The following is a 48,580-nucleotide window of genomic DNA, read 5'->3' as shown; positions in this document are numbered from 1 at the left end:
GCGGCCGAGAATGGCGCCAGATTGCTCGAGGGTTCGGGCGAAATGGCCAAGGCGAATGTCGAAGCCCTGCTCGCCTCCTCGGACATAACGGTGAGCGGGATCGAGGCGCTTGGCCGCGAAACGGTGGAGTTTGGCCGCAAGAGCTTCAACGACGCGTCGAGTGCCTGGAAGCGGCTCGCCGCGTCCGGCTCGCTCGCCGACCTTGTCAAGCTTCAGAGCCATTACGCCTGTCTTGGCTTCGAGAGCCTCGTGGCCGAGAGCTCGAAGCTGTGCGGCGCGGTCCTGACGTTGAGCGAGGAAGCCGCCTTGCCGATCGCGAGGCGCTATTCCGCGACCATCGAGCAAGTGAGGTCCTACCGCCGCTGAGGTCGCCGGATCATGAGCGGACGGCCCAGATGCGGTCGATGCACGCTGCGTTTGATTTTTTGCAATTGCGAACAACCATATTGCAACGCACAAGCGGCCTGCCTTTCAGGCATCCTCTCCTAACAACTTTCGGCCAGTCCTTCGGGGCTGGCCTTTTTTTTGGGCTGGGGTAGGATCGCCCGGCTACAGCCTGGGGACATTACAAAATAAAAGCTGGAGAGATGCCGCCGGTCAGACCGGTGCGTGCCTGGCTGTAGCACTCTTCCCCAGTTCGGAATGAGCTGCGGGAATGCGGTTGCCGCGCAGGCTCTCGATTGTAGCCGGCGAAGGAGAGGAAACGGAGGCGGCGGACCCGCGCACTCCTGTCCCTGCTCCTCCTGCGTAGCGGCAATACGCACCCTTGTCTGCTCAGGCGAGTTGCGCCAAACCGACGCGCCAAGAGGATCAAGCAGAGGAGTCGCCCGGGATGTCCGATCAGGAGCCGCTCAACATTCATGACGAAGCGATCAGGCGCGCCGAGGAAATCGGGCAGGCAGCCGCGCTCGAAGTGCGGGAGGCGGAGCGCGAAGGATGTTTCTCGCTGGCGCTGCGCGACATGGTTCACCGGGCCGAATTCCACAAGATGCTGCGCCCGCGGCGGTACGGCGGCTATGCGATCGGCCCCTACACCTTTTCTGAGATCGTGCGTACCGTCGCGCGCTATAATGCGTCCGCCGCGTGGCTGGTCTATTTCACCATCCTTCACGAGCAATGGGTCGCCTATCTGCCGCCCGAAGGCCGCCAGGAGATTTACGACAGCGACGGCTTCACCGCCGACATCTTCTTCCCGGTCGGGAAGGTCGAATATGTCGATGGCGGGGTGAGCCTCTCGGGCCAATGGAATTTCGGCAGCGGCGTGCTGTGGGACGAGTGGATCGGGCTCGGGGCGATCGCCGACGTTCCCGGCTTCGGGCCGCAGCCTTGCCTGGTCGCGGTCAACACCAAAGAGATCGAGATCATCCGCAATTGGGATCCGTTCGGGCTGCGCGGCACCGGCAGCCATGGCGTGAAGGCCGAGGGCGTGTTCGTGCCCTGGCGGCGTGTGCTTCCGCTTGGCCACGTCAAGCAGAAGAACGAGCCGCTCGGCGGCGACTGGGCGCGCGAGGATGCGCCGATCTACCGTATGCCGTTCATGCCGAGCTTCTGCCTCGGCTTCAGCGCGATCTCGGTCGGAGTGGCCGAGCGAGTCGTCAAGGACACCAAGCGCCGGATCCAGGAGCGCCAGCGTGTGCTTTATGGAGTCAAGGATTGGGAATCGCCGGTCACTCAACGCAACGTCGGCGATCTGATCATCAAATATGACGGCATCGAGGCGTTGCACAATCGCTATATCCAGCAATTGGAAGACTGGGCCGCAACCAATACCCCGGTGGTTTCCGAAGCCGAACGGATGCGCCCGAGTGCCTGGCGCGCATCGGTCTGCCACCAGGCGTCGGAGCTTGCATTGCAGGCGCTGGAGATGATGGGCGGTTCGGCCGCCTACACCGGTGATCCGCTCGAGGTCGCAGCGCGCGATCTGTTCATGCTGCGCATCCACGTCACGCAATTGTACGACGATGTCGTGCTCGGCTTCGGCCGTGCCGAATATGGTTTGAGCGGCCATCCGTTGGTGTAGACTCCCCGCTCGACAGCGCGTCGAGAGGGAGGGTCGAGGATGAACGCCAGCCTCGCTGCCCCATCCGAGAGCAGGCCGGGCGGCACCCAGGGTAGTGCCCCCGCGAAGCATCCACGCCTGACCTTGGCGGCGACGATCCTCGCCTCCACCCTCGCCTTCGTCGACGGGTCGGTCCTGAACGTCGCGCTGCCGGCGCTCGCGGCGAGCTTCGATGCTTCGCCGGCGGAGATCCAATGGACGATCAACGCCTATATGCTGCCGCTGAGCGCGCTGCTGCTGTTCGGCGGCGCGGCGGGAGACCGGTTCGGGCGGCGGCGCCTGCTGCTGCTCGGCATCATCCTGTTCACCCTCGCCTCCCTCGCCTGCGCGCTCGCGCCGAGCCTCGAGGTGCTGCTCGCCGGACGCGCGGTGCAGGGGATCGGCGCCGCGCTGCTGATGCCGAATAGCCTCGCGATCCTCGGCGCGACGTTCGCCGGCGAGCATCGCGGCCGCGCGATCGGGACTTGGGCGGCGGTCGCTGCGATGGCCGCGGCGATCGGGCCGCCGCTCGGCGGCTGGATGATCGATGCCATCGGGTGGCGCTCGATCTTCCTCCTCAACCCGCCGATCGCCCTCGCGGCGATCGTCCTCGCTCTGCGCTATGTCGAGGAAAGCCGTGGCGATCCGGGCGTTCGGCTGGACTGGCTCGGTGCCGGGCTCGCAACCGCCGCGCTCGGCACCTTGACCTGGGGCCTGACCCTCTGGTCGTCGCACCGCATGTTCGGCCCGCTCTCCGCCGCCGCAACGGCGGCCGGCGCATTGCTCCTCTTGCTGTTCGTGCTGGTCGAGCACCGGCGCGGCGATCGGGCGATGATGCCGCTCGGCCTGTTCGGCTCGTCCAATTTCATCGGGCTGAGCCTGCTGACTCTATTCCTGTACGGTGCGCTCGGCGGGCTGTTCGTGCTGCTGCCGTTCGTGCTGATCCGATCGGGCTATAGCGCGATGGAGGCCGGGCTGGCGTTGCTGCCCTTCCCTCTCATCATCGCGCTGGGCTCGCGATTCATGGGCAGACTCGCCGAACGGATCGGCCCCAAGGCGCCGCTGACGATCGGCTCGCTGGTTGCCGCGGCCGGTTATCTGCTGCTGATCAGAATCGACACTGAGGTCGACTATTTCAGCACGGTCTTCCCGGCGATCGTGGTCCTGTCGTTCGGCATGGCCGGCGCGGTCGCGCCATTGACGACGGCGGTGCTGGGCTCGGTCGATGCGCGCTACACAGGCACCGCCTCGGGCTTCAACAGCGCGGTCTCGCGCACCGGCGGGATGATCGCGACGGCGCTGGTCGGCGCCGTGATCGCGAGCCACGGCGCGGCATTGCTGTCGTCCTTCCGCTTTGCCGCTGGCATCGGCGCCGGCCTCGCGCTTGCCGCCGCCGCCAGCGCCCTCTTGCTGCTGCGCGCGAGCGCGCGTGATGATCGCTTGCCAGCAAACGAGCGAAGCTGAACAAGTCCGGGGATGAACCGCGTCTTCCTCGAGCTCAACGACATTTCGAAGCACCATAAGGGCATGGCGGCGCTCGACCATGTCAGCCTCTCGATCAAAACCGGGACGTTCGTCGCGCTGGTCGGTCCGTCCGGGTCCGGCAAGACCAGTCTGCTCAAGGCGATCAACCGCCTGATCGAGCCGGACGAAGGCTCAGTCACGATCGACGGCGTCGAGGTGCGCCAGGTGCCGGTCGCGGCGCTGCGCCGCGCGATCGGCTACGCGTTCCAGGGGATTGGGCTGTTCCCGCATATGACGGTCGCGGAAAATATCGCGCTGGTGCCGCGGCTGACCGGAATTGCGGAAGCGCAGCGCGCCGCGCGGGTCGCCGAATTGCTCGACTTGGTCGCGCTGCCCCAGGATTTCGCGCCGCGTTACCCGCACGCGCTCTCCGGAGGCCAGGCGCAGCGTGTCGGCCTGGCGCGAGCGCTGGCCGCGCAGCCGCGGCTGATGCTGATGGACGAGCCGTTCGGCGCCCTCGACCCGGTCACGCGAGACGAGCTCGGCGCCGCCTATCGCGCGCTCCACGACCGCCTCGGCCTGACGACGATCATGGTCACGCACGACATCAGCGAAGCCTTGCTGCTCGCCGACCGGATCGTGGTGCTGATCGCCGGCACGATCCGCGCCGACGCCCCGCCGGCGACGCTGATCGGCGGCCATGACGATCCGGCCGTACAGGCGCTGATCGACGTGCCCAAGCGGCAGGCAGCGCGGCTCGCCGCGCTTGGCCAGCGCTCATGAGCCCGGCGCTCGCGCAAGCACTCGCCGATCTGCCAAGCCTGATCCGCGCGCATGTCGTGCTGAGCGGTGCATCGCTGGGCATCGCAATCCTGGTCGGCCTGCCGCTCGCCTTGCTCGCTTCCACCGATCGCCGGTTGCGCGTTCCGCTGCTCGCCGTCACTGGCCTCGTCCAGACGATCCCCGCGCTGGCGCTGCTCGCGCTCTTCTATCCGATGCTGCTGCTCGTGGGCGATGTCACTGGAATGGCGCTGCCCGCGCTCGGCTTCCTGCCCGCGCTGATCGCGCTCAGCCTCTATGCCTTGCTCCCGATCGTCCGCAACTCGATCGCCGCGTTGCAGAGCCTCGATGCCGACATCATCGAGGCCGCCGACGGCGTCGGCATGACCCGCCGGCAGCGCCTGCTGCTAGTCGAGATGCCGCTCGGCGCGCCGGTGGTCCTCGCCGGCATCCGCACTGCGGCGGTGTGGACGATCGGCGCTGCGACGCTCGCCACCACGGTGGGCCAACCGAGCCTCGGCAATCTCATTTTTTCGGGGCTGCAGACCGAGAATTGGGTGCGCGTGCTGGTCGGCTGCGCCGCTTCGGCCGCACTGGCGCTGATTGCCGATGCGCTGCTCGCGCTGATCGAAACGGGGCTCGCCCGCCGCTCGCGCCGTCGGCTCGGTTTTGGGTTGGGCTTGCTCACCGCAGCACTGGCGACCGCGCTGATCGCCGGCGCATCGAGAGGCGCAGCGCAGCAGACGATCGTCGTCGGCGCCAAGAATTTCTCTGAGCAATATATCCTTGCGAGCCTGATCGAGGACCGGCTCGCGGCGGCGGGCTATCGGGTCGAGCGGCGCGACGATCTCGGCTCGGCGGTCGCCTATCGTGCGCTCGCGGCCGGCGATGTGGATGTCTACGTCGACTATACCGGCACCTTGTGGACCAACGTCCTCGGCCGCAGCGACACGCCGCCGGCGGCGGCGATGCGTGCGGCACTGACCCGCGATCTTGCCGCGCGCGATGGCGTGCGCCTCCTCGGGCCGCTCGGCTTCGAGAATGCCTATGCGCTGGCGATGCGCCGTGAGCGCGCGCGTAGCCTCGGCATCACCTCAATCGCGGACCTCGCCCGCGCCGCGCCGCGCCTCCGCCTGGCGAGCGACATCGAATTCCTCAGCCGGCCCGAGTGGCGCTCGGTGGAACGCGCCTATGGCCTGCGCTTCGCCGACCAAAGATCGTACAATCCGACCTTCATGTATCGCGCGATCGCCGACGGCAGCGCCGACGTGCTGTCGGCTTTTTCATCCGACGGCCGGATAGAGGCGCTCGGGCTCGTCACGTTGAGCGATCCGCGCGGGGCGCTGCCCAATTATGATGCAGTGCTGCTGCTTTCGCCGCGGGTTGCGAGCGACGCGCGCCTGGCCAGCGCGCTACGGCCGCTGATCGGCGTGATCCCAATCGAGACGATGCGGCGCGCCAATCTGATGGTCGATCGCGATGCCGACAAGGCGACGCCGCAGCAGGCCGCGCGCTGGCTGCTCGCGCGCATCGATGCGCCGCGCTGACAAACGCGCCGAAATCGCTGCTTCGATCGACCAGGATCAAGCGGCCGCTTGATTGAGGCGGGCCTTTCGCCTTAGCTGCACATCTTGACCGTCAACGCCTTCTCCTTGACTGCCGCCCGCGCCCGAGCGCCGATCGCGATCGCCGCCTCAGCCATCGTCTGGCTGGCGATGCTGATCGGCGGCGGCCGCGGTTCGGCGCTCGACGTTGCGCTTGCGCGCGCGCTCTATGTCGGCGGCAACGACACTTTGACGCGCAACGCGATCCTGTTCACCGAGATCGGCAGCGGCGTCGTGCTGCTCCCGCTCGCGCTGCTCGTCACTGCTTTCCTGGCGTGGCGGCGGCGGCGGCGGGCGGCCCTGTTCCTGATCATGGTGATCGGGGGGCGCTTCCTGGTCGAGCTGCAGAAGGCGGTGATCGCGCGACCCCGGCCCGACGAATCGCCGCACCTCGCCGCTGTCCATTCGCTCGCCTTCCCGAGCGGGCATGCCGCCAATGCGATGATCACCGCCCTCGCGATCGCACTGCTTCTCCCGGTTCGGCAGCGCAATCGCGCGATCGCGGTCGGCATCGGCATCGCGCTCGCGCTCCAGATCGGCGCGAGCCGGGTGATGCTTGGCGTGCATTGGCCGAGCGACGTGGTCGGCGGCTGGGCGTTCGGGCTGATGTGGGTGATCCTCTGCATGCGGCTCGCCAGCGTCAGGCCCGATACCGAAGCCGTCACGACTCGCTAGATCGGCCGTCCTCACGGAAATTTGAGGTGGGTCGGGGAACGGCCGCGCCGCTCCGCGATTGTCTCGGCAAAGGAGAAGAGACATGGAAAATCCGCGCACCGACGCCGCCAGGAGCCATGACGACAAGGACATCATCGACGAGGCCACCGACGAAAGCGGCGTGCATTTCGGCGGCTCGAGCGGCGGCAATCTCCAGCGCGACATCGGCTCGCGCGCGGAAGCGAAGGCACCCGAGCGAGGCGAGGAGATCGAACGTGTCCGCGACAAGGACAAGCCCGAGGAGGCCGATCTTCCGCGCTACAACGAGCGCTGAAGTGATTTCTAGTCAGGTGGGAGCACCTGACGGCTCGGAAATCACGGAAAACAAAAGGAAAGCAAGACTCAATCCCGGTTCAACCAACCGGGATTGAGTCTAGAGCAAGCGCGCAGCAGGATTGTCTATAGGCGCCGGAAAACGAGCATGAGGTTGTTGGCCGGCATCTCGACGAGGCGTTCGAATCGCAAGCCTTGCGTTTCCGCCTCGGCCGTGACGATGGCGACATCGCGCAGGCCCCAGTCCGGGTTACGCGCACGCAGCGACTGATCGAACGCGAGGTTGCTTGGGGCGGTCGGCACGCCCTCGCGCAGATAAGGCCCGTAGAGGACCAGCGGCGCCCCGCTCGGAAGCAACCGCGCCGCGCCGCGCATCAAGCCCTGCGTCGCCTGCCAACGGCTGATGTGGACCATGTTGGTGCACAAGATCGCGTCGGCGCGGGCCACCGGCCAGGGCTGCCCCTCGGCGTCGATCCGCAGCGGTGCCTCGAGATTGTCGAGTCCTGCTTGCTCGCGCCATGCATCGATCGCGGCCAACGCCTCCCGATCGGGGTCGCTCGGCTGCCAACGCAGCTTGGGAAAGCATTCGGCGAAGAATGCCGCATGCTCGCCCGTCCCGCTCGCCAGCTCGAGCACCAGCCCCTGCTCGGGCAGGACATTGCGCAAGACCTCGGCAATCGGCTCGCGGTTGCGGCGCGCGGCCGGCGAAGAAGGCGGCTGATGCAATGTCTCTGCGGTCCCTTTATTCCGCCGCCTGCGCCCGCTCGGGCTCGCGATAGACGAGCACCGGCTTACGCGCCGCCTGGGTCTCGTCGAGCCGGCGGCGGGGGGCGTGGACCGGCGCCGCCTTGAGCGCGCGATCGCCGCTCTTGGCCCGTTCGGCCACCGATCGCATCGCGGCGATGAACTGGTCGAGCGCGGCCTTGCTCTCGGTCTCGGTCGGCTCGACCAGCATCGCGCCGTGGACGACGAGCGGGAAATACATCGTCATCGGGTGGAATCCCTCGTCGATCAGGCCCTTGGCGAGATCGAGCGTGGTGAAGCCTTCCGCGAAACCCTGATCGCTGAACAACGCCTCGTGCATGCACGGGCCGCTGTCTCCGAACGGCGCGTCGAGCACATCGTCCAATTGGCGCAGCACATAATTGGCGTTGAGGACGGCGTCGCCCGAGACCTGGCGCAGCCCGTCGGCGCCGTGGCTGAGGATATAGGCAAGCGCGCGCGTGAACATGCCCATCTGCCCGTGGAACGCGACCATGCGGCCGAAGGTCGAACCATGATGCTCCTCGGCGCTCTCTTCCTCGACGAGGGCATAGCTCTCGCCGCGCCGCTCGACGAAGGGCAATGGCGCGAACGGCGTCAGCGCCGCCGAGAAGACCACCGGTCCCGAGCCCGGCCCGCCGCCGCCATGCGGAGTCGAGAAGGTCTTGTGGAGGTTGATGTGCATCGCATCGATGCCCAGGTCCCCCGGCCTGACCCGGCCGACGATCGCGTTGAAATTCGCGCCGTCGCAATAGACCAAGCCGCCGGCAGAGTGGACCGCCTCGGATATGGCGATCATGTCCGGCTCGAACAGGCCACAGGTATTGGGATTGGTGATCATCACCGCCGCGACATCGGGGCCGAGGCGCTGCTTGAGCGCATCGAGATCGACACGCCCGCGCGCGGTCGCCGGGATGTTCTCCACTCGATAGCCGGCGAAGGCGGCCGTTGCGGGGTTGGTGCCATGGGCGCTCTCCGGGACCAGGATCACCTCGCGCGCGTCGCCGCGCGCCTCGAGCGCCGAGCGGATCGCGAGCAGCCCGCACAATTCTCCATGCGCGCCGGCCTTCGGGCTCATCGCTACGCTGTGCATGCCGGTCAGCTTGACCAGCCATTCGCCGAGGATCGCAATCACCGCGAGCGCGCCTTTGACCGTATCGACCGGCTGCAGCGGATGGATGTCGGCGAAGCCCGGCAGGCGCGCGATCTTCTCGTTGAGCCGTGGATTATGCTTCATCGTGCATGATCCCAGCGGGAACAGGCCAAGATCGATCGCATAATTCTGCCGGCTGAGGCGCGTGTAATGGCGCACCGCCTGAGGCTCCGAAAGGCCCGGAAGACCGATCGCCCTGTTGCGCTCGAGCCCGCCGAGCCGACGCTCCGACTGGCGCACCGGCTCGATGTCGACGCCGGTCCCATCCTCGGCATCCATCTCGAAGATGAGCGGCTCCTCGAGCATCAGCGCGCGATTGCCAGTGAAGGTCGCGGGCGCCTCGACATCATCTGCCTCAGGGCGCGTCGGCCGTCCTTCGCGGTTCATGCTCATGCTTCATTCTCCGAGCCCAAGGTTTCGGTCAGCGCGGCGGCCAGCGCCTCGACATCCTCATCGGTGACGATTTCCGTGACCGCCACGACAAGGCCGTTGGCGAGCGCCGGCTCGTCCGGAAACAGCCGCCCGAGCGAGACTCCGCCAAGCACGCCCTTGTCCGCCATCGCGCGGACCACCGGCCGCGCCGGCCGGCTCAGCCGCAATGTGAATTCGTTGAAGAACGGGCCGTTCACCAGCTCGACGCCGTCGACCCGGCTCAGCCGCTCGGCGGCGGCGGCCGCGCGATCATGGTTGACCTCGGCGAGCTGCCGCAGGCCGTTCTCGCCAAGCAAGGTGAGGTGGATCGAGAAAGCGAGCGCGCACAAGCCGCTGTTCGTGCAGATGTTCGATGTCGCCTTCTCGCGGCGGATATGCTGCTCGCGGGTCGACAAGGTCAGCACGAAACCGCGCCGCCCGTCGGCATCGACCGTCTCGCCGGCCAGCCGCCCCGGCATCTGCCGGACATATTTCTCGCGCGTCGCGAACAGCCCGACATAGGGCCCGCCGAAATTGAGCCCGACACCGATCGCCTGGCCCTCGCCGACGACGATGTCGGCGCCCATTTCGCCGGGCGATCGCAGCAGGCCGAGCGCGACCGGTTCGGTGACCACCGCGATCAGCAGCGCGCCCTTGGCATGGGCGCGTTCCGCCAGCGCCGACAGATCGAAGACATGGCCCAGGATGTTGGGATATTGGACGACGACCGCACTGGTCTCTTCGTCGATCGCCGCGAGCAGGCGTTCGCTGTCGTCGCCGGGAGCGCCGTCGGTGAGCGCGGGCATTGCGATATCGAGCCGGTCGCCGGTGAAGCGCGCCATCGTCCTGGCGACGGCGACATAATGCGGATGGAGGCCGGCGGAGAGGAAAGTCTTGTCCCGCCGGGTGATCCGCCGCGCCATGCTGATTGCCTCCCAGCAGGCGGTCGAGCCGTCGTACATCGAGGCATTGGCGACGTCGCATCCGTAGAGGCGCGCCACCTGCGTCTGGAATTCGAACAGCGCCTGCAGCGTGCCCTGGGCGATCTCGGGCTGATAGGGCGTGTAGCTGGTCAGGAACTCGCCGCGCTGGATGAGGTGATCGACGCTCGCCGGAATATGGTGCTTGTAGGCGCCGCAGCCGAGGAAGAACGGCGCCTCTCCGGCGGCCAAATTCTGCCGCGCCAGCGCCCCGAGCTGCCGCTCGACGGAAAGCTCGCTGGCATGATCGGGCAGCCCCTCGATCGCGCTGCCGAGCCGCGCTGCCTCGGGCACGTCGACGAACAGATCGTCGATCGAGCCGGCACCGATCGCTCGGAGCATCTCCTGCCGGTCGGCTTCGGCAAGCGGAAGGTAACGCATTCAGGACTCCCTTTGTGGGGCGGAAAAGTGATCGGACCCGCTCATGCCGGCTTCACCATCGTGAAGCGCAGCCGGACATAATCGGCGAACCAGCTGCCGTCCGGCCGGCGGAGCTTCGGCGCGAGGCGCTGCTCGATCGCTTCGGCGACGACGGCGCGTTGCTCGTCCGGAACGCGCGCAACGTCGAGCCAGCCGGCGCGGAATGTCTTCACCCAGGCGGAGACGCCATCCGGCAGATCGGTCTCGCGCGGAATGAGATTGGCCTGGATGCCGGTGAAACCCGCGCCGGCATAGACCCGCGAAAAGTCTTCGGGGGTCGGATAATATTGCGAATCCTGCGCGGGCAGCGAATAGCCCCGCGCGATCAGCTCGTCCCTGATCCCCTGGCGCAGGATCGCGACATTGCCGGCGCCGCCGAGCTCGCCGACGAACCGCCCGCCCGGCTTGAGCGCGCGAAAGGCACCGGCGGCCACCGCATCGGCATCCGGCATCCAGTGCAGCGCGGCATTCGAAAAGACGGCATCGAACTCGGCATCGAAATCGAGCGCCTGGCCATCGGCGAGACGGGCATCAAGCCCGCGCGCGCGGGCCGCCGCGACCATCTCCTGGGACGCATCGACGCCGACAACCGTCGCCCCGGTTTCGACGATCCGCTCGGTGAGCACGCCGTCACCGCAACCCAGATCGAGGATCCTCTCGCCGGGCCGGGGGTCGAGCAGCGCCAGCACCGGCGCCCCAAGCGCGGGCACGAAGCCGGCGTGGCGGGCATAATCCGAAGCAGACCAGCGCGAGGCGGAAGCGGCTGTCATTGGCTTTCGCAAAACGCCTTATATTGATCGGCATCCATCAGCCCGCCGAGCTCCTCGGGGTCGCTGAGGCGAAGCCTGTAGAACCAGCCTTCGCCCTCGGCATCGCTGTTGACCAGCGCCGGATCGTCGACCAGGGCCTGATTGCCCTCGATCACCGTGCCGCTCGCCGGCGCATAGACGTCCGACGCCGCCTTGACCGATTCGACCACGGCCACCTCGCCGCCCCTGCTGACCGCCGCACCGGCTGCAGGAACCTCGACGAACACGATGTCGCCGAGCTGGGCCTGCGCAAAATCGCTGATCCCGACCGTCGCGACGTCGCCGTCGACACTGATCCATTCATGTTCCTTGGTGAAGTAGACGGTCATCAAGCGGCTCCTTTGCGGTGGTAGCGGTGCGGAACGAAAGGCAGCGCCACGACCCGGGCGTCGAACAGCTTGGCGCGCTGGCTGAGCTTGATCGCGGTTCCGGGCGCGGCCATCGCCAGCGGCACATAGGCCATTGCGATCGGCGCCTCGAGCATCGGCGAGAAGCCGCCGCTCGTGACTCTTCCGACCTCGCTGCCTTCATCGTCGACCACGATCGCGCCCTCGCGGACCGGCTGACGGCCTTCGACGGCAAGCCCGACACGGCGGACGATCGGACCCTGCTCGAGCTCGCTCAGGATGCGCGCGGCGCCCGGGAAGCCGCCTTCGGCGCGGCGGCGCTTCGAGATTGCGAAGGCGAGATCGGCTTCGATCGGGGTGGTGCGCTGGTCGAGATCGTGCCCGTAGAGCGGGAGCCCCGCCTCGAGCCGCAGCGAATCGCGGGCGCCCAGCCCGACCGGTTTCACCTCCGGCTGATCGGCGAGCAGATCGGCGATCCGCTCCGCATCGCGCGCGGCGACGGAGATTTCGAAACCGTCCTCGCCGGTATAGCCCGAGCGGCTGATCCAAGCCGGGCTTCCGTCGAGCTGGAACAGCGCGGCGGTCATGAAGTCGAGCGCCTCGGTGCCCGGCGCGAGGCGCGCGATCACCGCGCCGGCCTGGGGGCCCTGCAACGCGAGCAGCGCCTGCTCCTTCATATGATCGACAACGACTCCGGGGAGCCGGGCCTGCAGATAGGCGATGTCCTGTTCCTTGGTCGCGCCGTTGACGACCATGTAGAAATGGTCGCCGCGCCGCGTGACCATCAGATCATCGACGATGCCGGCTTCCTCGTTGAGCAGCAAAGAATAGCGAAGCCGCCCTTCCTTGAGCAAAGCGATATCGGCCGGAAGCAGGCTCTCAAGCGCGGAATCGAGGTAGCGGCCGGCGATATGGAGCTGGCCCATGTGGCTGACGTCGAACAGGCCCGCGGATTCGCGGGTCCAGCGATGTTCGGCGATGATCCCTTCATATTGGACCGGCATGGCATAGCCGGCGAACGGAACCATGCGCGCGCCATGCGCCCGATGCCAGCCATCGAGGGGGAGAATCTTCTCGGCTTCGGCCATATCGTCTCCAGCGTCAGTCGTCAGCAGCATCGGAACGCGGTCCGCGCCGGACCGTGCCAATCTCCAATGCCCCCTCTGTCGCTGGCCCTGAGAGCTTTCGCGCGCCTTATCGGCGGCTTACCCCTTCGGTGGGATGCTCGCGCATCCGCTTTCCAGAGTGTCTTATGGCCGGGCGGTCCTTCGTACCTGAGAGATTCCGGGGCGGTTGCTCCTTCGGCGGCGGTGGGCCTTGCGGCCCGCCACGCTCTCCCGCGCGGTCACCCGGCGATGTGCTGCCGGCGACGTGGCTGCTGTGGCGAGCCGCCCCGCCGGAGTCAATTCGTTACAGTGATTTCAAGTCAGGTGGCATCACCTGACGACCCGGAAATCACGGAAAACAAAAGAAACTTAGACTCAATCCGGTTGAGGGATTGAGTCTAAGCATGATCAATTGGCAGCGGCGCGACGCGCGCGCGGGGCGACGGCAATCGCCGGTCGGCTTTAGCGCCGCGCGTTGTAGACGAGCTGCTCTGGTGTCAGCTGGAAACCGACCAGCAGCTCGAAGCTGGCGCGGCTGACGGCGGCGCGCACCTTCGGATCGGACATCGGATCGAGCGCCGCATCGGCGTCTCCCGGCTTTCGCTCGCGCGTGATCTCGCGGCGGATGTCGTCGGGCAACGTCGCCGCCGAGCGCAGCACCTGGGCACTGGCCGAGCCGGCGCTGCTCGCGCGCAGCGCACCGTCGGCGAAATGAAGCGCGACCCGTCCAAGCCGCTTCGAGACGACGTTGCTGCCGCCCTGAACGACCGTCGCGAAATAGGGGAGCACCACGTCGCGCGGTCCGCTCGCGTTGCGGCGCTGCGCCTGCACCTCGAACGTCGCGTTCGAGACGAGATGCTCGGCGCCCTCGGTGCAGGTACTGCGCACGTTGGTCATCGTCGCCACCACATCGATCGCGCTCGCATCCTGGCTGGACGGCGGGTTGAACAAGGTGATGTCGCCGGTTCCGGCCGGAATCGCGACCGCGGGACAGGCGGAGCGGACGACGGTGATGCCGGCGCTCGTAAGCTCGCCCTCCCTGGAGCAACCAGCCAGCAGGAACGAGAGCAGGGCGGATCCGAGCAGGGTGGCTTTGGCCACCTTGTTCTTGGTGGCGCAGGCGTTGATCACAATCTTTCGTCCTCAAACTCAGCGGCGATGCACCGCCCTATGCGACGCCGCGGATCATAGGAAGCGGCTTTGAACGCTGCAAGCGATGACCGGCGTGGTGGTGAGCCGATCTGTGCCCGATCTGTGGACGCCGCCGCGGGTTGCGGGTAGACACCCGCCATGGCGCAAACCGATGCTCCTCCCCTCACCGGGCTGCCCCCGCTGACCTTGCTGATCGCCGCGCCACGCGGCTTTTGCGCGGGGGTCGATCGGGCGATCCGGATCGTCGAGCTGGCGATCGAGCGCTACGGCGCGCCGGTCTACGTGCGTCACGAGATCGTCCACAACAAGTTCGTGGTCGACGACCTGCGCGCCCGCGGCGCCGTCTTCGTCAAGGAGCTCGACGAGGTCCCCGACGGCGTGCCGGTCGTCTTCTCGGCACATGGCGTGCCCAAAGCCGTACCCGCCAAGGCCGCGGAGCGCGGGCTCGACTATCTCGACGCCACCTGCCCCTTGGTCTCGAAGGTTCACCGCCAGGCCGAACGGCATGTCGCCAACCACCGCCACATCCTGTTCATCGGCCATGCCGGCCACCCCGAGGTGATCGGCACGTTCGGCCAGGTCGAGCCGGGCCAGATCACGCTGATCGAAAGCGCCGAGCAAGCGGAGACGATCGTACCGCCGCCCGGCGGCGAGCTCGCCTATCTGACGCAGACGACCTTGTCGGTCGACGACACAGCGGAGATCGTCGCGATCCTCGAACGCCGCTTCCCGCACATCCAGCGGCCGATCGGGGAGGACATCTGCTATGCGACGTCGAACCGTCAGGCGGCGGTCAAGGAAATCGCCAGCCACGCCGATGCTGTGCTTGTGATCGGCGCTCCCAACAGCTCCAATTCGGTGCGCCTGGTCGAGGTCGCCGAGCGCGAGGGCGTGCGGGCCCGCCTGATCGCGCGGGCAAGCGACATCGAGCTTGAATGGCTCGCCGGGGTGCGCCGGCTGGGCATCACCGCAGGCGCCTCGGCTCCCGAGATACTCGTGCGCGAGGTCGTCGACTTCCTGCGTGCTCATTTCGAGGTCGTCGAGGAGCCGGTGCAGGGCGTCGAGGAGCGGATCGTCTTCAAGCTGCCGCGCGGGCTCGAAGCCGCCTGAACCGCAGACGATGGCCGATGTCGAGATTTTCACCGATGGCGCGTGCAAGGGCAATCCAGGCCCGGGAGGCTGGGGCGCGATCATCCGCTCGGGCGCGCGCGAGCGCGAGCTCGCGGGCGGCGAACCTCTGACCACCAACAACCGGATGGAGCTGATGGCCGCGATCCGCGCGCTCGAGGCGCTCAAGCGGCCATGCCGCGTGACCTTGACCACCGACAGCGTCTACGTCCGTGACGGGATCACCAAATGGATCCACGGCTGGCAGCGCAACGGCTGGCGGACCGCGGACAGGAAGCCGGTCAAGAATGCCGATCTGTGGCAGGAGCTGCTCGACGCCGCCCGGCCGCACCAGATCGACTGGCAGTGGGTGAAGGGTCATGCCGGCCATCCCGAGAACGACCGCGCCGACCGCTTGGCCTGCGATGCCGCCGCTCAGTTCGTGAAGCGCGTCGCCAGATAAGGCGATGGATCAATCTGTGCGACCATCGGGTCGGGCGCCTCGCGGAGCAGCAGGCCGGCGGCGAGCTTCGCGGCAGCCGGCGCGGTCTGGATGCCGAAGCCGCCCTGCCCCGCGCACCAGAAGAAGCCAGGCGCGCTCTCGGCATAGCCATAGACCGGCAACCGGTCCGGTGCGAAGCTCCTGAGGCCGGCCCATTTATGCTCGATCCTCTCGATCCGCCAGTCGACGACCCGCTGCAGGCGATCGATCGCGAGCGCCACATCATATTCCTCGGCCGCCGCGTCGCACGCCGCGCACGCGGTCTCGTCATGCGGGCTGAGCCACAGGCGACCCGCCTCGGGCTTGAAGTAGAAACGGCCGAGCGCGTCGATCACCAGCGGCAGCTCGGCCGGAACCGGCGGATCGACGCGAAGCTGCACGATTGTTCGCCGATAAGGCTGGATCCCGATCGGGCGCAGTCCCGCCATCGCGGCGACAGAGTCCGCCCACGCCCCGGCGGCATTGACCACCACTTCCGCCTCGATCGGGCCTTGCCGCGTCTCCAGCCGCCAGCCGCTCGGCAGGCGGTGGATCGCGGTCACGGGCGCGTCAACGACCAGCTCCGCCCCGAGCCGGCGCGCAGCCTTGAGATAGGCGCCGTGAAGCGCCGCGACGTCGATGTCGCTGCAGCTGGGCTCGGCAAGTCCGCTCTGCCAACCGGGCCTTAGACCCGGGATATGGCGTTCGAGCTCGGCACGCCCGAGCCGTTCGAGCGTGATGCCGGACGCCGCGAATTCGCGCTGCATCGCCTCAAGCGCGGCTTCCTCCCCTGCCTCGACCAGCGAGATCGCACCGCGCGGGCGTAGAAACGAACTTTCGTGAAAGCCGGCGGGCGGGTCGCGGAGAAAACCCCCCGATGCCGTGGTGAGCGGCTGGACGAGCGGACCGCCGTAGCTTTCCGACCAGAAAGCCGCGGAGCGCCCGGTCGCGTGATAGCCGGGATGCGCTTCGGCCTCGATCAGCAGCAGCGTTGCGCGTCCGCCGATCTCGGCGGCGAGGCTCGCGCCGGCCATGCCGGCACCAATGATCGCGACGTCGCTCCGCCGGGGCGTCACGGCTTCGATCCCGGCTGGATCAGCACGGCAGCGACGATGGGTCGGTTAACGGCATTTAATTTCATCGGGCGTGGTTACGGTTTTGAAAGCAACGGCGTCTACAGACGTAAACCATGTTGGGGCATCTCGCTGAAATTCTGGTCGGCATTCTCGCCGTTTTGATCCTTATCGCAGCGGCGTGGGACGTGCGCACGCGTACCATTCCCAACTGGCTCAACGGAGCCATTGCCGTGTTGGCCATCCCCTTCTGGTGGGCATCTGGCCTGGATCTGTGGCCCGACGTCGCCCTCCAGATCGGGATCGCGCTCGCGGTGTTCGGCCTGTTCACCATTGCCTTCGCCTATGGCGCGATGGGCGGCGGGGACGTCAAGATGGTCGGCGCTCTCGCCTTGTGGCTGCCGCCCGCAGCGGTCGTGATGATGCTGATCATCATGTCGCTTGCCGGAGGGGCCCTGACCGCCGTGATGCTGGTGCGGCATCGCGTCAGCAAGGCTCAGCATCAACTCGAGATTCCTTACGGGGTCGCGATCGCCATGGCCGGGATTTGGCTAATTGGCGAACGTTTTCTTAACCAATTTGCGTGATGGGTAACATCGGGTTTCACTCGGACCCAACAGGAGGCGATCGTCGTCATGGATGTTAAAAAGCTCGTGCTACTGATCGGAGCGCTCGTGATCGCGGCGGTGACCGCCGTGATGGCGAAAAACTTGTTCAGCGGGGCAAGCGCTCCTCAGGTCCAGGCGGCGCCCGTGGTTCCGGCAGGTCCCGAAGTCCTTGTCGCGACACGCTCCCTCCCGGTCGGAACGATCATCGACGCAGAGGCGCTGCGCTACCAGATTTGGCCGCAGGGCCTCGTCCAGCCCGCCTACTTCATCAAAGGCGAGGGAAACTCTGATCCCAGCGCGCTGATCGGCACCGTCGTGCGCAACGAAATCAGCGCCGGCCAGCCGCTGACGCAGGGCTCGCTCATCAAGCCGGGCGAGCGCGGCTTCCTTGCCGCGGCGCTTGGGCCGGGCATGCGCGCGATCACCGTTCCGGTGTCCAACATCAGCGGCGTCGCCGGCTTCGTTTTCCCGGGTGACCGGGTGGACATGGTCCTGACCCAGCAGGTCGGCGGCGGCGAAGGCCCCCCTCTCAAGGTTTCCGAGACCATCCTGCGCAACCTGCGCGTGCTCGCCACCGACCAGCGCACCAACGCTGCCGGCGAAGACGGCAAGCCCGAAGTGCGCAGCGCCGCCTCGGTCACGCTCGAAGCCACTCCGAAAATCGCCGAAAAGATCTTGGTCGCGCAGACCATCGGGTCGCTGTCGCTGTCGCTGCGCTCGATCGCCGACAACACGGCCGAGCTGGAGCGCGCGATCGCTGCCGGCGAGATCGAAGTCCCGAAGAGCGACGATCCGAACGCCGAGAAGCGCATGCTGCTCGCGATCGCCAACAAGCCAATCGACACTACCCCCACCTTCACCGTCGGCGGCGACGTCTCGCGCTACCAGCGCCGGACCGTCCCGGTGGCAAAGCAGGAAGGCGGCTCATCCGACCAAAGCAGCATACCGGGCGCGGCCCTTGGACCAGTGGTCCGTGTCGCGCGGGGCAATGCTCCTGTCCTCATCGTTCCGCTGGGAGCCAAGTAAGATGAAAAAGCGTATCTTGAGCCATACCGTCGGGACGGCATTGTCGGCCGTGCTGGCACTCGGTATCGCCGCCACCAGCTCGGCTCCGGTCCAGGCGCAGACCAACGCGGTGCGCCCGACGAGCGAAATCGTGATCAGCGCCGGCACCGGCCGCCTCGTCCGCCTCAACGGCACGATGTCGGATCTGTTCGTCGCCGATCCCAATATCGCCGACGTCCAGGTGCGCTCGGCGAACCAGCTCTATATCTTCGGCAGGGCGCCCGGCGAGACCACCATCTACGCCACCAACAAAGCCGGCAAGGTGGTCTATTCGGCCAGCGTCCAGGTCGGCTCGAACACCGCGTCGGTGGGGCAGTTCCTCCGCACCGCGATGCCCGAAGCCCGTATCCAGGCAACGCCGATGAACGGTGTCATCCTGCTCACCGGCACGGTCGCCAAGCCCGAGGACGCCGAGGAGGCGGCCCGGATCGTCCAGGCCTATGTCGGCCCTGCGAGCAAGATCGTCAGCCGCATCAAGACCGCGACGCCGCTGCAGGTCATGCTCAGGGTCCGCTTCGCCGAGGTCAGCCGCTCGCTGGTCAAGGAAGTAGGCGTCAACCTGCTTAGCCGCGACACGACCGGCGGCTTCCTGTTCGGGATCGGCTCGGGTGCTCGTTCGCCCGGAACAATCACCGACATGGCGACGACCTTTCCGATGATGGACGCCTCGAGCCTGTACAATCTGCCGGCGGGCTCGGTCAGGCTTCCGTTCAATCCCGCCAATGGCCAGTTCGTTACGTCGCCGGGAACGCAATATACGTTCGACAAGGTCCTCGGAAAAACGGTGCTCGGCGGCGCCGGAAGCTTGTTCGGCCTCGATATCCTTGCGGCGCTGGACCTTGCCGAGCAGGACGGCCGCGTAGCGACGTTGGCCGAGCCGACGCTGACCGCATTGTCGGGCGAAACCGCCAGCTTCCTCGCCGGCGGCGAGTTCCCGATCCCGATCTCGCAATCGCTTGGTTCGATCAGCGTCGAATATAAGCAATATGGCGTTGGCCTGGCGTTCACGCCGACCGTGCTCGCCGACGGCCGCATTTCGATGCGAGTCCGCCCCGAGGTGTCCGAGCTGTCCGACCAGGGAAGCATTCGTCTGAACGGCTTCCAGGTCCCTGCCCTCACCACCCGCCGTGCCGAAACGACGGTCGAGCTGGGCTCGGGCCAGAGCTTCGTGATCGGCGGCCTGCTGCGCAATTCGAGCAACAACAGCACGGACAAGGCGCCGTGGCTGGGCGATCTGCCCGTTCTCGGCGCTTTGTTCCGCTCGAACAGCTTCCGCCGCTCGGAAACCGAACTGGTGATCGTCGTCACGCCATATCTGGTGAAGCCGGTTTCCGATGATCAGATCGCGCTGCCGACCGACGGCTTCCGTACCGCGACCGATTTCCAGCGCGTGGTGCTTGATCAGGGCCACTCGAGCCGGACCGGGGAGCGGCGGCCAGGCGCCGTCATGGCGCCGCCGCAAGCGGTGCCGGCGCTGCCCGGGCCCTCGGCCGGGACCTTTGGGCCGGCCCCTGCCCCAGCCCCCGCCAATCAGCGTGCAGGAGCGCCGAGCGCTTCGCCCGCTCCCGGCTTCAACTTCTAACGTCGGGCCCGCCCCGCAAAGGACAGCATGACCATGGCACGCTTCACCAATACTGCCGCTCTCCTGATGGCCGGACTCGCCGTCAGCGGCTGCGGGATGAACTCCCGTACATCGCCCGTGCACTCCAACCGGAGCCTCTATTCGGAGAACCAGCCGGTCGTTCAGCGCACCGACTACGTGATCGACCTGGCAACCGGCGGCAATGGCATCCCGCACGCCGAGCTCGGCCGGCTTGCCGAATGGTATGATACGATGGGCCTTCGCTACGGCGACCGGATTGCGGTCGACAATCCTTATGGCGATGCCGGGGTCCGCGAGGATGTCGCAAGGGTCACGGCCGACTATGGCCTGCTGCTGAGCGACGCCGCGCCAATCACGGCGGGCGCCGTCCAACCAGGATTGGTCCGTGTGGTGGTGAGCCGCACGACCGCGAGCGTGCCGAGCTGCCCCAACTGGCGGCAAGCCAGACTGCCGGGCGCTGCGGTTTCGACCGCGTCCGAACACGGCTGCGCGACCAATTCGAACCTGGCCGCGATGATCGCCGATCCGAACGATCTGGTGCTTGGTCAAGAGGGCGCGGTTTCGGGCGATCCGGCCACCGCCGTCAAGGCGATCAAGCAATATCGCGATGCCCAGCCCACAGGGGCAAACGGCATCGAGAAGGTTACCACGTCAGGGGGGAAATGATGAACGCGCCGTTTCATGCTTCACGCGCAGCCGCACTGCGTGATCCCTTCACTGCCTTCGTGTGCGACGACGCGACCGCGGAAATGCTGCGGCCGATCGCGGTCGAGCACGGCTGGGCACCGGAGAAGGTCAACAAGGGCGGCCTGCGCAATGCCGTCCAGTCGCTGTCCGTTTCGGCCAGCCCGAACATCCTGTTCGTCGATCTGTCCGAATCGGGGGATCCGCTGAACGACATCAACGCGCTCGCGGAGGTCTGCGAACCGGGAACGGTCGTGATCGCGGCCGGCCAGGTCAACGACGTCCGCCTCTACCGCGACCTCGTCGCCAGCGGCATTCAGGATTATCTGCTGAAGCCGTTCAGCGCCGACCAGTTGCGCGATGCCTTCGCCAACGCGCAGATGACGATTTCCGGGCCTCGGCTGAACGAGCCTTCCGCCGAAAAGCCGCACGTCATGGCGGCGGTGATCGGCGTTCGCGGCGGCGTCGGCGCCTCGACGATCGCGACATCACTGGCGTGGCTGATGGGCGAGAAAGCCGGCCGCTCGACCTCGCTTCTCGATCTCGACGTCCATTTCGGCACCGGTGCTCTCGCGCTGGACCTCGAGCCGGGACGCGGCCTCACTGATGCGATCGAGAATCCAAGCCGTATCGACGGGCTGTTCATCGAACGCGCGATGGTCAGGGCCAATGAAAAATTGTCCGTCCTTTCGGCCGAAGCGCCGATCAATCAACCGATGCTGACCGATGGCGCAGCCTTCTTCCAGCTCCAGGAAGAGATGCGCAATGCGTTCGAAAGCACGGTGATCGACCTTCCGCGCGCGATGCTGGTGCAATATCCGCATCTCGTGCACGACGCGCACGTCACCGTCGTCGTCAGCGAGTTCACCCTTGCCGGCACCCGCGATACGATCCGAATTCTCTCCTGGCTCAAGACCAACGCACCGCAATCGCGCGTGATCATGGTCGCGAACCGGGTCGTGAACGGCGGCGTGCAGGAGATCAGCCGCAAGGATTTCGAGCAGTCGATCGAGCGCAAGGTCGACATCGTCATCCCGTTCGACCCGAAAGCGGCGTCGCAGGCGGCGAAGCTCGGCCAGCCGCTCGCCAAGGTCTCGGGCAATGCCAGGGTCTCGCAGCCGCTCGGCCAGTTGCTGACGATGACGGTCACCGCCGTCGACGCGCAGAACGAGGCCGAGGCGCCTGCCGGCGGCGGATCGCTGCTCGGCAAATTGAACTTCAAGTCGTTCGTTCCGATGAAGAAGGCCAAGGCGGCGGGTTGAGGCGCCTCGCCGACCGCCGCCAGGTAGAACGAAAAAGGGCCGCAGATGCCGATTACGACGATCGCATTATTGATGTTCGGGATGCTGGCCACGCTTGCGCTGGTCTATTTCGCGGTTGCCGGTCCTTCCGCGTCGAAAGCGCAGACGCGCCGGATCGAGGAACTGCGCGAGCGGCATAGCCGCTCGACCGAAGTTGCCGCCCAGGTCCAGATGAAGCGCATCCTCGGCCCGCGCGAGGCCAGCAAGATGGATACGCTCGCCCAGCGCTTCATTCCCAATCCCGCCTTGCTCCGCCACCGCATCGAGCAGACCGGCCGCGAGTGGACGCTTGCGCAATATGGCATGACCAGCCTCGGCATCGCGCTGATGGTGACGCTCGTCGTGGCGCTCAGGGGTGCGCCAATCTATTTGGCGATCGTGCTCGGCCTGTTCGCCGGTATCGCACTGCCGCACTTTTTCATCGGCAAGCTGATCAAGCGCCGGGTCGCCCAGTTCACCGTCCGCTTTCCGGACGCGCTCGAGCTGATGGTGCGCGGCCTGCGCTCGGGTCTGCCGATTTCCGAGACGATCGGGATCGTCGCCAGCGAGATCGGCGGTCCGGTCTCGGCCGAATTCCAGATCGTGTCGGACAAGATGAAGATCGGCCGAACGATGGAGGTGGCGCTTCAGGAGACGGCCGATCGCCTCAACACTCCGGAATTCCAGTTCTTCGTCATCACGCTGGCGATCCAGCGCGAGACCGGCGGCAACCTCGCCGAGACGCTCGCCAATCTCGCCGACGTGCTGAGGAAGCGTGCCCAGATGAAGCTCAAGATCCGCGCAATGTCTTCCGAGGCCAAGGCCTCGGCCTATATCGTCGGGTCGCTGCCGTTCATCGTATTCGGGCTGATCTGGATGTCCAACGGCCCCTATCTCGCCGGCTTCTTCACCGAGCCGCGGCTGATGATCGCCGGTGTCGTTGGCATCGTCTGGATGGGTATCGGCGTGTTCATCATGGCCAAGATGGTCAATTTCGAGATCTGAGCGGAAGGCGTTTCGAGCATGGCAGGGCCATCAGTAATGGGTATCGACGTGACGATGGTCGCGACCGGGCTTGCCGCGCTGGCGACCCTGTCGGTGATGACGGCCATCTATGCCGCGACGACGGTGCGCGATCCGATGGCCAAGAGGGTCAAGGCACTCAACGAGCGCCGCGAGCAGCTCAAGGCCGGTATCGTCGCTTCGACTTCGAAGCGCCGCAAGATCACCAACAAGAACGAGGCGGCGGACAAGGTCCGAAACGTCCTCAGCTCGCTCAAGATGCTTCAGGACGAGCAGGTCGTGAAGGCCCAGAGCAAGCTGATGCAGGCCGGCATCCGTTCCAAGGACCTCGCGTTCGTCGTCATTTTCGCGCGTTTCGTTCTCCCGGTGGTGATTGGCGGCTTCGTGATCGTCGGCGTCTATGTCCTCGACTGGTTTCCGGAATGGGGCGCCATCAAGAAATATCTGTTCGTCGCAGGCGCGCTGATCGGCTGCTACAAGGCGCCCGACATCTGGCTGGGGAACAAGATCTCGAAGCGCAGCGCCGCGATCCGCAAGGGATTGCCCGACGCGCTCGACCTGCTCGTGATCTGCGCCGAGGCCGGCCTCACCGTCGACGCGGCGTTCAACCGGGTCGCCAAGGAGCTCAGCAAGGCCTATCCCGAGCTCGGCGACGAGTTCGCGCTGACCTCGATCGAGCTTGGCTTCCTGACCGACCGGCGCACCGCTTTCGAGAATCTTGCCAAGCGCATCGACCTCGAAGCGGTCCGCGGCGTCGTCACGACGATGATCCAGACCGAGAAATACGGCACGCCGCTCGCGTCCGCGCTGCGCGTCCTCTCGGCCGAGTTCCGCAACCAGCGCATGATGCGCGCCGAGGAAAAGGCCGCACGCCTGCCGGCGATCATGTCGGTGCCGCTGATCCTGTTCATCCTGCCGACCCTGTTCATCGTCATTCTCGGCCCGGCAGCCTGCTCGCTCTCCGACGTCTTCAGCTAGAGCCTGCAGGCCAATACGGCAGCGGAACAATCGGGGGCCTCTGCTGATTGTCTTCGGACGATCAGCGGAGGTTTTTGTCCATGACGCCGTTCACCGTTCAACAATGGAGCATCGTAGCGCTCGTTTTCCTGCTCGGGCTGGTCTTGGGCATGTACATGCTCGCCGGCGGCCGGTGGAAGCGACGCTACCAGGAGGAACACGACCGCAACATCGCGCTCGAGGCGGAAAATGCGCGGTTGCGCACCGAGGCGCGCGAGATGGAATCGCTCCGTCACGCGGCGGCCAAGACGCCGCCGCCCGATGCACGCACGCCGCTATAGGTCGAGGAACGGCAGAGGCGCCCCCCTCCCTGGGTCGGATCAGGCCGCTCTTTCCCTGAGCGCCGCCTGCGCGGCGGCAAGCCGTGCGATCGGAACGCGATAGGGCGAGGCCGAGACGTAATCGAGGCCGATGCCGTGGCAAAAGGCGATCGAGGCGGCATCCCCGCCATGCTCGCCGCAGATGCCGAGCTTGAGGCCCGGCGCCGTGCTCCGGCCGCGCTCGGCGGCGATCGAGATCAGTTCGCCGACACCATCGGCATCGATCGTGACGAACGGATCGCGCGGATAGATGCCGTTCTCGATATATTGAGTGAGGAAGCGGCTGGCATCGTCGCGGCTGAGGCCGAGCGTCGTCTGGGTGAGATCATTGGTCCCGAAGCTGAAAAATTCCGCGTCTTCGGCGATGACCGCGGCCTGCAGCGCAGCGCGCGGCAGCTCGATCATCGTGCCGACCAGATAATCGACCGACTGGCCCGTCTCCTCGAAGACGGCCTTGGCGGTGCGGTCGATCAGCGCGCGGATGATCTTCAGCTCCGCCCCGGTCGACACCAGCGGCACCATCACCTCCGGCGTCGGAGCCGCGCCGCTGTCCCGCGCGACGGCGACGGCCGCCTCGAAGATCGCGCGGGCCTGCATCTCGTATATTTCGGGATAGGTGATGCCGAGCCGGCAGCCGCGGTGCCCGAGCATCGGATTGAACTCGTGCAGCTCGGTGACTCGGCGCTTGAGGGTCTCGACGCTCACGCCGGCGGCTTGCGCCACTGCTTCGAACTCGTCCTCGCCGTGCGGCAGGAATTCGTGCAGCGGCGGATCGAGCAGCCGGATCGTCACCGGCAGGCCGGCCATGATCTGGAAGATCTCGACGAAGTCGCTGCGCTGCTCGGGAAGCAATTTCTCGAGCGCGGCACGCCGGCCGGCCTCGCTGTCGGCGAGGATCATCTGGCGGACGTTGATGATCCGCGCCGCGTCGAAGAACATATGCTCGGTCCGGCACAGGCCGATGCCTTCGGCACCGAACTCGCGCGCGGTGCGGCAGTCCGCCGGCGTCTCGGCATTGGCCCGGACCCGCAGCCGGCGGACGTTGTCGGCCCAGCCCATCAGCCCGCTGAAATCGCCGGTCAGGCTCGGCTGGATGGTCGGCACCGCGCCAAGCATCACCTCGCCGGTCGACCCGTCGATCGTGACCGTATCGCCCTCGCGCACCTCGACCGAGCCGACCTTCATCACCTTGGTGGCATAATTGATCGAAAGACTGCCCGCGCCGCTGACGCACGGCCGCCCCATGCCGCGCGCCACGACGGCGGCGTGGCTGGTCATGCCGCCGCGCGCGGTGAGAATGCCCTGCGCGGCGTGCATGCCGTGGATATCCTCGGGCGAGGTCTCGATGCGGATCAGGATCACGGCTTCGCCGAGCGCGGCGTGGCGTTCAGCGGTATCGGCGTCGAACACCGCCTGGCCGCAGGCCGCGCCCGGCGATGCCGGAAGGCCCTTGGCGATGACGTTGCGCGGCGCATCGGGATCGAGCGCCGGATGGAGAAGCTGGTCGAGCGCGGCCGGATCGACCCGGAGGATCGCCTCTTCCTGCGTGATCAGCCCCTCGTGGACCATGTCCGATGCGATCTTGAGCGCCGCGCGGGCGGTGCGCTTGCCGCTCCGCGTCTGCAGCATCCACAATTTGCCGCGTTCGACGGTGAACTCGATGTCCTGCATGTCGCGATAATGGTTTTCGAGCGAGTCGAAGACCTTGGTGAGTTCGCCGTAGACCTCCGGCAGCGCCTCCTCCATCGAAGCTGCCTTGGCGCCGGCGACCTCGCGCGCGCGCCTGGTCAGATATTGCGGGGTGCGGATGCCGGCGACGACGTCCTCACCCTGCGCGTTGATCAGATATTCGCCGTAATAGGCATGCTCGCCGGTCGAAGGATCGCGCGTGAACGCGACGCCCGTCGCGGACGTCTCGCCCATGTTGCCGAACACCATCGCCTGGATATTGACCGCCGTGCCCCAGTCGCCCGAAATCGAATTAAGGCGGCGATAGACTCGCGCGCGCTCGGACTGCCAGGATTCGAACACCGCGCCGATCGCGCCCCACAATTGCTCTTCCGCATCCTGCGGGAACGGCCTTCCCCACAGCTCCTCGACCAGCTCCATGTAGCGGCCGGTGAGCGCGCGCCAATCATCCGCGTCGAGCTCGGTGTCGAGATGGACGCCCTTATCCTCCTTGGCGAGCTCGAGCGATTCCTCGAACGCGCTGTGATCGAGGCCGAGGACAACATCGGCGTACATCTGGATGAAGCGGCGGTAGCTGTCCCACGCGAAGCGCGGATCGCCGCTCGCTTTCGCCAGCCCGACGACCGTCGCCTCGTTGAGGCCAAGATTGAGCACCGTGTCCATCATGCCGGGCATCGACACCCGCGCTCCGGAGCGCACCGAGACCAGCAACGGATCGGCCGCGTCGCCGAAGCGCTTGCCGGTCACCTTCTCGATGTGAGCGATGCCTTCGGCGACTTCGGCGCGCAACGAGTCCGGGAAGGCCTTTCCCTCGGCATAGAAACGCGTGCACATCTCGGTCGAGATGGTGAAGCCGGGAGGCACCGGCAGGCCAATCGACGCCATTTCGGCGAGGTTCGCGCCCTTGCCGCCGAGCAGCTCCTTATCGCCCTTACCGCCCTCGGAGAGACCTCCGCCGAACCGGTACACATAACGAGTCATTCAAATGCCCTTTCGAACTTAAATGTGAGGCTCAACCCTCGATCTTCGAGAAATCCGCGACGCGGTGGAACGCATCCCGCATCCGCGCCAGAAGCGCGAGTCGCGCTTCGCGCTTCGGCGGATCAGGATCGTTGACGGTGACTTTGTCGAAAAACGCATCGACCGGCGCGCGCAGGCCGGCAAGCGCCGCCATCGCGCCGGCAAAATCCTCCGCCGCAACGGCACGCGCCGCCTCCGGCTCGGCGGCGTCGAGCGCCGCCACCAGCGCGGCTTCTTCCGCGGCAGGCTGGTAGGCGGGCACAGCCGCACCGGCCGGTCCGTTCCACCCCTCCTTCTTGAGGATGTTCGCACCGCGCTTGTACCCCGCGAGCAGATCGCTGCCGGCCGGCGTCTCGACGAATGACTGCAGCGCGCTGACCCGCGCCAGCAGCCGGACGAGATCGTCCTCGCCGCCGAGCGCGAACACGGCGTCGATCAAATCGTGGCGGACACCCGCCTCGCGCTGCTGCACCTTGAGCCTGTCGGCAAAGAATTCGAGCAACGCCTGCTGCTGGTCTTCGACGGCGAATTGCTGGTCGCGGAAGCGTGCCGCCGCGGCCGGAAACACCGTTCCGAGCGGCAGGCGAAGCGCGTTCTCGGTGATCAGGCGGATCACCGCCAGCGCCGCGCGGCGGAGCGCGAACGGATCCTTGGATCCGGTCGGCCGCTCGCCTATTCCGAAGAAGCCGGCCAGGGTGTCGATCTTCTCGGCAAGCGCCACCGCGATCGAAACCGGCTCGTCCGGGCAGGCGTCATCGGGACCCAGCGGCCGGTAATGCGCCTCGATCGCCGCCGCCACCTCGGGCGCTTCGCCGCGCGCCGTGGCATAATAGCGGCCCATCACGCCCTGGAGCTCGGGGAATTCGCCGACCATGCCGCTGACGAGATCGGCCTTGGCCAGCGCCGCCGAACGGCGCGCGCCGTCATCGTCGAGCCGAGGCATGTGCGGCGCGAGATCGTCGACCAGCGCCACCATCCGCGACACCCGCTGCGCGAGCGTGCCGAGTTTCTCGTGGAAGACGATCTGCTCGAGCTTCCTGGCCTGCTCCTCCAACGGCGTCTTGAGATCCTGCTCCCAGAAGAATTTGGCATCGGACAGCCGCGCCGCGAGGACCTTCTCGTTGCCGGCGACGATCGCCCTTCCGCCGTCGGCCGCTTCGATATTGGCGGTGCAGATGAAATTCGGCGCAAGCGCGCCCGAGGCGCCGGTGCAGGCGAAATATTTCTGGTTGGCGCGCATCGTCAGCTGGATCACCTCGCGCGGCACGTCGAGAAAGGCCGGATCGAAGCGGCCGAGCAAGGGCACCGGCCATTCGGTGAGGCCGGCGTTCTCGGCGACCAGCCCCTCGTCGGGGACCAATGTCAGCCCCTCCGCCGTCGCTGCGCTCGCCGCGCCGTCGCGGATGATCGCCTGGCGCTCGGCGGGGTCGATGATGACATGGCAGGCGCGCAATTTCTCGGCATAATCGTGGGCGCTGCCGATCGTGATGATGCCGGGGTGATGGAAGCGGTGGCCCACGCTCGCGGCACCGGAACGCACGCCATGCACTTCGCAGTCGACGATCTCCTCGCCGAGCAGCGCGACGATGCCGTGCAGCGGACGGACCCAGCGAATGCTCTCGGTCGACGCCGAGGCTTCGCCCCAGCGCATCGACTTGGGCCATGGAAAGGCGCGGATGACGGCGGGGATCGCTTCGGCGAGAATGGCGACGGTGGCGCGCCCGGGCCGGCGGACGGTCGCGAACAGCATCGTCACGCCCTTCTTGTCCTGGCGCTCCTCGACCTGGTCGCGGGTCAGCCCAGTCGCCTTGAGGAATCCCTCGATCGCCTGCGGCGGCGCATCGGCGCGCGGACCTCTGCGTTCCTCGCTCGATGCAGCGCTCTCGAGCGGCAGGTCGCGCGCGATCAGCGCGAGCCGCCGCGGCGTCGCATAGGTCTCTATCGCTGTGGCAGCGAGCCCGGAGCCCGCAAGCTGCGCCTCGAACAGCCGCGCCAGATCGTCGCAGGCCTTGGCCTGCATGCGCGCAGGAATTTCCTCGGACAGGAGCTCGAGCAGGAAATCGGCCATCAGCTGTCCCAGCCGTTCTTTTCCATCCAGGCCTGGCAGGCGCCCTTCGCGAGGTCGCGGACCCTGCCGATATAGGCCTGACGCTCGGCGACCGAGATCACGCCGCGCGCATTGAGCAGGTTGAAGATATGGCTGGCCTTGATCGCCTGGTCATAAGCGGGAAGCGGCAATGCGCGGTCGATGCAGCGGCGGCACTCGTCGGCGGCGTCGCGGAACCAGCGGAACAGGGTGTCGCTGTTCGCGACCTCGAAATTATAGGCGCTGAACTCGCGCTCGTTCTCGAGGAACACGTCGCCGTAGCTCACGCCCGCGTCGTTGAAGGCGAGATCGTAGACGCTGTCCTTGCCCTGGATATACATCGCCAGCCGTTCGAGGCCGTAGGTGAGCTCGCCGGAGACCGGTTTGCAATCATAGCCGCCAACCTGCTGGAAGTAGGTGAATTGCGTCACCTCCATTCCGTCGCACCAAACCTCCCAGCCAAGGCCCCAGGCGCCCAGTGTCGGGCTTTCCCAATCGTCCTCGACGAAGCGGATGTCGTGGCGGGTGAAATCGATCCCAATCGCCGCGAGGCTTCCAAGATAGAGGTTCTGGAGGTCGGCCGGGCTCGGCTTGAGGATCACCTGATACTGATAATAATGCTGGAGCCGGTTCGGGTTCTCGCCATAGCGGCCGTCGGTCGGGCGGCGCGATGGTTGGACGTAGGCGGCCTTCCACGGATTCGGGCCGAGCGCGCGCAGCGCGGTCGCAGGATGGAAGGTGCCGGCGCCCATTTCCATGTCATAGGGCTGAAGAATCACACAGCCCTGCGCGCTCCAATAATCGTGGAGCGTCAGGATGAGCTTCTGGAAGCTGAGCGGCTTGTCCCGTTCCACCGAGTTGCAACTTCGTGACTGTTGTAGGAGCGGCTCCGCCTTGGCCGATGGGCCATGACTGGTCAAGGCAGCGCTCCGCGGCGGCCGGACGATCGGTGCGCGCGTGCCCTTTTTACCACCCGTTCATCCGATTTGCGCACATTCGGCGGGGCCCCTAAACAGGCTGGGCCTCCCAGCCACGAGGCGGTAAGAAGTGTCCGGGGCAAGAGCTTCGCATCAAAGGGAATTCACGACATGAATTGGTTCGCCCCCGCGGCAGCAGCGGTGCTTGCCGTGCTGTTTCCCTCGAATGCGGACTCGCGTGCGCGGCCTGATATCGATCCTGCCGTCTGGGTCGTGAGGGATGCCGACACGACCATCTACATGTTCGGCACCTTCCACCTGCTCGACGGCAAGAGCGATTGGTTCAACGACGAGGTTCGGACCGCGTTCGATGCGGCGCAGGAAGTCACGCTCGAGGCGATCATGCCCGACGACCCCCGCCTGCTCCAGGCGATGGTGATGAAATATGCGCTCGACCCGTCGGGCCGGACCCTGCCCGAGCGGCTCGACGCCGCCACCAGGACCAAGCTCGACCAGGCGCTGACCGCCGCCGGCGTGGAGCCGCGCAGCTTTGACCGTTTCAAGCCATGGTTCGCGGCCAGCGCCCTGACCAGCCTCAGCGTCGAGAGACATGGCCTGACCGGAGCCGCCGGCCCCGAAGCCGCGATCAAGCAGACCGCCCTTAGCAGCGGCAAGAAGATCAGCGAGCTGGAGGGGATCGAGAAGCAGTTGGCGATGTTCGATGGGCTGCCCGAGGCCGAGCAGGTGAAATATCTCGAGCAGTCGCTCGACGAGAATAGCGACCTCGACAAGCAATTGCCGGTGCTGCTCAAGGCGTGGGGTACCGGCAACACCAAGAAGCTTGCGGCGATGCTCAACGAGGGGCTGAAGAAGACGCCCGCGGTCTACAAGGCGATGTTCGTCGACCGCAACGCCGCCTGGACCGACTGGATCGTGCACCGGCTCGACAAGCCCGGAACCGTGTTCCTTGCGGTCGGCGCCGGCCATTTCGCGGGCAAGGACAGCGTGCTCGACATGCTCGCGCGCCGCGGCTTGAAGTGGAAACGCTACAAGGGCTGATCGCGAGAGCGCCGAAGCCGGGCGCTGCTTGTGCAAAAGCGCCACTGTGGCTATAGGCCGCCCCTTCCCCGCTCATGGTCATCCCTGGAGGCGTGAGAGACGGGGATTATTACCGACAAGTTTTGGAGACATGCACATGAGCGATCAGCTTACGCTGTCGGCCGAGACGCGCGAACGGGCGGGCAAGGGAGCCTCCCGTGCAATGCGTCGCGAAGGCCGCGTCCCTGCCGTAATCTACGGCGCCAATCAGGAACCCCTCTCGATCCACGTCGAGGAAAAGGCCCTGGTCAAGATGTTGAGCACCGGCCACTTCATGAACTCGGTCATCATGATCGACGTCGCCGGCGGTCCTGCCCGCACCTTGCCCAAGGACGTCCAGTTCCACCCGGTCAGCGATCGCCCGCTGCATGTCGATTTCCTGCGCATCGGCGAGCATACCGTCGTCCACGTCAACGTGCCGGTGCGTTTCGTCAACGAGGACGAGGCCCCCGGCCTGACGCGCGGCGGCGTGCTCAACGTCGTCCGCCACGACCTCGAGCTGGTCTGCGACGCAGCGACCATCCCCGAGGAAGTGCTGATCGACCTCACCGGCTACGACCTCGGCGAGTCGATCCACATCTCCAACGTCTCGCTCCCCGAGGGCGCGCGCTCGGCGATCGAGGATCGCGACTTCACCATCGCGACGATCGTCGCCCCGTCGGCGCTCAAGCGCACCGACAGCGACGAGCCCAGCGACGAAGCGGCGCCCGCCCCGGCTGCCGCCGACGAGCCCCCGGCCGAAGAAGGTTGATCCGGGATCCGGCGGCTTCCGAGCGGAGCCGCCGGACCGCTTCGACGATGCAGATCTGGGTCGGCCTCGGCAATCCCGGCGCGCAATATGCGCTTCAGCGGCACAATGTCGGGTTCATGGCAATCGACGCGATCGCCGAGGTCCACAATTTCGAGCCGCCGAAGAAGGCGTTCCAGGGCTGGGCCCAGCAGGGCCGCCTCGGCGACCAGCGCATCCTCCTGCTCAAGCCCGCGACGTTCATGAACGAGAGCGGCCGCTCGGTCGGCGAGGCGATGCGCTTCTTCAAGGCCGAAGTCGGCGACGTCACCGTATTCCACGACGAACTCGACCTCGCGCCGTTCAAGGTCAAGGTGAAGGTCGGCGGCGGCACGGCCGGCCATAATGGCCTGCGCTCGACCGAGGCCCATATCGGCAATGAGTTCCGCCGGGTGCGGATCGGCATCGGCCACCCCGGCCATAAGGACAGGGTGACTCCGTACGTGCTCGGCAATTACGCCAAGGCGGAAATCGAGCCGCTGTCCGACCTGCTCGGCGCGGTGGCGGCGGAAGCCGATTGGCTCGCGCGCGGCGATGATGCGCGCTTCATGAGTGACGTGGCCCTGCGGCTGCGGGACGGGGATTGAGATGGGTTTTCGTTGCGGTATCATCGGTCTGCCGAATGTCGGCAAATCGACCTTGTTCAACGCGCTGACCGAGACGGCGGCCGCCCAGGCGGCCAACTATCCTTTCTGCACGATCGAGCCGAACGTCGGCCGGGTCGCGGTGCCCGATGAGCGCCTCGACAGGATCGCGGCGGTCGCCAAATCGGCCAACATCGTCCAGACCCAGCTCGAATTCGTCGATATCGCCGGCCTGGTGCGCGGTGCTTCGAAAGGCGAAGGCCTCGGCAACCAGTTCCTCGCCAACATCCGCGAGGTCGACGCGATCGTGCACGTGCTGCGCTGTTTCGACGACGGCGACGTCACGCATGTCGAAGGGCGGATCGATCCGGTCGCGGACGCCGAGACCGTCGAGACCGAGCTGATGCTCGCCGATCTCGACAGCCTCGAAAAACGGGTGCCCGCTTTGATCAAGAAGGCACAGCAAGGCGACAAGGAAGCCAAGATCCAGGCAGCGGTGCTCGGTCAGGCGCTGGAACTGCTCCGCGAGAGCCGCCCGGCGCGCGAAGTCGCGCCCAAGGACGAGGAAGAGCGCAAGGCGCTCGACCAGGCGCAGCTGCTCACCGCCAAGCCGGTCCTCTATGTCTGCAACGTCGACGAGGGCAATGCCGCTTCTGGCAATGCGCACAGCGCCCGGGTGATCGAAATGGCGCAGGCGCAGGGCGCGAAGGCCGTCATCATCTCGGCAGCGATCGAGGCGGAAATCGCGACAATGGACCCGGCCGACCGCACCGAATTCCTCGGCGATCTCGGCCTGGAGGAGACCGGCCTCTCACGCATCATCCGCGCCGGCTATGCCTTGCTCGACCTGATCACCTTCTTCACCGCCGGTCCAAAGGAGGCGCGCGCCTGGACCGTCGAGAAAGGCGCGAAGGCGCCCGCCGCCGCGGGCGTGATCCATTCGGACTTCGAACGCGGCTTCATCCGCGCGGAGACCATCTCCTATGACGATTATATCGGCTGCGGCGGCGAGGCCGGCGCGCGCGACGCCGGCAAGCTGCGCTCAGAGGGCAAGGAATACGTCGTCCGCGACGGCGATGTGATGCTGTTCCGCTTCAACGTCTGACGCGCGGCGGGTGCGCCGGTACCCGCCTTTCGCGCACTTTAGCGCCGGCTGCGCCGTTCCTGCCGCCCCTCCTGCCGAACACCGCGATTCTGCATCCGCTGCTGCCAGCTCGAGCGCGTCTGCGGGGTGACGCTCGGAGTGGCCTGGGTGCGGACCTGGCCCTGGGACGCCTGCCCCTGGGGCGCCTGCCCACGATCCCGCCACGATTGGCGCGGCGCACTGCTGCTGCCGCTGCTGCCCGATCCGTTGCGGCTGTAGCCGCTCCAATTACCGTTGCGCGTGCGCTCGCCGCGGTCGCGGTTCCAACTGCCGTCGCGCTGGGCATGGTCACGCCGACCTTCCCAATGGCGACGATGCCGGTCGTCCCAGCGGTGCCGGCGGCCGCCGCGATCGTACACATAATAGCCGGTACCAGGATAATAATAGCCGCCGTACCAGCCGTAGTAGGACGGGTAGCCATAGCCGCCGCCATAATAGGGATCGTAATAATCGTCGTAATAGGAGCCGTAATAGCCACTGCCATAACCGACCGACATGCCGCCATAGCCATAGCCGTCGTCATAGGAGCAAGCGGCAAGGCCGCACGAGGCCGCAATGGCAAGGGCGGCGGCACGAACACGAGGCACTATCATCGCGACTCTCCGGGATAAAAGCTGATCAGCCGGCAGAATCGGCCCGGCGTGGTGAACCGGGTATGAACCATTAACTCTTTGGAAAGGTTGCGGGTTCGGACCAGCGGAGCGAGAGGAATGTGGCGCCGAACGCCCCCTAATCGCCTTCGAATACTACCAGCGATTGGACGGCGACGCCCTGCTGGCGGAGACGCTCGGCGCCGCCAAGATCGGGCAGATCGATGACGAACGAGGCGCCGGTGACGGCCGCGCCGGCGCGAGCGATCAGCCGCACCGCCGCGAGAGCGGTGCCGCCGGTCGCGATCAGATCGTCGACGAGATGCACCCGCGCGCCGGGCGCGCAGGCATCGATGTGCATCGCCAGCCGATCGACGCCATATTCGAGCGTATAGTCTTCCCCGATCGTCGCGCCGGGCAGCTTGCCGTCCTTGCGGATCAGCAGCAGCCCGGTGCCAAGCCGCAGCGCGAGCGCGGCGGCAACCACGAAGCCGCGCGCCTCGATGCCGGCGACGAGATCCGGCTTCGTCTCGATCGAGCGCGCGATGCGATCGATCGCAGCGGCGAAGCCCTTCGCGTCGAGCAGCAAGGTGGTGACGTCGCGGAACATGACGCCCGGTCTTGGAAAGTCCGGGATCGTACGGATCAGCGCACGCAGATCGTCATTTGCTCGCGACATCGCTTCCCCACCCATGCGGCGCTGGCTCCACCTCGTGGGGGCGCCGGCAAGCCGATCGCGAGACGGCGAGTGCCCCGGCCCGCGCGGTCCGAGGCTGCCGCGTGCTGAAGCCTAGCCTTCGATTCCCGCTTCGCGGCTTGCCGCCTCGCGCTTAGCCATATTCTCCGGGTCGAGCGGGCCAGTGGCGCGGACCGCCCTGCTCTTCATGCCCGACCAGATGTTCCGGTACGACAGATAGGCGAGGATGGTCGCGACCAGCAGGAATGCCAGCACGGCGAAGCCGGCGGAGCGGCGGTTCTCGAGCTTCGGCTCCGCGGTCCAGACCAGGAACGCCGAGACGTCCTTGGCCATCTGGTCGACCGTCGGCTTGGTGCCGTCGGCGTAGGTGACCTGGCCCTCCGCCACCAGCGGCGGCGGCATCGCGATGTTGAGGTTCGCGAAATAGGGATTGTAGTGGAGATTGGGCCCGGGCCGCGATTCCTTCGGCAGGTTGGCCGGCGGATTCTGATAGCCGGTCAGCAGCGAATAGAGGTAGGCAGCGCCGCCCTCGCGCGCCTTGGTGATCAGCGAAAGATCGGGCGGCAGCGCATTGTTGTTGGCGGCGCGGGCGGCGACCTCATTGGCATAGGGCTGCGGGAACCGGTCGGCGGGGAGCGCCTTGCGCGTCGCCGGCTCGCCGGTGTCCGGATTGATGTCGGGAACCTCGATCTGCCACTGGTTGGCGATCGCCTTCACCTCGGGCTCGTTGTAGCCGAGATCCTCGAGGTTGCGGAACGCGACCAGGCCGAGGCCGTGGCAGGCCGCGCAGACCTCCTTGTAGACCTGGAAGCCGCGCTGGAGCTGGGCACGGTCGAACTTGCCCATCGGCCCGTCGCTGGCGAGCGCGAGGTGCTTGGGGTGCTTGTGGAACTCATGCTCCACCGTCGGCTTGGGCGGATCGCCGATGAAGGCGATAGCGCCCCACAGCAGCGACCAGGCCGCCACCATGACAAAGCCGAGGCCGACCAGAAAGCCGATCACGCGAACCACCATGGTCAGTCTACCCCTTATTCAGCCGGTGCCACGCGGCTGCCATATGGCGCCGCTTCTGCCGCTTCGCCGTGAAGCACCGATTCCGAGATGGAATTGGGCAGCGGCAACGTGCGCTCGATCCCCGAGAGCACCGGCAGGATGATGAGAAAATGTGCGAAATAGTAGATGGTCGCAGCCTGGCTGATCATCACATAGGGCTCTTCCGCCGGCGCGCCGCCGCAATAGCCCAGGATCGCCACGTCGACGACGAGGATCCAGAAGAACTGCTTGAAGCGCGGCCGGTAATTGCCCGAGCGCACGGGCGAGCCGTCGAGCCAGGGCAGGAAGAAGAGCAGGAGGATCGACGCGAACATCGCGATCACGCCCCACAGCTTCGCCGGCAGGATGAAATCGACGGTGAACGCCCGCAGGATCGCGTAGAACGGCCAGAAATACCATTCGGGGACGATGTGCGCCGGCGTCGAGAGCGGGTTGGCGGGAATGTAATTGTCGGCATGACCGAGGAAGTTGGGCGCGAAGAACACGACCGCGGCGAGCGCGATCAGGAACAGGCCGAGCCCGAAGCCGTCCTTCGCCGTATAATAAGGATGGAACGGCACCGTATCCTGCGGGGTCTTCACGTCGACGCCGGTCGGGTTGCCCGAGCCTGGGATGTGCAGCGCCCAGATGTGCAGGATGATCACGCCCGCGATCACGAACGGCAGCAGATAATGGAGCGAGAAGAAGCGGTTCAGCGCGGCGTTGTCGGGGGCGTAGCCGCCGAGCAGCCATTGCTGGACCGGCTCGCCGACCAGCGGAATCGCGCCGAACAGGCCGGTGATCACCTTGGCGCCCCAGAAGCTCATCTGCCCCCAGGGCAGGACATAACCCATGAACGCGGTCGCCATCATCAGCAGGAAGATGACGAGCCCGAGGAACCAGACCACCTCGCGCGGCGCCTTGTACGAGCCGTAATAAAGGCCGCGGAAGATGTGGATGTAGGTGACGATGAAGAAGAAGCTTGCGCCGTTGGCGTGGGCGTAGCGCAGCAGCCAACCCTGGTTGACGTTGCGCATGATGTGCTCGACCGAGTCGAACGCCAGCGCGCCCGCCGGCGCATAATGCATCGCGAGGATGATGCCGGTGACGATCTGGATGACCAAAGCGACCCCGGCGAGGACGCCGAAGTTCCAGAAATGGTTGAGATTGCGCGGAACCGGATAGCCGCCGCCGACCGCGCCGAACACGAGCCGCGGAAGCGGCAGCCGCTCGTCGATCCACCGCATGAGCGGCGATTTCGGGTTATATTCTTCCGCCCAGGGAAAGCTCATTCTCTGTTACCTCAGCCGATCTGAACGACGGTGTCGGATTTGAATTCATATTCCGGCACTTCGAGATTCGTGGGTGCCGGGCCTTTGCGAATGCGCGCCGCGGTATCGTAATGCGAGCCGTGGCAGGGGCAGAAATAGCCGCCATATTCGCCGCGGTTTTCGCCCTCGGCGGCGCCTAGCGGGACGCAGCCGAGATGGGTGCACACGCCCAAGGTGATCAGCCAATTGGCCTTGTCCGGCTTGGTGCGCTCGGCAAGCGACTGGGGATCGCGCAGGCTCGACAGCGGGACCGCATTCGCCGCGCTGATTTCCTGCGGCGTCAGGTTGCGGATGAAGATCGGCTGCTTGCGCCAGATCGTCTTGATCGCCTGACCGACCTGAATCTTGGAAACATCGACCTCGATCGAAGCCAGCGCGAGCACGTCTGCGGACGGGTTCATCTGGTTGACCAGCGGATAGAGCGTCGCCGCCGCGCCGACTCCGGCAAAGCTGACCGCCGCGATATTGATGAAATCCCGGCGGCGCACGCCGTCGTCCGACGAGCCTCCTGCCGCTTGTTCGGTATGTTCAACCGTCGCCATCATAGCCCTTTAGCGGTTCAAATCGGATGTGCGGACGACCTCGGCCGTGAAGAGCGCGGCCAGGGTGGCATCCGTACAATGCCACGCGGCGGACCCGGCGGCTGCGGCGCCTGATAGCCGCGCGCACGGCGATTTGCCAACAGCCATTTTAACGCGCTTGTGACACGCCCCGGCGCGCAGGCTATCGCTCCGCCATGCGCATCGCTCTCTATCAGCCCGACCAGGCCGGAAATGTCGGAACGATCCTGCGGCTCGCCGCCTGCCTGGGCGTCGGGGTGGATATCATCGAGCCTTGCGGGTTCGCTTATTCGGACCGCGCCTTGAAACGCGCCGGGATGGACTATGCGGAGATCGCCGAGGTGAAACGGCACAGTAATTGGGATGCGTTCGAGCGCAATGTTCGCGGCCGCATCGTGCTGCTCACGACGCGCGCGAGCGTGCGGCTGCCCGACGCGCGCTTCGAAGCCGACGACGTGCTGCTGCTCGGGTCCGAGAGCAGCGGAGCGCCACGCGAAGTCCATGCCCGCGCCAACGAGCGCGTTCGCATTCCGCAAATTGCCGCCGCGCGATCCTTGAACATTGCGGTCGCGGCGGGCATCGCGCTCGGCGAAGCGCTCAGGCAGACGAAGGGATGGCCCGAATGATCGAGCTCGATCACGAGCAACAGGAGGCGCGCGCATGGTTCGAGTCGCTGCGCGACCGCATCTGCGCCGAATTCGAGGCGATCGAGCGCGACGGGGGCAGCGATGCACGCTTCGATTATACAAGCTGGGACCGGCTCGACGAAAGCGGCGCACCGGGCGGCGGCGGCGTGCGCGGCCTGATGAAGGGCGTGATCTTCGAGAAGGTCGGCGTCAACGTCTCGACGGTCGGCGGACGCTTCAGCCCCGAATTTGCCAAGACGATCCACGGCGCGGGCGAAGATCCGCGCTTCACGGCCACCGGGATCAGCCTGGTGGCGCACATGGCCAACCCGCACGTGCCCGCGGTGCATATGAACATGCGCTTCCTCGCCACCCGGCGCCGCTGGTTCGGCGGCGGCGCCGATCTCAATCCGCCGATCCCATACGAGCAGGACACCGCGGAATTTCACCAGGCGCTGAAGGACGTGTGCGAGCGGCACGACCCGACTTATTATGAGCGGTTCCGCAAATGGGCGGACGATTATTTCTTCATCCCCCACCGCGGCGTCCATCGCGGCGTGGGTGGGATCTTCTACGATCATGTCGAGGGCGATTTCCGGAAGGACTTTGCGTTCACCCGCGATGTCGGGGAGGCGTTCCTCTCGGTTTTCCCGAAGCTGGTGCGGCGGCGGATGGGCACGCCGTTCACCGACAGCGACAAGGCGCGGCAGCTCGAATGGCGCGGTCGCTACGCCGAATTCAACCTCATCTACGATCGCGGGACGTTGTTCGGCCTCAAGACCGGCGGCAATGTCGATGCGATCTTGATGAGCCTTCCTCCGGTGGCGACTTGGGCCTAAAACCCGGCGGCATGAAGCACGGGGGCCTCACCGATCTCGGGCCGGGCCAGGTCGGCGCGGTGGTGACCTATCTCGAGATGAACGAGCGGCCGCTGCCGAAGCCGCTGCCCCCCTCCCCGTTCCGGCTCGAACGCTGGCGCGAGGTCGATCCGGCCAAATATCGCCTGCTGTTCGAGCGGGTCGGCGGGCGCTGGCTTTGGTATTCGCGGCTGGCGATGAGCGATGCCGTGCTCCGCTCCAATGTCGGAGAGGTGCATGCGGTGGTCGATCGCGCCGGCATAGAGGTCGGCATGATCGAGCTCGACTTCAGCCACGCCGGCGAGTGCCTGATTCGCTTCCTCGGCTTCGTCCCCGAGCTTGCCGGGCGCGGCCACGGCAAGTGGCTGTTCGCGCAGGTGCTTGCGCTCGGATGGCGGCCGGACGTCCTGCGGCTTCGCGTCAATACGTGCACGCTCGACCACCCGGCCGCACTGCCCGCCTATCTGAAAGCCGGCTTCAAGCCTTACCGCCGATCGTTCGAGAGCTTTCCAGATCCGCGTCTGCTCGGCCTGTTGCCGCGCGATGTCGCGCCTCAGATCCCGCTGCTGGAGCCCACGGTTTAGGCGATTGCGCCCTCGGCGACGGCCCCGGTCAGCTTGCGATAGACGGCAGCGCCAAGCAGGATCAGAATAACGGAGAAGCCGGTGAGCACTGCGGTCGAAGCAATCAGCAGCAGAAAGCCGCCGAGCTTCGCTCCGAAAGCGAGCACGAGAAGCGCGCTCAACACCGCGATCACAATCAGCATCACCACCAGAAACGCGACCAGGAGGATGATGAACAAGCCCAACAAGGCCCCCCCGACATTCCGCGTCAGCTCGAGGCTGCGCTGGACCAAGCGGACCGGATTGCGTTGGTCTTCCATGACCAGGATCGACGGCAGCGGCAGGAAGCGGGCGTACAGATAGAATGCGGGAGCAGCGAGCGCCGGAAGAGCGAGCACGAACACCCGCAGGCTGAGAAGCTGCAGCGCAGGCACGGCCAGGACGAGGAAAGCGAAGGTGACGATCAGCCCGGAAAGGAAATAGGCCAGCAGATAGCGTGGCAGCAGCCGCAACCCCCGCGCGATCGACGCGCTCACCGTCGGCCGACCCGGGTCGAGGACCAGGACGAGGATCGCAAGCGTGCCGGCGAGGTTGATCACGAGGTTGACGAGATGCCAGGGCCAGCTCGCCGCCACATAGGCATTCATCGCCGCCATCATTGCATCGCCATCGGCGAGCCGCTCGGGCTGAGGGAAGAAATGCGAGAGCAGCAGGTCCGGCAGGAAGAGAAACACGCCGGCGATCGCGATGACCAGCGGCAGATGCGCGCGCATCAACGCGGCCGTATCCTGCCACAGTGCATCGTAGGAAAGTTTCATTGCAATGCCCTCGCTGCCGGCCCTCGCCATAGCGACGAGCCCCTCGCGCTTGCAAGCAAGGCTTGAACCGGCCGCCGGCTTGTGGCGGAGACGCGCAATGGACATGGATATGATCGAAGCCCAGCCGATCGAATGGCGGCACTCGCCGGGATTGACCGATTATGCCGAAGCGCTGGCGGCGATGGAGCGGCGCGCGGCCGAGATCCATGTCGGCACCGCGCCCGAGCTGATCTGGCTGCTCGAGCATCCGCCGCTCTACACGGCCGGGACGAGCGCCGATCCGGCCGAGCTGTTCAACCCCGACGATCTGCCCGTCCACCAGGCGGGCCGCGGCGGCCGCTACACCTATCATGGGCCGGGTCAGCGGGTCGGCTATATCCTGCTCGACCTCGACCGGCGGGCGCGCGACGTGCGGCGCTTCGTCCACGGTCTCGAGGGCTGGCTGATCGCATCGCTGGCTCGGCTGGGGATCACCGCCTACCGCGCGCCCGGTCGGATCGGCATCTGGGTGAACCATAAAGACAGCGAAGCCAAGATCGGAGCGATCGGGGTGCGCGTGCGGCGCTGGGTCACGATGCACGGTTTCTCGATCAACATCGATCCGGAACTTTCTCACTTTTCAGGCATAGTGCCATGCGGTATTGCGGACTTTCCAGTGACCAGCCTCGACGAGATGGGGGTGTCCAACGGGCAACGAAATTTCGACCTGGCACTGCGACAGGGGCTCGACCATTTTCTTTCCTCTCTCGAGGGGAGGAATTGAGAAGGCTTGAGAGCCGATTTCTTTCCGTTTAGTGTAAGAACTGATTTGGCAAAAAGGGGCCTACCCGACCAAATCGTCAATCTAGGGAGTCTAATCAATGCGTGCACTTCTTTCGAAAATCTTAACCGGGTCGATGATCGCCGGCGCGGCACTGGTCGTTTCTGCTTGCGGCGGCGGCGGCGACGAAGCTGCTAACAATGCGATGACGACCGATCTCGGCACCGATGCCACGCTTGACACGACCAACGACGTGACGGCGATCGACGCAGGCACGGGCGCCGACGCCAACATGGCTACCGACATCAACATGACGACCGATGTGGGCATGGACAATGCCGCCGACACCGGCAACATGACGAACGGAATGTAAGCTTTCCGTTCGGGAAAATCGAAAGGGGCCGTCCGGGCGACCGGGCGGCCCCTTTCTTTTCGGCTTGCTTTCCCGACGTTTGCGGCCGCACTACATGCCAAGCCGTGCTCGCGTCGCGACGGAAATAATCGGCCGTCTGGATTGCAGGCGCGGGCGTGGTAAGAATAGAGCGCAGCCTGCGCGCGTATCGAAGCAGGCCGCTGGAGGGTTCATGATTGGTTGGTTGAAGAACGGCGTCAGGGCTGCGGCCCTGCTCTTGGCGGCATGCGCTTTCTCGGGATCGGCCAACGCCCAGCTTTTCCTTTTCGACCCTGATTTCAGGGCCGCTCCGATCGAAGGCAGCGATCCGCTGGTCGGTCTGCCGCTGCCCAAGGCGACGTCAGCGGAATATGCCGGGCATCTCGTCTGGAACCTGCGCGCGGGGCTCAACGTCGCGGCGCTGCAATGCCAATTCTCGCCCTATCTGCGGGCGGTCGACAATTATAACGGAATTCTCGCGCATCATTCGAAGGAGCTGATGGAAGCCTACACGACGGTGGGCAAATATTTCAAACGCGTCCACGGCCCGCGCGAAGGCCAACGGCTGTTCGACGATTATTCGACGATCACCTACAATAATTTCTCGACGCTTCAGGCTCAGATCGGCTTTTGCCAGACCGCGACCACCATCGCGAAGGAGGCGCTCTCGCGGCCAAAGGGACAATTATACCTGACCGCACGCGCCCGGCTGCGCGAGCTCAGGAACAGCCTCGTCCCCGCGTACGACCGTTTTCCCCTGCGCTACGATCCACGGTTCATCCAGCTGCCGGCGCTGCCGCCGCTGCAGAACAGCTGCTGGGACAAGAAGAACCAGCTCAAGAAGAAGTGCATGACCGCGAGCTAGCCGGGATTGGGCCGGGCGCCTGTCGTGGCGTCAATCGAGTCCCAAGATCTTGTGCGTCTGGAGGCTCAACCGCCAGCGCGGGTTGGCCATCACATAACCGATCGCCGCCGCGGTCGCTGCGGCCGAATCGGCACCGTCCATCGGCTGGATCAGGAAATGGTCGAATTCCCAGGCGAGCAGCGCCTCCGGATCAAGGCCCGCCTGCGGCCAGACGACCTTGAGCTCGTTGCCGCTGCGCTGGACAACGCTCGTTCCTGCCTTGGGGCTGACGCAAACCCAGTCGAGCCCGGCCGGCGCAGGGCACGTCCCATTGGTCTCGACGGCGATCTCGAACCCGCGCGCATGAAGGGCGTCGATCAGCGCGGCATCAAGCTGGAGCAGCGGCTCGCCGCCGGTGATGACGACCAGTCGGCGCTCGCCTTTGCCCCACAGATCCTCCACCTTGAGCGCGAGGTCCGCTGCTTCGAAGCGGCCGCCGTTGGCGCCATCCATGCCGACGAAATCCGTGTCGCAGAAATTGCAGTCCGCCGTCGCCCGATCCGCTTCGCGTCCCGACCACAGGTTGCAGCCCGACAGGCGCAGGAAGACGGCGCGTCGCCCGACCTGCGCGCCTTCTCCCTGCAGGGTCAGGAAAATCTCTTTGACCGCATAGCTCATGGCGCCGCCGCGTAACGGGTAGGGTCGCTTAGGCCGGCTTCGGCAAACCCCTTCGCGCGCAACCGGCAGCTGTCGCAAAGACCGCAATGAAGCCCCTGCTCGGTCGGATCATAGCACGACCAGCTGAGGCCCGCATCAAGCCCAAGGCGTGCCGCTTCGCGAACGATCCCGCCCTTGGACAGCGCCACCAGCGGCCGGTGGACGGCAAAGCCATCGCCTTCGAGGCCGGCCTTGGTGGCGACATTGGCGAGCCGCTCGAACTGGACGACGAATTCGTCGCGGCAATCGGGATAGCCGGAATAATCGAGGGCATTGACGCCGATGAAGATGTCGCGCGCGCCCGAGGCTTCGGCAAGCCCGAGTGCAAGCGAGAGGAAGATCGTGTTGCGCGCAGGAACATAGGTGACGGGAATGCCGTCCTCTACGCCGGTCTTGGGTACCGCGATGTCGGCGGTGAGCGCCGAGCCTCCGAATTGGCGCAGATCGAGCGGCAGCACGATATGGCGTTCGGCGCCGAGCAAAGCCGCGATGCGGCGCGCGGCATCGAGCTCGACCCGGTGCCGCTGTTGATAGTCGACCGTCAGCGCGGCCAGGCGATAGCCTTGCTCGCGGGCCAGCGCGCCGGCCACCATCGAATCGAGGCCGCCGGACAGCAGCACCACGGCCAGCCGCTCGCTCACGCCACCGATCCGGCGATGGTCGAAAAGCTCGGGCGCGACCGCCGGCTCGAAAGGTCATGCATCATCGAATTGCGCTTTCTGCGTCGGGCGCAGGGTGGAGCGGAACGGCATGCGCCGCAAGTTTGGCTCGACAAACCGGCACGCCCGGGCCGCCCTGCGATCTGCGCACGCCCGCTAGAGACGATTTTCGGCGGACGCAAGCCGGCGCACCGCCGCTCCCGTCCGCAGGGCGTTCGGGCAAGGCGGCTGAAAAAGAGCGGGCCGCCCGGTGAGGGGCGGCCCAGTTTAGGCCATCTGGCCTGCTAGGGAGGAAAGTGTGCCCAATGCGGCACCCACTCCTTCTAAAGCAGGGTTGGTAAACCGAGCGTTAACGGCGGGCGCTTCTTTTCGGGGCGCAGGGACCGACAAGCCGGGCCTCCGCGCGAAACGCGAAGGGAGTCTTGTCGACAATCCCCTGGGTATCGATCTTGGCGAGGCGCGGCGTCTCGACTCGCAGCCAGGTGCGGCCGAAGCCGTTGGCCGGGCAGGTGTAGTGCACGGTGGCCTGGTCCGCCTGATCGGCGATCACCAGCCTCGAGCAGGGTTCCTTAACATGCTTCAGCTGCAACAGCATTGCCGGATCGCCGATGCAGATTGACTGCGGCGTAGCACGATCGTTGCCGAGTTCGCGGATCTGCCACAGACCAGGCTGCAGCCGCGACAATGCCGCCAACGGCTGGCCCGAGCGAGCCGGCTTGGGCGGCGACGCTGCAATGGTCAGTGCGCCGATCGCCAGCCCCACCGCCAGATGAATTACTCTGCCGTCCAACTTCGCCATTCGAGCTTCCCACACAGACACCGGCCAGTCTGCCGAAGATCAACTGCTAAGACAGATTCGCCAGAACGTGCCGAATCATAGACGAAAATGCTCAAATTGGCGACAAGAGTGTCTCAGCCTTTGAAATCGCCGAGGCTGATCGGAAAGGCACGCGAGCAAAACTCGCAGTCGACCGTGATGAAACCATCGGCGGCGGCCATCTCTTCGCGCTCGGCGGCGGCGAAGCGGGAGATGACATCGCGGATATGCTCGAAACTGCAGCGGCAGCCCTTGCTGAGCTCGGTCACCGGCAGCACGCGGATTTCCTCCTCCTCGTGGAACAGCCGCCACAGCAAGGTTTCGATCGCTAGGCCGTCGTCGACCAGCTCGGTCGATTTGATCGTCTCCGCCAGAGCGCGGACATGGTCCCACTCGGGATGATCGAAGCGCGTATGGAGACGCTCCCTCCCCTCCTCGCCTTCGGGCAGATGCTGGAGGAGGATGCCGCCGGCAACATGGCCGGTGTCGTCGACCGCGAGCCGAACGAGGCTTGGGATCTGCTCCGACTGGCCGAAGAAGCTCTGGGCGGCATCGGCGAGCGAATTGCCCTCGATCGGCACGATGCCCTGATAGCGCTCGCCGCTCGGCTGCTGATCGAAGGTGATCGCGAAATAACCTTTGCCGAGCAGCGCGGTCAGCGTCGGAAGCGCCGGCAGCTCGGCGAGCCGCGCCTGGTCGAAACGGACATAGCCGCGCAGCTGGCCGCTCGCATAATCGCAGACCAGCAGATCGACCACGCCGCTTTCGGTTTGCGCCTGGAGCGTGAGCTGCCCGCCTGCATCCTTCAGCATCGCGCCGAGCAGCGCCGTCAAGGTCAGCGCTTCGGACAACAGGCGCGCGATCGGCGCCGGATAATCGTGCGCCGCAAGAACCTCGTCGAGCAGAGGACCAAGGCGCGCGATACGGCCGCGGGCATGGCGCGCCGGGATCGTGAAGCCGACCGCGACGTCGAGGTTGGCGGTGGCGGTCGCGATGACCTGATTCTGTCTATCTGCTTTACTCATCGCAATGATGTAGGACGCCGCGACGATTTGGACAGCCCCGCCGGGCAGCGCCTTGCGTCAATCCGACGTATCCGGTGCCTGATAGGCCCGCGCCGCCGAAGAGAGCTTCTCGACGAACTCGGCGATATGCTCCTCCTCGATGATCAGCGGCGGAAGGATGCGCATCACATTTTCGGCGGCGGCGACGGTCAGCACGCCATGATCGCGCAGATGGGCGACGAAGGCGCGGCTGTCCGACTTCATCTTGATGCCGATCATCAGGCCGAGCCCGCGCACCGACTCGAAAAGATGATCGTGATTGGGGATCATCTGCTCGAGCGCAGCGCGCAAGCGCTCGCCCATCCGGCCGACCTGCGCGAGGAACGCGTCGTTGTTGACGACGTCGAGCACCGCCTGGCCGGCCGCCATCGCGAGCGGATTGCCCCCGTAGGTGGAGCCGTGCGTGCCGAACGTCATGCCCGCCGCAGCCTTTTCGGTCGCGAGACAGGCACCCAGCGGAAAACCGCCGCCGATGCCCTTGGCGATGCTCATGATGTCGGGCTCGACGCCATAATGTTCGTAGGCGAACAGCTTCCCGGTCCGCGCCATGCCGCATTGGACCTCGTCCAGCACCAGCATCAGATCATGCTCGTCGGCAAGCGTGCGCAGCCCGTGAAGGAACTCCTCGCTGGCCATGCGCACGCCGCCCTCGCCCTGGATCGGCTCGACGAGGAAACCGGCACAATGCGCATCGATCGCGCCGCGCGCCGCCTCGAGATCGTTGAACTCGACGACCGTGAAACCCGGCAGCAGCGGCTCGAAGCCGTCGCGCATCTTGGGCTGGTCGGTCGCGCTGATCGCGCCGAGCGTGCGCCCGTGAAAGGCGTTGCTGAACGTGATCAGCGAGTATTTCTCTGGGTTTCCCTTGGCGTAATGATAGCGGCGCGCGGTCTTGATCGCGCATTCGACCGCTTCGGCGCCCGAATTGGTGAAAAACACCGTATCGGCGAACGTCGCGTCGACCAGCCGCTGCGCAAGCGCCTCGCCCTGCGGGCTTCCATAAAGGTTCGACACGTGCATCAATGTCGCCGCCTGATCCTGGATCGCCTTGGTGAGGACCGGGTGGGCGTGGCCGAGCGCGTTGACCGCGATGCCGCTCGCGAAGTCGAGATATTTCTCGCCTTGCTCGCCATAGAGATAGACCCCCTCCCCGCGCACCGGCCGCACCGGCGAACGCGGGTAGACGGGCATGAGCGGGGTGATGGTCATCGGACTTCCTCAGGATGATGCGAAGAAGGCGGCCCCAGCATCTGGCTAGGGGCCGCCTTCCCGCGTCTTAGAGATTTGCGCCGCGTCGCGTCAATTGCAGCGGCGGGTCTTCCGATCCGGAGACTCTCCCAATCGGCTCACACCCCGCTACGCAGCGAGCTTACCAGCGGCCGTCGCGGCGCCCGTCCTGCCGCTCGAAGCGGAATTGCTGGCGCAGAGCGTGGATACGGTTCTGCAGCTCATGCGCCTCGCGGCCGCTGAGCCCGTTGCCGCGATAGCGGTGATAGAGGTGCTGGATGCGGCGCGCTTCGCGCATCAGCCGATCCTCTTCGCGCTTCGAGATCATGTCGCGATCCTCGGCGCGATGGATTCGATCGATCATCTGATCGATCTGCGCGCGGATCTCGCGCGTATCCGAATAGCCCGCATTGTAATGACGGCCGTTCGAATAGCGGCTGTCATAGTCGCCGCGGTACTGCGCGGCCGCCGGTGCGGCGAGCGCGACGGTGCTGGCCATGATGGCTGGGATTACAAGCTTGAACATCGGTCTCTCCATCTTTTCGTCGATGCGATATCGATAGAGCGGAGCGGATGTTCCGGCGCTGAACGATCTCGTCAGCGGCCGTTCAGCCGGAGGACGGCGGAACCGATTAGACCCCAATCCCGGTTCGGCCGAACCAGGATTGGGGTCTAATTTCTTCGTTTTCCGTGATTTTCGAGTCGTCAGGTGATCTCACCTGATTTGAAATCACTCTACTGTTTGATCTTCCAGCCCTTGCGCAGCATCGCATAGCAGACCGCCCAGAGGACGATGTTGATCGCGAGCAGCAGGATCGCGCCGAACAGCACGGGAGAGTCGGCTTTCTCGAGGAAGCCGTAGCGAAAACCGGAGATGACGTAGAAGAACGGATTGGCATGGCTCACCGCGCGGAAAATGGGGCCGATGCTTTCGATCGAATAGAATGTGCCCGACAGCAACGACAGCGGCGCGACGATGAAATTCTGCACCGCCGCGGCATGATCGAACTTGTCGGCCCAGATCGAAGTGATCAGGCCGAAGAAGCCGAGCATCATGCTGCCCATCACCGCAAACCAGATGACCGCCGCGGGATGGCGCGGCAAGACGTGCACGCCCGGCCAGAACAGCATCGCCACCCAGACGGCAAGACCGACCAGCAACGCGCGCGTTACGGCGGCGCCGATCAGCGCGACCAGCAGCTCGCCGGTCGAGAGCGGCGGCATCAGATAGTCGACGATCGTGCCCTGCAGCTTGCCGACCAGCAAGGAGAAGCTCGAATTGGCGAACGACGCCTGCAGCATCCCCATCATGATCAAGCCAGGAGCGAGGAAATCGGCGAACGGCACGCCCATCACCAGCCGGCCGCTACGGCCGAGGGCGACGGTGAAAATCACCAGGAACAGCAAGGTCGTGAGCGCCGGCGCCCA

51 protein-coding genes and 1 riboswitch (1 of these 52 running past the window's edge) are annotated in these 48,580 nt (G+C 66.0%); of the genes, 27 read left to right on the top strand and 24 right to left on the bottom strand.

Annotated elements, in window-relative coordinates; all coding sequences use genetic code 11:
- The 7 genes from V6M48_RS08230 to V6M48_RS08200 all read left to right on the top strand — a co-directional run.
- Window positions 1-366, top strand: a 366-nt coding sequence (locus V6M48_RS08230; RefSeq protein ID WP_332812050.1) for a phasin family protein, incomplete at its 5' end; no start/stop codon positions are given.
- Window positions 367-832: 466 nt separating this feature from the next.
- On the top strand, window positions 833-2,020 hold the full coding sequence (locus V6M48_RS08225) for an acyl-CoA dehydrogenase family protein (RefSeq protein WP_332812049.1): 1,188 nt from the start codon (window positions 833-835) through the stop codon (window positions 2,018-2,020).
- A 39-nt stretch (window positions 2,021-2,059) separates the two neighbouring features.
- On the top strand, window positions 2,060-3,502 hold the full coding sequence (locus V6M48_RS08220) for an MFS transporter (RefSeq protein ID WP_332812048.1): 1,443 nt from the start codon (window positions 2,060-2,062) through the stop codon (window positions 3,500-3,502).
- Window positions 3,503-3,514: 12 nt separating this feature from the next.
- On the top strand, window positions 3,515-4,285 hold the full coding sequence (locus V6M48_RS08215) for an ABC transporter ATP-binding protein (RefSeq protein WP_332812047.1): 771 nt from the start codon (window positions 3,515-3,517) through the stop codon (window positions 4,283-4,285).
- Window positions 4,282-5,829: an ABC transporter permease/substrate-binding protein gene (locus V6M48_RS08210; RefSeq protein ID WP_332812046.1), complete on the top strand. Its 1,548-nt coding sequence runs from the start codon at window positions 4,282-4,284 to the stop codon at window positions 5,827-5,829. The genes V6M48_RS08215 and V6M48_RS08210 overlap by 4 nt, the downstream gene beginning before the upstream one ends.
- Before the next feature lie 84 nt (window positions 5,830-5,913).
- Window positions 5,914-6,561 (top strand): phosphatase PAP2 family protein, encoded by a 648-nt coding sequence (locus tag V6M48_RS08205; protein ID WP_332812045.1) that lies wholly within the window; start codon window positions 5,914-5,916, stop codon window positions 6,559-6,561.
- A gap of 82 nt (window positions 6,562-6,643) precedes the next feature.
- On the top strand, window positions 6,644-6,874 hold the full coding sequence (locus tag V6M48_RS08200) for a hypothetical protein (protein WP_332812044.1): 231 nt from the start codon (window positions 6,644-6,646) through the stop codon (window positions 6,872-6,874).
- Between the two features lie 125 nt (window positions 6,875-6,999).
- On the opposite strand, the gene V6M48_RS08195 is transcribed toward V6M48_RS08200, so the two are convergent.
- The 7 genes from V6M48_RS08195 to V6M48_RS08165 form a co-directional block, all read right to left on the bottom strand.
- Entirely contained in the window at window positions 7,000-7,599 is a 600-nt protein-coding gene (locus tag V6M48_RS08195; RefSeq protein WP_332812043.1) for a DUF938 domain-containing protein, read from the bottom strand.
- Window positions 7,600-7,615: 16 nt separating this feature from the next.
- Entirely contained in the window at window positions 7,616-9,181 is a 1,566-nt protein-coding gene (gene gcvPB, locus V6M48_RS08190; RefSeq protein ID WP_332812042.1) for an aminomethyl-transferring glycine dehydrogenase subunit GcvPB, read from the bottom strand.
- Complete coding sequence (gene gcvPA / locus V6M48_RS08185) at window positions 9,178-10,560, bottom strand: aminomethyl-transferring glycine dehydrogenase subunit GcvPA (protein WP_332812041.1); 1,383 nt, start codon at window positions 10,558-10,560, stop codon at window positions 9,178-9,180. Before gcvPA ends, gcvPB begins: the two co-directional genes overlap by 4 nt.
- A 41-nt stretch (window positions 10,561-10,601) precedes the next feature.
- A complete protein-coding gene (locus V6M48_RS08180) occupies window positions 10,602-11,369 on the bottom strand; it encodes a class I SAM-dependent methyltransferase (RefSeq protein ID WP_332812040.1) in 768 nt (255 codons plus the stop codon).
- Entirely contained in the window at window positions 11,366-11,737 is a 372-nt protein-coding gene (gcvH, locus tag V6M48_RS08175) for a glycine cleavage system protein GcvH (RefSeq protein WP_332812039.1), read from the bottom strand. The genes V6M48_RS08180 and gcvH overlap by 4 nt, the downstream gene beginning before the upstream one ends.
- Window positions 11,737-12,873: a glycine cleavage system aminomethyltransferase GcvT gene (gene gcvT / locus V6M48_RS08170; protein ID WP_332812038.1), complete on the bottom strand. Its 1,137-nt coding sequence runs from the start codon at window positions 12,871-12,873 to the stop codon at window positions 11,737-11,739. The genes gcvH and gcvT overlap by 1 nt, the downstream gene beginning before the upstream one ends.
- Window positions 12,874-13,006: 133 nt before the next feature.
- Window positions 13,007-13,105: riboswitch (glycine riboswitch) on the bottom strand.
- Window positions 13,106-13,323: 218 nt separating this feature from the next.
- Window positions 13,324-13,992 (bottom strand): hypothetical protein, encoded by a 669-nt coding sequence (locus V6M48_RS08165; protein ID WP_332812037.1) that lies wholly within the window; start codon window positions 13,990-13,992, stop codon window positions 13,324-13,326.
- A 159-nt stretch (window positions 13,993-14,151) separates the two neighbouring features.
- On the opposite strand from V6M48_RS08165, the gene ispH reads away from it, so the two are divergent.
- On the top strand, window positions 14,152-15,123 hold the full coding sequence (gene ispH, locus V6M48_RS08160; RefSeq protein ID WP_332812036.1) for a 4-hydroxy-3-methylbut-2-enyl diphosphate reductase: 972 nt from the start codon (window positions 14,152-14,154) through the stop codon (window positions 15,121-15,123).
- A gap of 10 nt (window positions 15,124-15,133) precedes the next feature.
- Window positions 15,134-15,583, top strand: coding sequence for a ribonuclease HI (rnhA, locus tag V6M48_RS08155; RefSeq protein WP_332812035.1), 450 nt, complete (start codon window positions 15,134-15,136; stop codon window positions 15,581-15,583).
- On the opposite strand, the gene V6M48_RS08150 is transcribed toward rnhA, so the two are convergent.
- Window positions 15,556-16,677 carry an NAD(P)/FAD-dependent oxidoreductase gene (locus V6M48_RS08150; RefSeq protein WP_332812034.1) on the bottom strand — a complete coding sequence of 374 codons (1,122 nt, stop codon included), beginning with the start codon at window positions 16,675-16,677 and terminating at the stop codon, window positions 15,556-15,558. The genes rnhA and V6M48_RS08150 overlap by 28 nt on opposite strands.
- A 113-nt stretch (window positions 16,678-16,790) precedes the next feature.
- Between V6M48_RS08150 and V6M48_RS08145 the strand changes: the two genes are divergently transcribed.
- The 8 genes from V6M48_RS08145 to V6M48_RS08110 all read left to right on the top strand — a co-directional run bounded on the left by V6M48_RS08145 (window position 16,791) and on the right by V6M48_RS08110 (window position 24,235).
- Complete coding sequence (locus tag V6M48_RS08145; protein WP_332812033.1) at window positions 16,791-17,261, top strand: A24 family peptidase; 471 nt, start codon at window positions 16,791-16,793, stop codon at window positions 17,259-17,261.
- A 48-nt stretch (window positions 17,262-17,309) separates the two neighbouring features.
- Complete coding sequence (cpaB, locus tag V6M48_RS08140; protein ID WP_332812032.1) at window positions 17,310-18,308, top strand: Flp pilus assembly protein CpaB; 999 nt, start codon at window positions 17,310-17,312, stop codon at window positions 18,306-18,308.
- 1 nt (window position 18,309) lies between these two features.
- Window positions 18,310-19,929, top strand: a complete 1,620-nt coding sequence (locus V6M48_RS08135) for a type II and III secretion system protein family protein (RefSeq protein ID WP_332812031.1) — start codon at window positions 18,310-18,312, stop codon at window positions 19,927-19,929.
- Window positions 19,930-19,956: 27 nt separating this feature from the next.
- Window positions 19,957-20,616: a CpaD family pilus assembly protein gene (locus tag V6M48_RS08130; RefSeq protein WP_332812030.1), complete on the top strand. Its 660-nt coding sequence runs from the start codon at window positions 19,957-19,959 to the stop codon at window positions 20,614-20,616.
- A complete protein-coding gene (locus V6M48_RS08125; RefSeq protein WP_332812029.1) occupies window positions 20,616-21,896 on the top strand; it encodes a pilus assembly protein CpaE in 1,281 nt (426 codons plus the stop codon). The genes V6M48_RS08130 and V6M48_RS08125 overlap by 1 nt, the downstream gene beginning before the upstream one ends.
- A 45-nt stretch (window positions 21,897-21,941) precedes the next feature.
- Window positions 21,942-22,919, top strand: a complete 978-nt coding sequence (locus V6M48_RS08120; RefSeq protein ID WP_332812028.1) for a type II secretion system F family protein — start codon at window positions 21,942-21,944, stop codon at window positions 22,917-22,919.
- A gap of 18 nt (window positions 22,920-22,937) precedes the next feature.
- Entirely contained in the window at window positions 22,938-23,915 is a 978-nt protein-coding gene (locus V6M48_RS08115; RefSeq protein ID WP_332812027.1) for a type II secretion system F family protein, read from the top strand.
- 80 nt (window positions 23,916-23,995) lie between these two features.
- Complete coding sequence (locus tag V6M48_RS08110; RefSeq protein WP_332812026.1) at window positions 23,996-24,235, top strand: hypothetical protein; 240 nt, start codon at window positions 23,996-23,998, stop codon at window positions 24,233-24,235.
- A 39-nt stretch (window positions 24,236-24,274) separates the two neighbouring features.
- Here V6M48_RS08110 and ppdK read toward each other — a convergent pair whose 3' ends face one another.
- Genes ppdK through V6M48_RS08095 form a run of 3 tightly spaced genes read right to left on the bottom strand, consistent with a single transcriptional unit; the run spans window position 24,275 to window position 29,923 of the window.
- A complete protein-coding gene (gene ppdK / locus V6M48_RS08105; protein WP_332812025.1) occupies window positions 24,275-26,944 on the bottom strand; it encodes a pyruvate, phosphate dikinase in 2,670 nt (889 codons plus the stop codon).
- Window positions 26,945-26,975: 31 nt separating this feature from the next.
- Entirely contained in the window at window positions 26,976-29,051 is a 2,076-nt protein-coding gene (gene glyS, locus V6M48_RS08100) for a glycine--tRNA ligase subunit beta (RefSeq protein ID WP_332812024.1), read from the bottom strand.
- Complete coding sequence (locus V6M48_RS08095) at window positions 29,051-29,923, bottom strand: glycine--tRNA ligase subunit alpha (protein ID WP_332812023.1); 873 nt, start codon at window positions 29,921-29,923, stop codon at window positions 29,051-29,053. Before V6M48_RS08095 ends, glyS begins: the two co-directional genes overlap by 1 nt.
- Window positions 29,924-30,157: 234 nt before the next feature.
- Between V6M48_RS08095 and V6M48_RS08090 the strand changes: the two genes are divergently transcribed.
- From V6M48_RS08090 to ychF, 4 genes are all read left to right on the top strand, one after another.
- A complete protein-coding gene (locus V6M48_RS08090; protein WP_332812022.1) occupies window positions 30,158-31,045 on the top strand; it encodes a TraB/GumN family protein in 888 nt (295 codons plus the stop codon).
- A gap of 136 nt (window positions 31,046-31,181) precedes the next feature.
- On the top strand, window positions 31,182-31,835 hold the full coding sequence (locus tag V6M48_RS08085) for a 50S ribosomal protein L25/general stress protein Ctc (RefSeq protein WP_332812021.1): 654 nt from the start codon (window positions 31,182-31,184) through the stop codon (window positions 31,833-31,835).
- A gap of 47 nt (window positions 31,836-31,882) precedes the next feature.
- A complete protein-coding gene (gene pth / locus V6M48_RS08080; RefSeq protein ID WP_332812020.1) occupies window positions 31,883-32,458 on the top strand; it encodes an aminoacyl-tRNA hydrolase in 576 nt (191 codons plus the stop codon).
- A gap of 1 nt (window position 32,459) precedes the next feature.
- On the top strand, window positions 32,460-33,560 hold the full coding sequence (ychF, locus tag V6M48_RS08075) for a redox-regulated ATPase YchF (protein ID WP_332812019.1): 1,101 nt from the start codon (window positions 32,460-32,462) through the stop codon (window positions 33,558-33,560).
- Window positions 33,561-33,598: 38 nt separating this feature from the next.
- Here ychF and V6M48_RS08070 read toward each other — a convergent pair whose 3' ends face one another.
- The 5 genes from V6M48_RS08070 to petA form a co-directional block, all read right to left on the bottom strand.
- Entirely contained in the window at window positions 33,599-34,192 is a 594-nt protein-coding gene (locus tag V6M48_RS08070) for a hypothetical protein (RefSeq protein WP_332812018.1), read from the bottom strand.
- 136 nt (window positions 34,193-34,328) lie between these two features.
- On the bottom strand, window positions 34,329-34,868 hold the full coding sequence (locus V6M48_RS08065) for an adenine phosphoribosyltransferase (RefSeq protein ID WP_332812017.1): 540 nt from the start codon (window positions 34,866-34,868) through the stop codon (window positions 34,329-34,331).
- 111 nt (window positions 34,869-34,979) lie between these two features.
- Window positions 34,980-35,897 carry a cytochrome c1 gene (locus V6M48_RS08060; protein WP_332812057.1) on the bottom strand — a complete coding sequence of 306 codons (918 nt, stop codon included), beginning with the start codon at window positions 35,895-35,897 and terminating at the stop codon, window positions 34,980-34,982.
- Window positions 35,898-35,914: 17 nt separating this feature from the next.
- Window positions 35,915-37,210: a cytochrome b gene (locus tag V6M48_RS08055; RefSeq protein ID WP_332812016.1), complete on the bottom strand. Its 1,296-nt coding sequence runs from the start codon at window positions 37,208-37,210 to the stop codon at window positions 35,915-35,917.
- A gap of 11 nt (window positions 37,211-37,221) precedes the next feature.
- Entirely contained in the window at window positions 37,222-37,791 is a 570-nt protein-coding gene (petA, locus tag V6M48_RS08050) for a ubiquinol-cytochrome c reductase iron-sulfur subunit (RefSeq protein ID WP_332812015.1), read from the bottom strand.
- Between the two features lie 194 nt (window positions 37,792-37,985).
- Here petA and V6M48_RS08045 point away from each other — a divergent pair, with 194 nt between their 5' ends.
- Genes V6M48_RS08045 through V6M48_RS08035 form a run of 3 tightly spaced genes read left to right on the top strand, consistent with a single transcriptional unit; the run spans window position 37,986 to window position 39,876 of the window.
- A complete protein-coding gene (locus V6M48_RS08045; protein WP_332812014.1) occupies window positions 37,986-38,435 on the top strand; it encodes a tRNA (cytidine(34)-2'-O)-methyltransferase in 450 nt (149 codons plus the stop codon).
- Window positions 38,432-39,274, top strand: a complete 843-nt coding sequence (gene hemF, locus V6M48_RS08040) for an oxygen-dependent coproporphyrinogen oxidase (protein ID WP_332812013.1) — start codon at window positions 38,432-38,434, stop codon at window positions 39,272-39,274. The genes V6M48_RS08045 and hemF overlap by 4 nt, the downstream gene beginning before the upstream one ends.
- An 11-nt stretch (window positions 39,275-39,285) precedes the next feature.
- Window positions 39,286-39,876 (top strand): GNAT family N-acetyltransferase, encoded by a 591-nt coding sequence (locus tag V6M48_RS08035; protein ID WP_332812012.1) that lies wholly within the window; start codon window positions 39,286-39,288, stop codon window positions 39,874-39,876.
- Here the strand turns inward: V6M48_RS08035 and V6M48_RS08030 are convergent.
- The gene (locus V6M48_RS08030; protein WP_332812011.1) at window positions 39,873-40,673 is read right to left on the bottom strand and encodes a hypothetical protein; all 801 of its coding nucleotides are present in this window, start codon (window positions 40,671-40,673) and stop codon (window positions 39,873-39,875) included. The two genes, V6M48_RS08035 and V6M48_RS08030, sit on opposite strands and share 4 nt — an antisense overlap.
- Window positions 40,674-40,770: 97 nt before the next feature.
- Here V6M48_RS08030 and lipB point away from each other — a divergent pair, with 97 nt between their 5' ends.
- The 3 genes from lipB (at window position 40,771) to V6M48_RS08015 (ending at window position 42,689) form a co-directional block, all read left to right on the top strand.
- Window positions 40,771-41,436 carry a lipoyl(octanoyl) transferase LipB gene (lipB, locus tag V6M48_RS08025; RefSeq protein WP_443019060.1) on the top strand — a complete coding sequence of 222 codons (666 nt, stop codon included), beginning with the start codon at window positions 40,771-40,773 and terminating at the stop codon, window positions 41,434-41,436.
- 97 nt (window positions 41,437-41,533) lie between these two features.
- Window positions 41,534-41,806, top strand: coding sequence for a hypothetical protein (locus tag V6M48_RS08020; protein ID WP_332812010.1), 273 nt, complete (start codon window positions 41,534-41,536; stop codon window positions 41,804-41,806).
- A 211-nt stretch (window positions 41,807-42,017) separates the two neighbouring features.
- On the top strand, window positions 42,018-42,689 hold the full coding sequence (locus V6M48_RS08015; RefSeq protein WP_332812009.1) for a hypothetical protein: 672 nt from the start codon (window positions 42,018-42,020) through the stop codon (window positions 42,687-42,689).
- Between the two features lie 30 nt (window positions 42,690-42,719).
- Here V6M48_RS08015 and queE read toward each other — a convergent pair whose 3' ends face one another.
- The 7 genes from queE to V6M48_RS07980 form a co-directional block, all read right to left on the bottom strand.
- The gene (gene queE, locus V6M48_RS08010) at window positions 42,720-43,346 is read right to left on the bottom strand and encodes a 7-carboxy-7-deazaguanine synthase (protein WP_332812008.1); all 627 of its coding nucleotides are present in this window, start codon (window positions 43,344-43,346) and stop codon (window positions 42,720-42,722) included.
- Window positions 43,343-44,026, bottom strand: a complete 684-nt coding sequence (queC, locus tag V6M48_RS08005) for a 7-cyano-7-deazaguanine synthase QueC (protein WP_443019059.1) — start codon at window positions 44,024-44,026, stop codon at window positions 43,343-43,345. Before queC ends, queE begins: the two co-directional genes overlap by 4 nt.
- Before the next feature lie 367 nt (window positions 44,027-44,393).
- Window positions 44,394-44,843 carry a DUF3617 domain-containing protein gene (locus tag V6M48_RS08000; protein ID WP_332812007.1) on the bottom strand — a complete coding sequence of 150 codons (450 nt, stop codon included), beginning with the start codon at window positions 44,841-44,843 and terminating at the stop codon, window positions 44,394-44,396.
- Between the two features lie 113 nt (window positions 44,844-44,956).
- Complete coding sequence (hslO, locus tag V6M48_RS07995) at window positions 44,957-45,886, bottom strand: Hsp33 family molecular chaperone HslO (RefSeq protein ID WP_332812006.1); 930 nt, start codon at window positions 45,884-45,886, stop codon at window positions 44,957-44,959.
- A 57-nt stretch (window positions 45,887-45,943) separates the two neighbouring features.
- Window positions 45,944-47,134, bottom strand: a complete 1,191-nt coding sequence (locus V6M48_RS07990) for an aspartate aminotransferase family protein (RefSeq protein WP_332812005.1) — start codon at window positions 47,132-47,134, stop codon at window positions 45,944-45,946.
- Window positions 47,135-47,294: 160 nt separating this feature from the next.
- Window positions 47,295-47,678, bottom strand: coding sequence for a hypothetical protein (locus V6M48_RS07985; RefSeq protein ID WP_332812004.1), 384 nt, complete (start codon window positions 47,676-47,678; stop codon window positions 47,295-47,297).
- A 209-nt stretch (window positions 47,679-47,887) separates the two neighbouring features.
- Window positions 47,888-48,580, bottom strand: the 3' portion of a protein-coding gene (locus V6M48_RS07980; protein ID WP_332812003.1) for an ABC transporter permease. It continues 135 nt past the right edge of the window; only the last 693 of its 828 coding nucleotides appear in the window; its start codon lies off the right edge, out of view; it ends in the stop codon at window positions 47,888-47,890.

It is taken from the genome of Sphingomonas sp. (assembly GCF_036677245.1).
Taxonomy (GTDB): Bacteria; Pseudomonadota; Alphaproteobacteria; order Sphingomonadales; family Sphingomonadaceae; genus Allosphingosinicella.
This window is presented reverse-complemented; position numbering and strand designations above follow the sequence as displayed.

Excerpts from the sequence above, each read along its gene's own strand:
- V6M48_RS08035 (WP_332812012.1), top strand. The coding sequence starts at position 39,286 with ATGAAGCACGGGGGCCTCACCGATCTCGGGCCGGGCCAGGTCGGCGCG.
- V6M48_RS08085 (WP_332812021.1), top strand. The coding sequence starts at position 31,182 with ATGAGCGATCAGCTTACGCTGTCGGCCGAGACGCGCGAACGGGCGGGC.
- V6M48_RS08045 (WP_332812014.1), top strand. The coding sequence starts at position 37,986 with ATGCGCATCGCTCTCTATCAGCCCGACCAGGCCGGAAATGTCGGAACG.
- gcvPA (WP_332812041.1), bottom strand. The coding sequence starts at position 10,560 with ATGCGTTACCTTCCGCTTGCCGAAGCCGACCGGCAGGAGATGCTCCGA.
- glyS (WP_332812024.1), bottom strand. The coding sequence starts at position 29,051 with ATGGCCGATTTCCTGCTCGAGCTCCTGTCCGAGGAAATTCCTGCGCGC.
- V6M48_RS08020 (WP_332812010.1), top strand. The coding sequence starts at position 41,534 with ATGCGTGCACTTCTTTCGAAAATCTTAACCGGGTCGATGATCGCCGGC.
- V6M48_RS08120 (WP_332812028.1), top strand. The coding sequence starts at position 21,942 with ATGCCGATTACGACGATCGCATTATTGATGTTCGGGATGCTGGCCACG.
- queE (WP_332812008.1), bottom strand. The coding sequence starts at position 43,346 with ATGAGCTATGCGGTCAAAGAGATTTTCCTGACCCTGCAGGGAGAAGGC.
- gcvPB (WP_332812042.1), bottom strand. The coding sequence starts at position 9,181 with ATGAGCATGAACCGCGAAGGACGGCCGACGCGCCCTGAGGCAGATGAT.
- V6M48_RS08225 (WP_332812049.1), top strand. The coding sequence starts at position 833 with ATGTCCGATCAGGAGCCGCTCAACATTCATGACGAAGCGATCAGGCGC.
- V6M48_RS08125 (WP_332812029.1), top strand. The coding sequence starts at position 20,616 with ATGAACGCGCCGTTTCATGCTTCACGCGCAGCCGCACTGCGTGATCCC.
- V6M48_RS08200 (WP_332812044.1), top strand. The coding sequence starts at position 6,644 with ATGGAAAATCCGCGCACCGACGCCGCCAGGAGCCATGACGACAAGGAC.
- V6M48_RS08220 (WP_332812048.1), top strand. The coding sequence starts at position 2,060 with ATGAACGCCAGCCTCGCTGCCCCATCCGAGAGCAGGCCGGGCGGCACC.
- V6M48_RS08130 (WP_332812030.1), top strand. The coding sequence starts at position 19,957 with ATGACCATGGCACGCTTCACCAATACTGCCGCTCTCCTGATGGCCGGA.
- V6M48_RS07985 (WP_332812004.1), bottom strand. The coding sequence starts at position 47,678 with ATGTTCAAGCTTGTAATCCCAGCCATCATGGCCAGCACCGTCGCGCTC.
- rnhA (WP_332812035.1), top strand. The coding sequence starts at position 15,134 with ATGGCCGATGTCGAGATTTTCACCGATGGCGCGTGCAAGGGCAATCCA.
- cpaB (WP_332812032.1), top strand. The coding sequence starts at position 17,310 with ATGGATGTTAAAAAGCTCGTGCTACTGATCGGAGCGCTCGTGATCGCG.
- V6M48_RS08115 (WP_332812027.1), top strand. The coding sequence starts at position 22,938 with ATGGCAGGGCCATCAGTAATGGGTATCGACGTGACGATGGTCGCGACC.
- V6M48_RS08210 (WP_332812046.1), top strand. The coding sequence starts at position 4,282 with ATGAGCCCGGCGCTCGCGCAAGCACTCGCCGATCTGCCAAGCCTGATC.
- hemF (WP_332812013.1), top strand. The coding sequence starts at position 38,432 with ATGATCGAGCTCGATCACGAGCAACAGGAGGCGCGCGCATGGTTCGAG.
- V6M48_RS08180 (WP_332812040.1), bottom strand. The coding sequence starts at position 11,369 with ATGACAGCCGCTTCCGCCTCGCGCTGGTCTGCTTCGGATTATGCCCGC.
- V6M48_RS08000 (WP_332812007.1), bottom strand. The coding sequence starts at position 44,843 with ATGGCGAAGTTGGACGGCAGAGTAATTCATCTGGCGGTGGGGCTGGCG.
- V6M48_RS08135 (WP_332812031.1), top strand. The coding sequence starts at position 18,310 with ATGAAAAAGCGTATCTTGAGCCATACCGTCGGGACGGCATTGTCGGCC.
- V6M48_RS08110 (WP_332812026.1), top strand. The coding sequence starts at position 23,996 with ATGACGCCGTTCACCGTTCAACAATGGAGCATCGTAGCGCTCGTTTTC.
- ispH (WP_332812036.1), top strand. The coding sequence starts at position 14,152 with ATGGCGCAAACCGATGCTCCTCCCCTCACCGGGCTGCCCCCGCTGACC.
- ppdK (WP_332812025.1), bottom strand. The coding sequence starts at position 26,944 with ATGACTCGTTATGTGTACCGGTTCGGCGGAGGTCTCTCCGAGGGCGGT.
- V6M48_RS08090 (WP_332812022.1), top strand. The coding sequence starts at position 30,158 with ATGAATTGGTTCGCCCCCGCGGCAGCAGCGGTGCTTGCCGTGCTGTTT.
- gcvH (WP_332812039.1), bottom strand. The coding sequence starts at position 11,737 with ATGACCGTCTACTTCACCAAGGAACATGAATGGATCAGTGTCGACGGC.
- hslO (WP_332812006.1), bottom strand. The coding sequence starts at position 45,886 with ATGAGTAAAGCAGATAGACAGAATCAGGTCATCGCGACCGCCACCGCC.
- V6M48_RS08215 (WP_332812047.1), top strand. The coding sequence starts at position 3,515 with ATGAACCGCGTCTTCCTCGAGCTCAACGACATTTCGAAGCACCATAAG.
- gcvT (WP_332812038.1), bottom strand. The coding sequence starts at position 12,873 with ATGCTGCTGACGACTGACGCTGGAGACGATATGGCCGAAGCCGAGAAG.
- V6M48_RS07990 (WP_332812005.1), bottom strand. The coding sequence starts at position 47,134 with ATGACCATCACCCCGCTCATGCCCGTCTACCCGCGTTCGCCGGTGCGG.
- V6M48_RS08070 (WP_332812018.1), bottom strand. The coding sequence starts at position 34,192 with ATGATAGTGCCTCGTGTTCGTGCCGCCGCCCTTGCCATTGCGGCCTCG.
- V6M48_RS08015 (WP_332812009.1), top strand. The coding sequence starts at position 42,018 with ATGATTGGTTGGTTGAAGAACGGCGTCAGGGCTGCGGCCCTGCTCTTG.
- petA (WP_332812015.1), bottom strand. The coding sequence starts at position 37,791 with ATGGCGACGGTTGAACATACCGAACAAGCGGCAGGAGGCTCGTCGGAC.
- pth (WP_332812020.1), top strand. The coding sequence starts at position 31,883 with ATGCAGATCTGGGTCGGCCTCGGCAATCCCGGCGCGCAATATGCGCTT.
- ychF (WP_332812019.1), top strand. The coding sequence starts at position 32,460 with ATGGGTTTTCGTTGCGGTATCATCGGTCTGCCGAATGTCGGCAAATCG.
- V6M48_RS08065 (WP_332812017.1), bottom strand. The coding sequence starts at position 34,868 with ATGTCGCGAGCAAATGACGATCTGCGTGCGCTGATCCGTACGATCCCG.
- V6M48_RS08055 (WP_332812016.1), bottom strand. The coding sequence starts at position 37,210 with ATGAGCTTTCCCTGGGCGGAAGAATATAACCCGAAATCGCCGCTCATG.
- V6M48_RS08030 (WP_332812011.1), bottom strand. The coding sequence starts at position 40,673 with ATGAAACTTTCCTACGATGCACTGTGGCAGGATACGGCCGCGTTGATG.
- lipB (WP_443019060.1), top strand. The coding sequence starts at position 40,771 with ATGGACATGGATATGATCGAAGCCCAGCCGATCGAATGGCGGCACTCG.
- V6M48_RS08145 (WP_332812033.1), top strand. The coding sequence starts at position 16,791 with ATGTTGGGGCATCTCGCTGAAATTCTGGTCGGCATTCTCGCCGTTTTG.